Source organism: Mesorhizobium silamurunense, assembly GCF_014843825.1.
In the GTDB taxonomy this organism is placed as follows: Bacteria; Pseudomonadota; Alphaproteobacteria; order Rhizobiales; family Rhizobiaceae; genus Mesorhizobium; species Mesorhizobium silamurunense.
Map to the genome: position 1 here is coordinate 1 of NZ_JHQR01000124.1, position 54,295 is coordinate 54,295.

Annotated in this window: 61 protein-coding genes and 7 pseudogenes (1 of these 68 cut by a window edge); 32 read left to right on the top strand and 36 right to left on the bottom strand. The window is 62.1% G+C overall.

Going from position 1 to position 54,295, the window contains the following annotated elements; all coding sequences use genetic code 11:
- A partial coding sequence (locus DH10_RS14040; protein WP_192384817.1) for a thioredoxin domain-containing protein occupies positions 1-482 on the top strand: 482 nt, incomplete at its 5' end.
- 313 nt (positions 483-795) lie between these two features.
- On the opposite strand, the gene DH10_RS14045 is transcribed toward DH10_RS14040, so the two are convergent.
- The 8 genes from DH10_RS14045 to DH10_RS14080 all read right to left on the bottom strand — a co-directional run bounded on the left by DH10_RS14045 (position 796) and on the right by DH10_RS14080 (position 6,435).
- Positions 796-1,104, bottom strand: coding sequence for an FCD domain-containing protein (locus tag DH10_RS14045; RefSeq protein ID WP_192384818.1), 309 nt, complete (start codon positions 1,102-1,104; stop codon positions 796-798).
- 275 nt (positions 1,105-1,379) lie between these two features.
- Positions 1,380-1,856, bottom strand: coding sequence for a helix-turn-helix domain-containing protein (locus DH10_RS14050; protein WP_192384819.1), 477 nt, complete (start codon positions 1,854-1,856; stop codon positions 1,380-1,382).
- Between the two features lie 78 nt (positions 1,857-1,934).
- Complete coding sequence (locus DH10_RS14055; protein WP_192384820.1) at positions 1,935-3,188, bottom strand: CapA family protein; 1,254 nt, start codon at positions 3,186-3,188, stop codon at positions 1,935-1,937.
- A 79-nt stretch (positions 3,189-3,267) separates the two neighbouring features.
- Entirely contained in the window at positions 3,268-4,116 is an 849-nt protein-coding gene (locus DH10_RS14060; protein WP_192384821.1) for a transporter substrate-binding domain-containing protein, read from the bottom strand.
- 53 nt (positions 4,117-4,169) lie between these two features.
- Entirely contained in the window at positions 4,170-4,919 is a 750-nt protein-coding gene (locus DH10_RS14065; RefSeq protein WP_192384822.1) for an ABC transporter permease, read from the bottom strand.
- Between the two features lie 12 nt (positions 4,920-4,931).
- Positions 4,932-5,591: an ABC transporter permease gene (locus tag DH10_RS14070; protein WP_192384823.1), complete on the bottom strand. Its 660-nt coding sequence runs from the start codon at positions 5,589-5,591 to the stop codon at positions 4,932-4,934.
- Positions 5,592-5,922: 331 nt separating this feature from the next.
- A complete protein-coding gene (locus DH10_RS14075) occupies positions 5,923-6,141 on the bottom strand; it encodes a helix-turn-helix domain-containing protein (RefSeq protein ID WP_192384824.1) in 219 nt (72 codons plus the stop codon).
- A gap of 45 nt (positions 6,142-6,186) precedes the next feature.
- Complete coding sequence (locus DH10_RS14080; protein ID WP_192384825.1) at positions 6,187-6,435, bottom strand: helix-turn-helix domain-containing protein; 249 nt, start codon at positions 6,433-6,435, stop codon at positions 6,187-6,189.
- Positions 6,436-6,805: 370 nt separating this feature from the next.
- Between DH10_RS14080 and DH10_RS14085 the strand changes: the two genes are divergently transcribed.
- Complete coding sequence (locus DH10_RS14085) at positions 6,806-7,765, top strand: LysR family transcriptional regulator (RefSeq protein ID WP_192384826.1); 960 nt, start codon at positions 6,806-6,808, stop codon at positions 7,763-7,765.
- On the opposite strand, the gene DH10_RS14090 is transcribed toward DH10_RS14085, so the two are convergent.
- From DH10_RS14090 to trbB, 11 genes and pseudogenes are all read right to left on the bottom strand, one after another.
- Positions 7,762-7,986 carry a DUF2274 domain-containing protein gene (locus tag DH10_RS14090; protein ID WP_192384827.1) on the bottom strand — a complete coding sequence of 75 codons (225 nt, stop codon included), beginning with the start codon at positions 7,984-7,986 and terminating at the stop codon, positions 7,762-7,764. The genes DH10_RS14085 and DH10_RS14090 overlap by 4 nt on opposite strands.
- 1 nt (position 7,987) lies before the next feature.
- Complete coding sequence (locus DH10_RS14095; protein ID WP_192384828.1) at positions 7,988-9,130, bottom strand: TraB/TrbI/VirB10 family type IV secretion system protein; 1,143 nt, start codon at positions 9,128-9,130, stop codon at positions 7,988-7,990.
- Positions 9,127-10,110: a P-type conjugative transfer protein TrbG gene (gene trbG, locus DH10_RS14100; protein WP_246811549.1), complete on the bottom strand. Its 984-nt coding sequence runs from the start codon at positions 10,108-10,110 to the stop codon at positions 9,127-9,129. The genes DH10_RS14095 and trbG overlap by 4 nt, the downstream gene beginning before the upstream one ends.
- A gap of 74 nt (positions 10,111-10,184) precedes the next feature.
- Positions 10,185-10,874 carry a conjugal transfer protein TrbF gene (gene trbF, locus DH10_RS14105; protein WP_192384830.1) on the bottom strand — a complete coding sequence of 230 codons (690 nt, stop codon included), beginning with the start codon at positions 10,872-10,874 and terminating at the stop codon, positions 10,185-10,187.
- A gap of 3 nt (positions 10,875-10,877) precedes the next feature.
- The gene (gene trbL, locus DH10_RS14110; protein WP_192384831.1) at positions 10,878-12,245 is read right to left on the bottom strand and encodes a P-type conjugative transfer protein TrbL; all 1,368 of its coding nucleotides are present in this window, start codon (positions 12,243-12,245) and stop codon (positions 10,878-10,880) included.
- A 2-nt stretch (positions 12,246-12,247) separates the two neighbouring features.
- Positions 12,248-12,571: a putative entry exclusion protein TrbK-alt gene (trbK-alt, locus tag DH10_RS14115; RefSeq protein WP_192384832.1), complete on the bottom strand. Its 324-nt coding sequence runs from the start codon at positions 12,569-12,571 to the stop codon at positions 12,248-12,250.
- 11 nt (positions 12,572-12,582) lie between these two features.
- The gene (trbJ, locus tag DH10_RS14120; protein ID WP_192384833.1) at positions 12,583-13,341 is read right to left on the bottom strand and encodes a P-type conjugative transfer protein TrbJ; all 759 of its coding nucleotides are present in this window, start codon (positions 13,339-13,341) and stop codon (positions 12,583-12,585) included.
- Positions 13,338-15,789: pseudogene (gene trbE / locus DH10_RS14125) on the bottom strand (conjugal transfer protein TrbE). The gene trbJ and the pseudogene trbE overlap by 4 nt, the downstream one beginning before the upstream one ends.
- Positions 15,790-15,799: 10 nt before the next feature.
- Complete coding sequence (locus DH10_RS14130) at positions 15,800-16,075, bottom strand: VirB3 family type IV secretion system protein (protein WP_192384834.1); 276 nt, start codon at positions 16,073-16,075, stop codon at positions 15,800-15,802.
- Positions 16,075-16,407: a TrbC/VirB2 family type IV secretion system protein gene (locus DH10_RS14135; RefSeq protein WP_192384835.1), complete on the bottom strand. Its 333-nt coding sequence runs from the start codon at positions 16,405-16,407 to the stop codon at positions 16,075-16,077. Before DH10_RS14135 ends, DH10_RS14130 begins: the two co-directional genes overlap by 1 nt.
- Entirely contained in the window at positions 16,404-17,387 is a 984-nt protein-coding gene (gene trbB, locus DH10_RS14140; protein WP_192384836.1) for a P-type conjugative transfer ATPase TrbB, read from the bottom strand. Before trbB ends, DH10_RS14135 begins: the two co-directional genes overlap by 4 nt.
- 588 nt (positions 17,388-17,975) lie before the next feature.
- On the opposite strand from trbB, the gene DH10_RS14145 reads away from it, so the two are divergent.
- Positions 17,976-19,532, top strand: coding sequence for a Fic family protein (locus DH10_RS14145; protein WP_192384837.1), 1,557 nt, complete (start codon positions 17,976-17,978; stop codon positions 19,530-19,532).
- Positions 19,533-19,631: 99 nt separating this feature from the next.
- On the opposite strand, the pseudogene DH10_RS36945 reads toward DH10_RS14145, so the two are convergent.
- Positions 19,632-19,790, bottom strand: a pseudogene (locus DH10_RS36945) (CopG family transcriptional regulator); the annotation flags it as partial.
- Positions 19,791-20,024: 234 nt separating this feature from the next.
- On the opposite strand from DH10_RS36945, the gene DH10_RS14150 reads away from it, so the two are divergent.
- Together DH10_RS14150 and DH10_RS14155 are read left to right on the top strand one after the other, a co-directional pair.
- Complete coding sequence (locus DH10_RS14150; protein ID WP_192384838.1) at positions 20,025-20,279, top strand: helix-turn-helix domain-containing protein; 255 nt, start codon at positions 20,025-20,027, stop codon at positions 20,277-20,279.
- On the top strand, positions 20,279-21,589 hold the full coding sequence (locus DH10_RS14155; RefSeq protein WP_192384839.1) for a type II toxin-antitoxin system HipA family toxin: 1,311 nt from the start codon (positions 20,279-20,281) through the stop codon (positions 21,587-21,589). Before DH10_RS14150 ends, DH10_RS14155 begins: the two co-directional genes overlap by 1 nt.
- Before the next feature lie 367 nt (positions 21,590-21,956).
- Here DH10_RS14155 and DH10_RS14160 read toward each other — a convergent pair whose 3' ends face one another.
- Genes DH10_RS14160 through DH10_RS14185 form a run of 6 tightly spaced genes read right to left on the bottom strand, consistent with a single transcriptional unit; the run spans position 21,957 to position 26,328 of the window.
- Positions 21,957-23,219 carry an ABC transporter substrate-binding protein gene (locus DH10_RS14160; protein WP_192384840.1) on the bottom strand — a complete coding sequence of 421 codons (1,263 nt, stop codon included), beginning with the start codon at positions 23,217-23,219 and terminating at the stop codon, positions 21,957-21,959.
- Between the two features lie 47 nt (positions 23,220-23,266).
- Complete coding sequence (locus DH10_RS14165; RefSeq protein WP_192384841.1) at positions 23,267-23,695, bottom strand: DUF4440 domain-containing protein; 429 nt, start codon at positions 23,693-23,695, stop codon at positions 23,267-23,269.
- 2 nt (positions 23,696-23,697) lie between these two features.
- Positions 23,698-24,753 (bottom strand): aldo/keto reductase, encoded by a 1,056-nt coding sequence (locus DH10_RS14170; protein ID WP_192384907.1) that lies wholly within the window; start codon positions 24,751-24,753, stop codon positions 23,698-23,700.
- Positions 24,750-25,109: a TIGR04076 family protein gene (locus DH10_RS14175; RefSeq protein ID WP_192384842.1), complete on the bottom strand. Its 360-nt coding sequence runs from the start codon at positions 25,107-25,109 to the stop codon at positions 24,750-24,752. The genes DH10_RS14170 and DH10_RS14175 overlap by 4 nt, the downstream gene beginning before the upstream one ends.
- Positions 25,110-25,598 (bottom strand): DUF3830 family protein, encoded by a 489-nt coding sequence (locus DH10_RS14180; RefSeq protein ID WP_192384843.1) that lies wholly within the window; start codon positions 25,596-25,598, stop codon positions 25,110-25,112.
- A gap of 1 nt (position 25,599) precedes the next feature.
- On the bottom strand, positions 25,600-26,328 hold the full coding sequence (locus tag DH10_RS14185; RefSeq protein WP_192384844.1) for a GntR family transcriptional regulator: 729 nt from the start codon (positions 26,326-26,328) through the stop codon (positions 25,600-25,602).
- Positions 26,329-26,493: 165 nt separating this feature from the next.
- Here DH10_RS14185 and DH10_RS14190 point away from each other — a divergent pair, with 165 nt between their 5' ends.
- The 7 genes and pseudogenes from DH10_RS14190 to DH10_RS14220 form a co-directional block, all read left to right on the top strand.
- Positions 26,494-27,294: an ABC transporter ATP-binding protein gene (locus tag DH10_RS14190; RefSeq protein ID WP_192384908.1), complete on the top strand. Its 801-nt coding sequence runs from the start codon at positions 26,494-26,496 to the stop codon at positions 27,292-27,294.
- Positions 27,291-28,058 (top strand): ABC transporter ATP-binding protein, encoded by a 768-nt coding sequence (locus DH10_RS14195; RefSeq protein ID WP_192384845.1) that lies wholly within the window; start codon positions 27,291-27,293, stop codon positions 28,056-28,058. The genes DH10_RS14190 and DH10_RS14195 overlap by 4 nt, the downstream gene beginning before the upstream one ends.
- Positions 28,055-28,963 carry a branched-chain amino acid ABC transporter permease gene (locus DH10_RS14200; RefSeq protein WP_192384846.1) on the top strand — a complete coding sequence of 303 codons (909 nt, stop codon included), beginning with the start codon at positions 28,055-28,057 and terminating at the stop codon, positions 28,961-28,963. Before DH10_RS14195 ends, DH10_RS14200 begins: the two co-directional genes overlap by 4 nt.
- On the top strand, positions 28,960-29,940 hold the full coding sequence (locus DH10_RS14205) for a branched-chain amino acid ABC transporter permease (protein ID WP_192384847.1): 981 nt from the start codon (positions 28,960-28,962) through the stop codon (positions 29,938-29,940). Before DH10_RS14200 ends, DH10_RS14205 begins: the two co-directional genes overlap by 4 nt.
- On the top strand, positions 29,937-31,250 hold the full coding sequence (locus DH10_RS14210) for an NAD(P)/FAD-dependent oxidoreductase (RefSeq protein ID WP_192384848.1): 1,314 nt from the start codon (positions 29,937-29,939) through the stop codon (positions 31,248-31,250). The genes DH10_RS14205 and DH10_RS14210 overlap by 4 nt, the downstream gene beginning before the upstream one ends.
- A gap of 467 nt (positions 31,251-31,717) precedes the next feature.
- Positions 31,718-31,987: a hypothetical protein gene (locus DH10_RS14215; RefSeq protein ID WP_192384849.1), complete on the top strand. Its 270-nt coding sequence runs from the start codon at positions 31,718-31,720 to the stop codon at positions 31,985-31,987.
- Between the two features lie 203 nt (positions 31,988-32,190).
- Positions 32,191-32,555, top strand: a pseudogene (locus DH10_RS14220) (thiamine pyrophosphate-binding protein); the annotation flags it as partial.
- 17 nt (positions 32,556-32,572) lie between these two features.
- On the opposite strand, the gene DH10_RS14225 reads toward DH10_RS14220, so the two are convergent.
- Both DH10_RS14225 and DH10_RS38180 read right to left on the bottom strand, forming a co-directional pair.
- A complete protein-coding gene (locus tag DH10_RS14225) occupies positions 32,573-33,490 on the bottom strand; it encodes a LysR family transcriptional regulator (protein WP_192384850.1) in 918 nt (305 codons plus the stop codon).
- Positions 33,491-33,863: 373 nt separating this feature from the next.
- Positions 33,864-34,361 carry a bacterial transcriptional activator domain-containing protein gene (locus tag DH10_RS38180; RefSeq protein ID WP_192384909.1) on the bottom strand — a complete coding sequence of 166 codons (498 nt, stop codon included), beginning with the start codon at positions 34,359-34,361 and terminating at the stop codon, positions 33,864-33,866.
- 310 nt (positions 34,362-34,671) lie between these two features.
- Here DH10_RS38180 and DH10_RS14235 point away from each other — a divergent pair, with 310 nt between their 5' ends.
- The 3 genes and pseudogenes from DH10_RS14235 to DH10_RS38190 all read left to right on the top strand — a co-directional run bounded on the left by DH10_RS14235 (position 34,672) and on the right by DH10_RS38190 (position 35,751).
- A complete protein-coding gene (locus DH10_RS14235; RefSeq protein ID WP_192384851.1) occupies positions 34,672-34,824 on the top strand; it encodes a hypothetical protein in 153 nt (50 codons plus the stop codon).
- A gap of 423 nt (positions 34,825-35,247) precedes the next feature.
- A pseudogene (locus tag DH10_RS38185) lies at positions 35,248-35,304 on the top strand (hypothetical protein); the annotation flags it as partial.
- The gene (locus DH10_RS38190) at positions 35,299-35,751 is read left to right on the top strand and encodes a hypothetical protein (protein WP_425515321.1); all 453 of its coding nucleotides are present in this window, start codon (positions 35,299-35,301) and stop codon (positions 35,749-35,751) included. The pseudogene DH10_RS38185 and the gene DH10_RS38190, both read left to right, overlap by 6 nt.
- Before the next feature lie 310 nt (positions 35,752-36,061).
- Here DH10_RS38190 and DH10_RS14250 read toward each other — a convergent pair whose 3' ends face one another.
- Positions 36,062-36,316 (bottom strand): hypothetical protein, encoded by a 255-nt coding sequence (locus tag DH10_RS14250; protein WP_192384853.1) that lies wholly within the window; start codon positions 36,314-36,316, stop codon positions 36,062-36,064.
- Between the two features lie 158 nt (positions 36,317-36,474).
- Here DH10_RS14250 and DH10_RS14255 point away from each other — a divergent pair, with 158 nt between their 5' ends.
- Positions 36,475-36,756 carry a hypothetical protein gene (locus tag DH10_RS14255; protein ID WP_192384854.1) on the top strand — a complete coding sequence of 94 codons (282 nt, stop codon included), beginning with the start codon at positions 36,475-36,477 and terminating at the stop codon, positions 36,754-36,756.
- A gap of 625 nt (positions 36,757-37,381) precedes the next feature.
- Here the strand turns inward: DH10_RS14255 and DH10_RS14260 are convergent.
- A complete protein-coding gene (locus tag DH10_RS14260; RefSeq protein WP_192384855.1) occupies positions 37,382-38,692 on the bottom strand; it encodes a tyrosine-type recombinase/integrase in 1,311 nt (436 codons plus the stop codon).
- Positions 38,693-39,081: 389 nt separating this feature from the next.
- Here DH10_RS14260 and DH10_RS14265 point away from each other — a divergent pair, with 389 nt between their 5' ends.
- Positions 39,082-39,225: a hypothetical protein gene (locus DH10_RS14265; protein ID WP_192384856.1), complete on the top strand. Its 144-nt coding sequence runs from the start codon at positions 39,082-39,084 to the stop codon at positions 39,223-39,225.
- 35 nt (positions 39,226-39,260) lie between these two features.
- On the opposite strand, the pseudogene DH10_RS14270 reads toward DH10_RS14265, so the two are convergent.
- A pseudogene (locus DH10_RS14270) lies at positions 39,261-39,652 on the bottom strand (type II toxin-antitoxin system VapC family toxin).
- A complete protein-coding gene (locus DH10_RS14275) occupies positions 39,652-39,897 on the bottom strand; it encodes a type II toxin-antitoxin system VapB family antitoxin (RefSeq protein WP_192384857.1) in 246 nt (81 codons plus the stop codon). Before DH10_RS14275 ends, DH10_RS14270 begins: the two are co-directional and overlap by 1 nt.
- A gap of 844 nt (positions 39,898-40,741) precedes the next feature.
- Between DH10_RS14275 and DH10_RS14280 the strand changes: the two genes are divergently transcribed.
- The 3 genes from DH10_RS14280 to DH10_RS14290 all read left to right on the top strand — a co-directional run bounded on the left by DH10_RS14280 (position 40,742) and on the right by DH10_RS14290 (position 44,051).
- Entirely contained in the window at positions 40,742-41,701 is a 960-nt protein-coding gene (locus DH10_RS14280) for an ArdC family protein (RefSeq protein ID WP_192384858.1), read from the top strand.
- Entirely contained in the window at positions 41,701-42,762 is a 1,062-nt protein-coding gene (locus tag DH10_RS14285) for a DUF7146 domain-containing protein (protein WP_192384859.1), read from the top strand. The genes DH10_RS14280 and DH10_RS14285 overlap by 1 nt, the downstream gene beginning before the upstream one ends.
- Positions 42,763-43,115: 353 nt before the next feature.
- Positions 43,116-44,051 (top strand): DUF2493 domain-containing protein, encoded by a 936-nt coding sequence (locus DH10_RS14290; protein ID WP_192384910.1) that lies wholly within the window; start codon positions 43,116-43,118, stop codon positions 44,049-44,051.
- A 17-nt stretch (positions 44,052-44,068) separates the two neighbouring features.
- On the opposite strand, the gene DH10_RS38195 is transcribed toward DH10_RS14290, so the two are convergent.
- The gene (locus DH10_RS38195; RefSeq protein ID WP_485020595.1) at positions 44,069-44,200 is read right to left on the bottom strand and encodes a nucleotidyl transferase AbiEii/AbiGii toxin family protein; all 132 of its coding nucleotides are present in this window, start codon (positions 44,198-44,200) and stop codon (positions 44,069-44,071) included.
- Positions 44,201-44,433: 233 nt separating this feature from the next.
- Between DH10_RS38195 and DH10_RS14300 the strand changes: the two are divergent.
- Positions 44,434-45,579 (top strand): annotated as a pseudogene (locus DH10_RS14300) (IS630 family transposase).
- On the opposite strand, the gene DH10_RS14305 reads toward DH10_RS14300, so the two are convergent.
- From DH10_RS14305 to DH10_RS14315, 3 genes and pseudogenes are all read right to left on the bottom strand, one after another.
- Positions 45,509-46,474 (bottom strand): GNAT family N-acetyltransferase, encoded by a 966-nt coding sequence (locus DH10_RS14305; protein ID WP_192384860.1) that lies wholly within the window; start codon positions 46,472-46,474, stop codon positions 45,509-45,511. The pseudogene DH10_RS14300 and the gene DH10_RS14305 overlap by 71 nt on opposite strands.
- Positions 46,475-46,688: 214 nt before the next feature.
- Positions 46,689-46,904: pseudogene (locus DH10_RS14310) on the bottom strand (nucleotidyl transferase AbiEii/AbiGii toxin family protein); the annotation flags it as partial.
- Entirely contained in the window at positions 46,891-47,025 is a 135-nt protein-coding gene (locus tag DH10_RS14315; protein ID WP_246505843.1) for a type IV toxin-antitoxin system AbiEi family antitoxin domain-containing protein, read from the bottom strand. The pseudogene DH10_RS14310 and the gene DH10_RS14315, both read right to left, overlap by 14 nt.
- A 555-nt stretch (positions 47,026-47,580) precedes the next feature.
- On the opposite strand from DH10_RS14315, the gene DH10_RS14320 reads away from it, so the two are divergent.
- The 11 genes from DH10_RS14320 to DH10_RS14365 all read left to right on the top strand — a co-directional run.
- On the top strand, positions 47,581-47,907 hold the full coding sequence (locus DH10_RS14320; protein ID WP_192384861.1) for a DUF736 domain-containing protein: 327 nt from the start codon (positions 47,581-47,583) through the stop codon (positions 47,905-47,907).
- A gap of 178 nt (positions 47,908-48,085) precedes the next feature.
- Positions 48,086-48,346 (top strand): DNA -binding domain-containing protein, encoded by a 261-nt coding sequence (locus DH10_RS14325; protein ID WP_192384862.1) that lies wholly within the window; start codon positions 48,086-48,088, stop codon positions 48,344-48,346.
- A gap of 121 nt (positions 48,347-48,467) precedes the next feature.
- Entirely contained in the window at positions 48,468-48,791 is a 324-nt protein-coding gene (locus tag DH10_RS36950; protein WP_246811550.1) for a transcriptional regulator domain-containing protein, read from the top strand.
- Positions 48,742-49,233 carry a DUF2285 domain-containing protein gene (locus tag DH10_RS14330; protein ID WP_210327787.1) on the top strand — a complete coding sequence of 164 codons (492 nt, stop codon included), beginning with the start codon at positions 48,742-48,744 and terminating at the stop codon, positions 49,231-49,233. Before DH10_RS36950 ends, DH10_RS14330 begins: the two co-directional genes overlap by 50 nt.
- Before the next feature lie 127 nt (positions 49,234-49,360).
- On the top strand, positions 49,361-49,642 hold the full coding sequence (locus DH10_RS14335) for a helix-turn-helix transcriptional regulator (protein ID WP_192384863.1): 282 nt from the start codon (positions 49,361-49,363) through the stop codon (positions 49,640-49,642).
- Positions 49,643-49,744: 102 nt separating this feature from the next.
- Positions 49,745-50,263 carry a DUF2840 domain-containing protein gene (locus DH10_RS14340; RefSeq protein WP_192384864.1) on the top strand — a complete coding sequence of 173 codons (519 nt, stop codon included), beginning with the start codon at positions 49,745-49,747 and terminating at the stop codon, positions 50,261-50,263.
- Positions 50,260-50,805: a S26 family signal peptidase gene (locus DH10_RS14345; RefSeq protein WP_192384865.1), complete on the top strand. Its 546-nt coding sequence runs from the start codon at positions 50,260-50,262 to the stop codon at positions 50,803-50,805. The genes DH10_RS14340 and DH10_RS14345 overlap by 4 nt, the downstream gene beginning before the upstream one ends.
- Positions 50,806-50,874: 69 nt before the next feature.
- On the top strand, positions 50,875-51,210 hold the full coding sequence (locus tag DH10_RS14350) for a DUF736 domain-containing protein (RefSeq protein ID WP_192244150.1): 336 nt from the start codon (positions 50,875-50,877) through the stop codon (positions 51,208-51,210).
- 3 nt (positions 51,211-51,213) lie between these two features.
- Positions 51,214-51,978 (top strand): lytic transglycosylase domain-containing protein, encoded by a 765-nt coding sequence (locus DH10_RS14355; RefSeq protein ID WP_192384866.1) that lies wholly within the window; start codon positions 51,214-51,216, stop codon positions 51,976-51,978.
- Between the two features lie 243 nt (positions 51,979-52,221).
- Positions 52,222-53,961, top strand: coding sequence for a relaxase/mobilization nuclease domain-containing protein (locus DH10_RS14360; protein WP_192384867.1), 1,740 nt, complete (start codon positions 52,222-52,224; stop codon positions 53,959-53,961).
- A 25-nt stretch (positions 53,962-53,986) separates the two neighbouring features.
- A protein-coding gene (locus DH10_RS14365) for a conjugal transfer protein TraG (protein WP_192384868.1) crosses the window boundary here: on the top strand, positions 53,987-54,295 show its beginning. It continues 1,677 nt past the right edge of the window; the window shows 309 of its 1,986 coding nt (coding positions 1-309); it begins with the start codon at positions 53,987-53,989; the stop codon falls past the right edge of the window.

The window sequence follows — 54,295 nt, forward strand, 5'->3', positions numbered from 1 at the left end:
CCCCAGCCCTCAACGAGAAGGGCATCGAAAGCCTGACAGTGGTCAACACGCCCATCGAGCGGGCGCGCCTGTATCTGCGGTACCATCCGATGCTCGGCCTGCTCGCGGCATCTGATCCGGAGCGGACTTCACACCGCGCCTTTGGATTGCCGAATATGCAGATCACCGAAGACGAGAGCGCATGGCCGCAAAAGGTTTCGATGAGCGATGTGAAGTCGATGCGGGTCAACGTGCCGGGCGAAATGCCTGAGCCGATGGACCCGTTTGCGGCGCTCGAATATCTGAACAAAAAAGACAATTACGATATCACTGAAGCGGACCAGCAAATGATGGCCACCGGCGTGGGCCAGCTCATGGGCCAGTTCCTGCTCGACCGCAACGGCGTCGTTCGCTGGACGTTCTCCGAGGTTTTCGATGGCGGCTTGGGCGCCCACCCGAACTCTGAGGCGATGATGTCGGCAGCGTCGCAAATCGGAAGGTAAGGCGCAGCTTCGGTAATGGGGCTAGGCGCAGGATTACGCGAAGTTTGCGGCCGTTGCCTGATAGGGGGCCCCACAATCGGCACCGCTCCCGCCTGCCGATGAACCCCGGAGGGGCCGGGGGCGGTCGTCCAGCCGCCTTGCTACCAGCGCGAGTCGAGCGGCGTCCGCGTGCGGGCTAGCGGCCTCTGTTGCAGCTCTGCGGCGATGCGCGGACCTGCCGCCCTAGGAGATTGTGCTCAACGGTTCTCAGATGCGCCAGCATCGCATTCTTCGCACCTTCCGGATCACGGCGAACCAGGCAATCCAGGATCACTTAGTGCTCGTCGCAATACGCCTGGCGGCGTTCCTCTGAGAACGAGCGCTTCTTCATCTCGAACCAGGGTGACTGGTTGCGAATGGCGCGCATGAGATTGTGGATCTCTTTAAGGAAGTCGTTGCGGCAGCACGCGAACACCCGGTGATGGAACTCGACGTCCCAATGCTCGAAATCCGGCATCTCGATGGCGTCGCATGCGGTCTGGTGCGCTTCGCGAACCGCGTTCAGTTCGGTTGCGCTGGCATTGGTTGCGGCAAAGGCCGTGGCTGCCGGGTTCGAGCAACTGCCTGCCTCTTCGGCTGACATGAGGCGCAACTGCGACCTTCAGCGTGGTTGCCGCTAGTGTCCGCTTTCAGCGGTTGGCAGGACTGGGTTCTACTGGCTGCCGGGTTCGAGCAACTGCCTGCCTCTTCGGCTGACATGAGGCGCAACTGCGACCTTCAGCGTGGTTGCCGCTAGTGTCCGCTTTCAGCGGTTGGCAGGACTGGGTTCTACAGCGATGAGGCGCAAAACGGACAGAGGCTGGTGTGTTCGAACCCGTGTCCCAGGCCGATCGTCAAGCATCTAGCGTTCAGCCGGCGTCAGTTCGCCCTCTCGTTGCTCATCGCATAGAGGACGCTCAATTCTTCCCCGATTGCGACGATCAGGGTGGACACGCGGGCTCTCACCCGCCGAGGCAGTCGAATAAGACGCTCGATTAGGTGCCGACCTTCTGCGCTGGCAATGAAGTCAATGCACTCATCGACCGGCAGATGTGAAACCTCACGGCTACTCTCACCATTCTCCGGGAGGCCTTCGAAAAAGCGGCTGACGGGGACGCCCAGCGACTTGCCAATCTCGTAGATCATGGACGCACTCACGCGATTCCTTGCATTCTCGTATTTCTGGAGCTGTTGACAGCTGATACCTATCGATCGGGCAAGCTGCGCCTGCGATACGTCCGACTGCACGCGAACCGTCGCGATCTGCCTGCCGACATGAAGATCGGCGGGGTGAGGGTCGCGCCCGACCTTGGGCTTTTGCGCTGACGGGAAAGGGCTTGAGCGATTGGGTTTCAACAATGCTTTCGATGCTCCAAGAGGTTATTCTCGGATAGAGTTTCCGTGGCAGGCGGACCTGGTTTTTTGTGTCGATCGTCAGCGGAGTTTGCGCGCAGGCGGCACAACGATGGTGCCCGAGTATCCGGAAATTGCGATCGCGGTGCCAAAGGTCCGAGAGCGGATTGCGAAACCGTCGAGAATATTTCGCGCTACATTGCCGATGGCGGTGACTGGAACCAATCTGCCTGTCCCGGATCCTAGAGGCTGATCTTCCCCGCCGATCACGACGGGCAGAAGGTCTATACCTTCGAGGCATCCGCTTGCGTTATAGCGGCAGGCGGCGACAATGCTTTGCCAGACTTCCGGCGGATCCCATTCGTTCTCGTCGGGATGCACGTGGAAGAGGAAATTGCCGAGACCGTAAAAGATCGGCGAGCCATTATAGATTTCCACTGCCTGAAGCACGGGTGCGCCATGACTGACGAAGAGGTCAGCGCCGGCGTCGACGCACATCCGGGCAAAGGCCTGTACCCAGCGCGGCACGTCCTGCCAACCTGGTTCCCAATGGTGATGGTGCAGGTAAGCAATGACGAAGTCGCCTTGCGAGGCCGCCTGCCGGATAGCGGACAGATGAATTTCCGCGCTTTGCGGATCTATCTCGATCAGGCGACCGAAGTCGGCTGCCTGGGAAAATACGGTCCCGTAGAAATTGATCTCCGTGCCGCCCGCCACTTCCGGCGGATCGTCCGGTTGCGCATAGTTGGTCAGCTCGAAGTGCGAGCTTTGCAAGTGGCCGCCCAGCCTTGCGAGTCTCCGGAAATGCCCGTCAGGCACCCCAATCTTCCGGGCGGTGGTCAGGCGGTTGACGCCAGGGCGAGCAGGTCGTGAAGCGGTTCGGTTCGCGGCATACATGTTGGCCGGACCGGGGCCTGCATCGACTGCAAGCAGAGAGACCTGGCGATAGCCCAGTTGGCGCCGGCCGAGTTTCGCGGCATGGGTTTCGTCAATCCCGATCCCGGCATGCAGGAAGCCCCGCGCCTCTACCTCCTCCAGGGTGGACTGGATGCCGCAAGGGCCGAGGTCGAAAGCGTGGTTGTTCGCCAAGGCAAGCGCGTTGAAGCCAATGTCTTGCAACGCATCCAGCACCTCGGGCCTGGAGTAACCGAAGTATTTGCCCTTGGTCGGCCAGCCGCCGTGTTGGCCGAGAATCGTCGACTCAAAGTTCGTAAAGACAACGTCACCTTGTTGGAGAAAGCGTTCAACCTCAGCGAACCGCTCGAGTTTGACATTACGGATGTCATGCGTGATCAGCGATTGGCCGGTCACGACCGCGCAAAAAGGGTCTTTCATCGAACGCACTCTTTGGATGTGAAGGGTGTGGCGTCGGCACGCGCCAGGCGCCAGATCGAAGTCGAATCCGCTTCCTCGGCTATTTCGATAAGGCTGGGGCGATATCCGCCTTGAACCACTTCAGGCTGAGCGCCTTGATGGTTCCGTCCTTGGTTGCTGCCTCGATCGCCGCGTTGAACTTGTTGACCAACTCGGTATCGTCCTTGCGCATGCCCGCGCCTACGCCCGGTCCCCAAAGGCCGCCCTTCAGTTCCGGACCGAAGAACACTGCACTGGAGCCATCAGGCGTCTCCAGGAAGTCGCGCCATGTGAAATAATCGGCGAGCCCGCCGTCTACGCGCCCAGCCACAAGATCGAGCTTAAGGTTGTCGAGGCTGTCATAGCTGCGAATAGTGACGACATCTCCGAGGAGTTGCTTCACCACAGCCTCCGAGTTCGATGAACGAAGGACACCAATGGCTTTACCGCTGAGGGTCGATCTGACACGCTCAATAGTTGCCTTCTCCTTGGCTCCGACGGTCGAGAGGTTGACTTGTTCCTTAGTGTCGCCGGCATCGAGCCCAAGCTGCTTGCGTACGACGAATTGGTTGAAGCCGCTGGCGTAGGGAGTGGAGAATGCGATCTGTTGCTTACGCTTCTCGGTAATCGCCATGCCGGACATTATGACGTCGTACTTGCCGACGAGCAGCGCCGGAATGATCCCATCCCAATCCTGTGCGACGAAGCTGCATTTGATCTTCATGCGATTACACAGCTCGAGACCGACATCGACATCGAAACCATAAAGATTGCCATTCGCATCGGTCCCGTCCCAGGGCGGCGACGCGCCCTCGGTGGCAATCGAAATCGTTCGCTCGGCCTCGGCCCGGGCCGGGAATGCCGCAATCAAGCAAGCGATAGAAACGGCAATAGCTAAGCGAATGCGCATAAGGCACCTCTTTTGATTTGGGATCGGTGGGAAGGCAGCTGTAGGCTGCGGCGTCACGGCACGGGTGTCGTGATCTCGTGGTTAGGCAAGGCCAGGCGGAACCGCACCTTGCCTCGTCGCTTTGGATGATCGTCTGTCGAAAGCCGCCGTTCGAGGAACTGGGTCGCCTTCACAGCGAGCGTCGTCAGCGCTAGATAGATCGCTCCCGCAACAATAAAGATCTCGTAAGGTGCGAACGTGGACGACACAAGCTGTCGAGCCATGCCGGTTATCTCGAGCAGCGTTACGGTGCTCGCCAGAGATGAGCCCTTGATCATCCCCACCACCTCGTTCCCGTACGCCGGCAGCGATATCCTGAAAGCGATCGGGAAGATTACAAGGCGGGCGATCTGGAGGCGTTTCAGGCCCAGCGCTACGGCAGCCTCGACAACACCCTTCGGCACGGACTGGAGACCACGGCATAGGATTTCGGTCGTGTGCGCTGCACTGTTCAGCGAAAAAGCAAACAAGGCGCACCAGAATGGATCTCGCAAGACTACCCAAAAGGCACTGGCTCTCACTGCTTCGATCTGGCCCAGACCGTAATAGAGCAGGAAGAGTTGTACGAGCATGGGCGTTCCGCGAATGACATAGGTGTAGGCCAGCACCGCTAGCGACAGGCTGGGGCGGCCAAACGCGCGGACGAAGGCCAGCGGAACCGACAACAGAAATCCCGCCGTCAGCGACAGAACCGTCAGGGTCAAGGTGAGGCCAATGCCGGACGGCAGGACCATCATAGCTTCGAACATCAAGCTAAGGTTCATCGCGGCGCCCCTCTATCGACCGAGAGCTGGATAGCGCCGCTCCGCCAGCCGGATCGACAGCAGGGTGATCGTCGTTAGCGACAGGTAGAGGGCTGACGCCGCAAGATAGAAGGTCAAGGGCGCGCGCAACGATCCGGCGCCGACAAAGGCGACGCGCATGATGTCGGTCAAGCCGACGATCGAAACCAGCGCGGTATCCTTGAATAGCGATATCCAAAGATTGCCATAGGCGGGCAATGCCAGCCGCAGCATCTGCGGCCCAATGACAAATGCCCACCGCTGCCAGGCGTTCAACCCAAGCGACTTCGCGGCCTCGGTCTGTCCCGCTGGGACGGCCGCAATCGCCCCACGGAAAACTTCAGTGGCATAACCGCTGAAGACCACCGTGAGCGCGATGACCCCAGCGGTAAAAGCATTCACTTCCACATACCTGCCGGCGACCTTGCTGGCGAAGATGGTGCCCCCGAAGTAGATGAGCAGGATGATGAGGAGTTCTGGAACACCGCGAACGACTGTCGTGTAGCCCGTCACCGCAGCTTTGAAACGGGAAGCGGGAGAGCTCTTCGACATGGCCAACAAGAGCCCAATCACCGTACCGAGGGACCCGCTAACGAGACCAAGGCTCACAGTAACCATGAAGGCGGCAGCAAACTGAGCAGTAAAACCGCCCATGGCACTCTTCCATCGATTTGGGACTTCGCAATTCACGCTACGTCTTTAGCGCATGCCTTCGGCTTATTAACGAAGCCTGCGAAGTCAACTAAGGACAAACTGCATTATATTTTGCAGAATTCTCCTTAGCCTATCGACGTTGTCGATCAGTTCAATCTATAATTTTCAATATTTTAGCTATAACGGGTGATTATACACGCCCCCTTCCTCAGCATTCGGAAAGACTGGGTCTGGTGGAATCGAGGCCTTGTTGCGACAAGAGTTCCGCTGACCGGCTGATTTTGGCCACGTTCGATCAAGAAGGGGAACGTGATCCTCGCCACGGTTTCAATCAGAAATCATCGTCAGGCCTGACCAATTCGACGTGGCCGACGCCGAGGGCCTGAGCCAGTTCATAAAGCGTGATCACGGTCGGGTTCCTCCACCCACGTTCCAGGCCGCTGAGATACTGCTGGCTGAAGCCGGAACGCGCCTCGACTTCTTCCTGGGTCAGACCCTTCTCTCGACGCAGGCGGGCGAAGTTTCGGCCGACCAATTTGCGCATATCCATGCGCTGGAAGATCGCGACTTACATACTCTGAGTCTATCAAATTCTCTATTCGTCAAGTTCAGACTTCGATCCCTGCAGATCATCTGAGGGCCGTTTCAGCAATTCTGCGGCGTCCACGCCCAGCACTTCGGCCAGCCGGTCAACGACATCGATGCTGGCGTTATACACGTTGCGTTCCAACGAACTGATGTAGGTGCGATCGATCCCTGCCTGATGCGCAAGCTCCTCCTGTGACAGGCCTTTGGCCTGCCGCAAAGCTCTCAGGTTTCGCGCGAATACCTCCCGGATTTCCATAAATCCGAGAGCAGCGCCTTGAAGAGTATTTCACCACGGAGTATTCTCGACAAACGACATTCGGAAAGCCCAGATTCCGTGGTTGGTTTGGACAGGAAGAGCTCCGCTCGGGTTCATGCTTCTCTTCGCGGTCGGCGTCAGCCGCCGCAAGATGGGGCCGGAAAGGCCAGTGAGCCGGATTTAAAATATGTAAACGGCTGTTCTGAGGAAGACGTGCATCGTCTCGGCACCAGGTCCGAAAAGGCATCCACTCAGAGATTGCGCACACTTTGTATCAAAGGCCGTTACAAACAAGAGGTCCCCGCCACCATCTGCCCGCCTGACAATTCGGAGTTGATGAGAGGCGCCTTCAAAAGAGGATCGCAAAAGGATGGAGTTGCTGCAGAGCGGCCTGAAGCTCCGACAATTGCAGATCTTTCGAGAGGTGCTGCGGGCCGGATCGACGAGGCGAGCAGCTGCCGCACTGGGGATAAGCCAACCCGCAGTAAGTCAGCAGGTGAAGCAACTTGAAACCGCACTAGGCATCCCACTCTTTGCGAGGTCGACCAACCGCATCGTTCCGTCGCGAGAAGCCTGGGAACTCCTGCGCAACGTCGAACTGGCTCTGACGTCACTGGATCGACTGGAAGCCTCGATTTTCGCGATGAAGAACGAGGAGCGTCAGCAGATCGCGATTGCCGCACCTCCGGTCTTCGGGTTCGTCACCTTGCCGAAGGCCGTGGCGACTATCCGTTCGAAAACCGGTTCGAGTGTCCGATCGATTTCGGGAAACTATCACCAGGTGGGCGAGCACATCCTGTCCGGACGGGCGGATCTTGGCATCTCACGGCTGCCGTTGGACCCGCGCCTGTTTGAGTGGGCGCCACTCGGCTCAGCGCGCAACGTATGCATCTTTCATCCAGGACACCGTTTTTCAAAACTGGCGCGAATCGAGGCAAATGACCTGGCGGGCGAAACGATCGTCGATATTGATCCCGAATTCGCGTCGCATCAGATGAACTTCAACGCGCTACGCTTTGCCGGATTTGAGCCGGACATACTGGTGGAATATGACTCCAACGGTTACGAGGTAGGGTTCGTCTCCGCCGGCCTTGGTGTCTCCATCACCAACGAGCTCATTGCGCGCGAATATTCGGCGTTCCAACTGGAAGCAAAACCAGTAGAACCATCTGCGCTTTATCACTACGTGGCCATTTGGCAGAGAGGCAGGGCGTTTTCCGGCACCTTGGAGGTCGCTCTCGAAGCAATCATGTCCGCCTTCGCAAACTGTCTTCCGGCAAACCATACAACGAGAGACATGGATCGGCCCGCTTTAGCGGCCCGACGCTAAGCCCTTCGCTCATGCTTGGCTTTAGCAAAGCCGCGATCGGTTGCGATGAAGCGTTCAAGCATGGGCACGATCAATCGCGCGGAATCGGTAGACGCCTGCCCGGCTTCGCGTCCAAGGATCTCGGCATATCTGGTAAGGTCGCGATGCAGCGATGCCGGCAGTTCCACGGTGACTTTGACAGGCTTGTCGTCGGCAATCGGACCGAGTTTCAGTTTGGCCATTTCATCCTCCATAGGGTTCGAGCATGAGATCGCGCGTGACGAGAACGCGCACGGGGAAACCCGGCCGTATCGTCAGCGTCGGCGCTATTTCGAGCTGGCGTTGGACGATCTGTTGACCGACCTGGCTGACGCTGTCGGAAGCGCCGCTTCGCAGCGACCGCACGATGTCGCTCTCCTGACCAGACGAGCCTGCCTCGGCCCCAATGCTGAGTATCGTCGAGAGCGCCGCCGCCTTGAAGAGTTCGCCCCAGTGGTAGTCCACACCATCCTCAACGCCGGCATAGCCCTGAGCGTCCGCGCCTGGCTGGCGCTCCAGAACGATCGAATGCCCATTGGGGAAGATCAGCCTGCTCCAGACGAGCAGCACGCGGCGCTGCCCAAAACCGACCCCGTTGTCGTATTGACCGATGACGCGGGTACCTTGCGGGATCAGGAGCGCCCGACCCGTCGGGCTGTCGTAGACATTCTCCGTTACCTGGGCGGTGATCTGGCCGGGTAGATCCGAACGGATACCGGTGATGAGCGCGGCAGGGATGACAGCTCCGGCCTGAAGTACGTACGGCGATGCCGGGGGCGTGAGACGATCCGGCGCCACCGTCCGACGATCGGCGGCGGCATTCAGAAAGGCTAGCTGACGATCCTGCGCTGTCTGACCGGTGATGCCGGAACCAGCAAGGTCCGACGTGTCGCTGTTGCCAGGCGCTTCTGTCGTCGTTGATGCGCCCGCCCCTGTCTGGAAAAAGACGCGCGACGTTCGTGCAGCCTCCTGTTCAGCCAGACGGCGTTGTTCGGCCTCGTCGACCGTGGGGGTCGCGATGGTTGGCGGCACCACGGGCTGCCCTTTGTTCTGGGCGTCGAGTATCGGCCGCCCGAGATCGCCGGGCAGCGGCGGCCCAAGGATCGGGCCGGTATAATCGCGCGGCAGGCTCGCCAGTCCATCGGCGGGCTGGCCATTGGAGGTCGAATAGAGTTCCTCGCCATGCGAGCCGGTATTGCGGGTCTGAAGCGCGTATATCAGGGAACCGCCAATGCAGAGCGACGCAACGAAACCGATGCCAGCGAGCACCTTGCGCGACAGGCGGGTGACACGCGGCGGCTCGGCGCGAAGCCGCATCGACTGAGCGGCGATTTCGTTCTCGTTCATGACCCCTGCCCTCCCCTCTGCCTTGGTGGGTTGGGAACTTTCGATGCTGTGCCGAAGCGTGGCATCCACGGCAGTCGACCGGTTGCCGCCCCATCACTACGCACGATCCTGACCGTCTGTTGCCGCTTACCGCCGCCAATACGAAGTTCGGCTGCGCCGAAGAGGCGGTCGACGATCAGGATGTTTGCGTAGACGCGGCTGTTGACGATCTGGGGTTCGCCGTGCGGGCCGATGACGAAGATCGGTGGCATCTCGCCCTGCACGATGCCACGCGGAAACTCGACATAGACGCGCCTGCCGTCGTCGTAGACGGCGACGGGCTTCCATGGCGGAGCGTCCCCTCCGAGGCCATAGCGGTAGTTGCGCGCGGCAACATCCGGGATGATTGGCCTTGACGGAACGACCTGTTCCTTGCCGGTGCGCTGAGCCGGATAAGCCCATGCCACGGCTGGCATGTAAGGCTTCTGATCCGCACGCAGCTCGATCATATAGCTGCGTCGATCGGTGGTGATGACGAGATTGGTGGAGATGTCCGCGCGTGAGGGCTTGACCAACACATGGACGCGCCGTGTAACTCCTGACCCACTTTCGGTGTCGCCGATGATCCAGCGCGCGGTATCGCCCGCGGCGATGGGGCCGGTGCCAGTAAGGCTCTCACCCGGCTCGAGCGCGATATCTGTTATCTGCCCTGGCGCGGCATAGACCTGGTAGAGCGCCCCTTCGCTCCAAGGATATATCTGGATGGCGTTATAATAGCCCTCGCGCCGCGGCTGGACGCGAGCGGCCGCGTTGGCGTTCTCGACACGCGCCGTCGGCGTATTGCCGGCGGCACCGCCACGCGTCGGGGACCAGCTCGGCGGGACATGCAACGGTTTCGGCTTCTCATAAGTCGCGACAGCCGGGACCGTTGGCAAAGGCGGCACGAAGGCATCGTAGGCAATCTGCGGCGGCTTCTGAGACGTGGCACAGCCTCCGAGCATGGCCCCCGAAACCAAGACCGCTGCGCATGCGTATCCATGAAAGGCAGGAGTGGTCAAAACACGCAATGCCAGCTTCATTGGGTCATCTCCCGCGACCAGTTGATGGCGTTGACGTAGATGCCGAGCGGATTTGCCCGAAGCCGTTCGGCGTCGTTTGGCGGCTGGACCACGATTGTCAGGATGGCGGTCCAGTGCTCGGTGGTGGAGAGCTGGCTGTTTTCGTAATGACGCTCGGTCCAGGCGACGCGGAAGGAAGCCGCAGAAGCGCGGATGACCGAGGACACTTCGACCGCGACCTGCTGCTTGCCGATCTTGGCGAAGGGTTCGTTGGCGCGGGCATAGTCGTTGAGCGCCGCAGCACCTTGGTCGGTCGTCCATTCATAGGCGCGTAGCCAGTTCTGGCGCACGATGATCGGATCGGCCGGGATTGATCGGACCTGTTCGACGAAGCGGGCGAGATGCCATGCTATTTGCGGATCGGTCGGCTTGTAGTCGGTGGTCGCAGGCGCGACCGTCTGCGCCTGCCCGAGAGTATCGACTTGCACGACCCATGGCACGACCGTGCCTCGGCTCGACTGCCAGACGAGGGAGCCGACAAGGCCAGCCGACAGGATCAGCGATCCGAAGGCCATGATGCGCCAGTTCCTCGCCTGCACGCGGGCCGAACCGATGCGCTCGTCCCAAACCTGCGCTGCCTTCTGGTAAGGCGTCTCCGGTTGAGGTGTCTTGCCGTAGTGAACGGCAGGTCGTCTGAAGATGTTCATGGATCACTTGCCTTCAGAAAGAGAAATGGAGGTTCCGCTGCCGTGGGCCTCGCCGGAGCGCACGGCATGGGCAGTGGTCTGGACGCTGTGGGAAAGGCGCTGGGATCGCTGCATGCGTTTGGCCCAGGCAGGCGGGCCTTGTGCTGCGCCGCTGGCTTGGCCAGCGCGACCAAACGATGGATCGTTGGCAGGCTCGCCCGCCTCTCCCACAGTCCCTAGTGTCGATGAACCACCGGTCGCTTCGACGGCGGAACTGACGCCGGAGGCAAAGCTCGACTTCATTGATTGACTGGCACGCGCCGCAGCACGCTTGAGTGGCGAGGCTGCGCCGGACATAGCAGCGCCTGCGACGCCACCTAGACCGGAGGCGACGCCACCGGCGCCGGTCTGGCCGGCCGACCCGAGGGCATAAGCGGTCGAAGCGCCTCCCGCGAGAAATGAGCCGCTCCTAGCCGCTCCTGAGAAGGCGGTGGCTCCTCCACGTGTTGCAAGGCCCGCAGCGCCGCCGGCGAAGAGCGCCGCGCCGCCAGCGGCGAGGCCCGTGCCAACCGCGGCGCCGGCACCAAGCTGCGGTCCGCCGGAGACCATACCATTGGCAATGCCAGGGCCGAAGATGCCGAGACCGAGCAGCGATAGCGCCGCCAGCACGATCGCCATGGCTTGATCAATGGTAGGATTCTCGCCACCGAAACCTTGGGTGAATTCGCTGAAGAGCGTCGAGCCGATGCCGATCACGACGGCAAGAACAAGCACCTTGATACCGGACGAAATGACGTTGCCGAGCACGCGTTCAGCCATGAAGGCCGTCTTGCCGAAGAGGCCGAACGGGATCAGAACGAAGCCTGCCAGCGCCGACAGCTTGAATTCGATCAGCGTGACGAAGAGCTGCACAGCCAGGATGAAGAAGGCAAGCAGAACAAGCGCCCAGGCGAAAAGCAGGCAAGCGATCTGAATGAAATTTTCGAAGAAAGACACATAGCCCATCAGCCCCGAGATGGCCTCGAGTAACGGTCGTCCAGCGTCGAGCCCGGTCTGCGCCACCTTGCCAGGCCGGAGCAGGTCCTGGACTGTGAATCCGGTGCCGCTTGCCTTGAGGCCGAGGCCGGAGAAGCTTTCGAAGACGATCCGGGCAAGACTGTTCCAGTTGGAAATCAGGTAAGCGAAGACGCCCACGAACAGCGTCTTCTTGACGAGCCGCGCGAGGATGTCGTCGTCGGCGCCCCAACTCCAGAAGAGGGCCGCGAGCGTCACATCAATGACGATCAGGGTGGTGGCGACGAATGCGACTTCGCCGCCGAGCAAGCCGAAGCCGCTGTCTATGTAACGCGTAAACGTGCCGAGGAATTGGTCGATAATGCCGGTGCTGCCCATGCCTATCGAGCCCTCGGCGAGTTCGCATCCGGCGACGGCAGGGTGACCGGCTGTGAAGTCGAGCTCACAAATGGCGCTTTGGAACCAAGGAAACGGTCGCGCTGCTCGGTCCACAGGCGCAGACAGCTGCTGTCGCGCAACGCACCCTCGCCGAGCACCTGGCAACGGCGAAGACCCTCGCGGAGCGGGCTCTGCGACGTCGCCGGCGCCTCGAGCACTGCTGCGCCCGGCTTGTCCTCCTTCCGGGTCATCTCGACAACTGTCGCGGCGACTGCGATTGCGACGAAGATGACGGCGATGATGCGAGCAAGGGTCTTGCCATCCACTGTCGTGATCCTCAGCGGTTGAACATTGAGGCATTGCCGGCCTGGTAACCGGAGCCGGGGGCGAGGAAGCGGCGGCGCTGCTCGCGACCCTGTTCCGCAGCAGCCGCACGTTCGGCTTCAGTCAGCGCCTGGGCACGACCGTTGGCGGCGACGACGGCGGTTAGGTCGGTGAGTTGCTGGGCCTGGAGTGCGAGAAGCTGGTTGCCGGCCTGCGTCGCCTGCAGCGCGCCGGTCGCGGATTGGCTGGCGCCGACCAGCGCCGACATTTGGGAGCGATTGGTCTCGATATTGCCGACGACGCCGGACTGTACGCGCATGGCGTCCTGGAGGCCGCCAACCGTGTTTTGCCAGCGCGAGCGGGCATCCGTGACGAGTTGCTGATCGGATGCGGAGAGCGAGACGGCGCCGTATTGCTGCTGAAAGATCTTGTCGACCTCTTGAACGTCGAAGGCGATGTTCTGCGCTTCACCGAGGAGTTGCTGTGTACGCTGTACCGACTGCTGCAATTGCTGGAGGGAGGAAAACGGCAGGCTTGCGAGGTTACGGCCTTGGTTGATCAGCATCTGCGCTTCATTCTGAAGCGAGGTGATCTGGTTGGTGACCTGCTGGAGCGACCTCGCTGCCGTCAGCACATTCTGCGCATAGTTCGAGGGATCAAACACGATGAACGCATGCGCCGGAGCAATCACTATAGGCGACACCAAGAGCGGCGGAGCGAGCATTGCCGCGGCCAGGGCGAAGGCGTGCGAGCGGACGCGAAGGGCAGTCATGATTGAGTCTCCTTTTCACCTTGTGGGATGGGGGCGGGCAGGTGCGGAATAAGGTCAGCGGCCCAGCCGGCGTTTCGGGCCCGCAGCCAGGCGGCGAGGAAACCGTCGCGACCGTGCTCGGCAACCATGCTGGCGATCAAAGCCTGATCGGTCTTGGAGGATGCTGCGCAGAGCGCGAGACCGATTTCCGACAGGCCGAGTTCAAACAGACGGTTGCCGCGCCGTGACTGGCAGTAGTAATCGCGTTTGGGCGTCGCGCGCGCCAGGATCTCAATCTGGCGGTCGTTGAGGCCAAAGCGACGATAGATTGCTGTGATCTGCGGCTCGATTGCGCGTTCGTTCGGCAAGAGCAGCCGGGTCGGGCAGCTCTCGATGATCGCCGGTGCGATCCCCGAATTGTCGATGTCGGAAAGCGACTGGGTGGCAAAGACCACGCTGGCGTTCTTCTTGCGCAACGTCTTCAGCCATTCGCGCAGCTGGCCGGCAAAACCTTCGTCGTCGAGGGCGAGCCAGCCCTCATCGATAATCAGCAATGTCGGCCGCCCATCGAGCCGGTCATCGATGCGATGAAACAGGTAGGACAAAACAGCAGGTGCTGCTCCGGTCCCAACGAGTCCCTCGATCTCGAATGCCTGCACGGATTTCACGCCAATGTGCTCGGCTTCTGCGTCAAGCAATCGGCCGTATGGACCACCGATGCAATAAGGTCCCAGAGCCTGCTTCAGATCGTTCGATTGCAGCAGCACATTCAGGCCGGTGATGGTACGCTCCTCGACCGGTGCCGAGGCGAGCGATGTCAGTGCGGTCCAGATGTGCTCCTTGACATCCGGGGTGACCGGGATGCCTTCGCGCGCAAGGATCGCAAGAACCCAGTCGGCCGCCCAGGCGCGCTCATAGGTGTCCTGTATGCGTGCGAGCGGCTGGAGCGAGACGGAGGCTTCCGTGCCTTCGGTGAGCCCACCCCCAAGGTCGTGCCAGTCTCCGCCCATGGCGAGCGCTGCGGCACGGATCGAGCCGCCGAAGTCGAAGGCGAAAACCTGCGAGCGCGCATAGCGGCGAAACTGCAAGGCCATCAGCGCGAGCAACACCGACTTGCCCGCGCCAGTGGGGCCGACGACGAGGGTGTGGCCGACGTCGCCGACGTGGAGGGACAACCGGAACGGGGTCGAGCCTTCGGTCTTGCCGTAAAGCAAGGGAGGGCTACCCAAATGCTCGTCCCGTTCCGGCCCACACGGCAGAGAGGGGGATCATGTGGGCAAGATTGAGCGTCGAGATCGGCGGCTGGCGGACATTGGCGTAGACATGCCCTGGCAACGAGCCCAGCCACGCGTCGACCGCATTGACGGTTTCGACTATTGCCGTGAAGTCGCGCCCCTGGATGACTTTTTCGACCAGGCGCAGTTTCTCATCCGCAAGACGCGGGTCGGCATCCCAGACCGCGATGGTCGCGGTGACATAGGCCATGCCCGAGACGTCAGCGCCGAGTTCCTGTAATGCCAAGTCGGCGTCGGCTGCCTTATTCGCGGCGTCCGTGTCCACAAGCACGGACGCCTCGTTCGTCATGACCTCCTTCAGGATCGCGGCGATCGACTTGCGTTTGGCAAACCACTGTCGCCGGATTTTGGTCAGCAGCTTCGCAGCGTCAGTCTTGTCGAGCAGGATTGCGCGCGTCGCCCAGCGATAGGGAAAGGCGAGCCGGTTGAGGTCGTCGAGCAGACCTGGCGTGGTCGCGGTCGGGAACCCAACGATGGTGAGCACGCGTAGATGCTGGTCGCCAAGGCGCGGCTCGAGCCCACCGGTCAGTGGCTGGTCCGCCAGCAGCGCATCGAGATAGATTGGCGTCTCCGGAACGCGCACCCTATGGCGCTTCGTGGAGACAGTCGAATGCAGGTAAGTCACCGTCTGGCTGTCATCGAGCCACTGACATTCCGGCATGAAGCCGTCGAGCAGAGAAAGCACGCGCTCCGTGCGGTCGACAAAGGCGCGCAGGGTTTCGTGCGCGTCCACGTCCGAATGTTCGCGGCCCTCGTAAAGCCACCTCTCCGCGCGAGCGATATCCTCGGCCGGCGGCAGATAGACGAACGTGAGGAAGTAAGTCGACACGAAGTGGATCCCCTCCTCCTCGAAGTCGGCTTTGCGCTCGGCATCCACCAAGCCTGAGGCAGGGTCGGGAAACTGGCTGTCGGGATAGGTCGCCGCCTCATGCCGCTGTGCCTCAACGAAGATGCTCCAACCGGAGCCTAGACGACGGAAGGCGTTGTTGATGCGGGAGGCCACCGCGACCAGTTCGGCGGCTACCGCGGAATCGAGATCCGGTCCGCGAAACTTTGCGGTACGCTGAAAACTCCCATCCTTGTTGAGCACTACTCCTTTCGCGACGAGCGCAGCCCAAGGCAGGTAGTCAGCAAGGCGGCTGGCGGTGCGGCGGAATTCGGCAAGGTTCATCATCGCCGCGGCCTCAAACCGATAGATGACCGGGGATGCGCAGATGCCGACGGCCGACTTCCACGAACAGCGGATCGCGTTTTGCTGCCCACACCGCCGTGAAATGGCCGAGCGCCCAGAGGAGAAGACCGACAAGCCAGAGGCGGAGGCCGAGGCCAACCGCGCCTGCCAGCGTGCCGTTCAAAATTGCTATTGAACGCGGCGCGCCTGCGAGCAGGATGTGCTCGGTCAATGCTCTGTGGACGGGAACGGTGAACCCCGGTACCGCATCGAGCTGCTCGAAGGCCATCAGATCAGTGCTCCGCCACCGAATGAGAAGAACGACAGGAAGAAGCTGGACGCCGCGAAGGCGATCGACAGGCCGAAGACGATCTGGATCAGCCGCCTGAACCCTCCGGAGGTATCGCCAAAGGCAAGCGTCAGACCGGTCACGATGATGATGATGACGGCAATGATCTTGGAGACCGGGCCTTCGATCGACTGAAGGATCCTCTCCAGCGGCTGCTCCCAGGGCATCGACGAGCCGGCTGCATTGGCGGCCGAGGCGCTCATCAGACTAACGGCGAGCGTCGTGGCGGCAGTAGCCGCGTAAGTGTAGTTGCGCGAAAACGTGCGGATCATAAATTGTCTCCTGTGTCGTTCGGGGTGGCTTGGGAGGTGCGATAGTCGCCGTCGGGGCCAAGCCCTTCGACGCGCGTGAGTTCGGTGAGCCTGCGCGCGGACCCGCGTCCGGATAGAACAGCGACGAGGTCGATGGTTTCCGCAATCAGCGCGCGCGGGACGGTGACGACGGCTTCCTGGATAAGTTGCTCGAGACGGCGCAGGGCACCGATCCCGGAGCCGGCATGAATGGTGCCGATGCCACCGGGGTGCCCGGTGCCCCATGCCTTCAGAAGGTCGAGGGCTTCCGAGCCGCGCACCTCGCCGATGGGAATACGGTCGGGGCGCAGGCGAAGCGAGGAGCGGACCAGATCGGCGAGCGTAGCGACACCATCCTTGGTCCGCATGACGACAAGGTTGGGCGCGGAGCATTGCAGCTCGCGCGTGTCCTCGATGATGACGACACGATCCGCCCCCTTCGCCACTTCGGCGAGCAGGGCGTTGGTCAACGTCGTCTTGCCGGTGGAAGTGCCGCCGGCAACGAGAATGTTTGCACGGGCTGCGACAGCGGCAAGCAGAGTCACGGCCTGGTTCGCGGTCATGATGCCCGCCGCCACGTAGTCGTCCAACGTGAAGACAGCGACGGCAGGTTTGCGGATTGCGAAGGCAGGTGCTGCAACGACTGGCGGCAGCAGCCCTTCGAAACGTTCGCCGGTTTCCGGTAATTCGGCCGACACGCGCGGAGAACGAGGATGTACCTCCGCCCCGACGTGATGGGCGACCAAGCGCACAATGCGTTCGCCATCGGCGGCCGACAGCACCTCCCCCGTATCGGCCAAACCCTCGGCGAGCTGATCAATCCAGATTCGGCCATCCGGGTTCAGCATCACTTCGACGATTGCGGGATCGTCCAGCAACCGTGTGATGGCGGCTCCGAGCGCTGTGCGCAGCATGCGCGAACTGCGCGCACGCGCTTCTGTGTTGTTGTGCGAAACCGCCATCTGGTCCCCATTTTGTTTGTCGGGAACTGGTCAGGCGGTCCCCGGTCGGGGATGATTAAAAGAGCCGGATGCTGGATCGCTTCAACAAGTATATCGAGGCGTAGTAGCGTGGCGTGTAAATACAGGAGAAGGACGGTGCCGCCGTTGCCTTCCTTCGATTCGAGAACGGCTTCGCAGATCGAATCATCGAACCTCAGAAGTGGCGATAGACAGCATCAGCGACAGGATGATCATCGGCAACGTCGGCGCCGACGTCGTCGGCATGATTGTCATACTCGTCACCCTGATCATCTTCGTCGTCGTCGCCGATCAAGATCCTGATTGCTCCTTGACGATTCCAAGCTGGCTTTCGCCGCTGCGGGCTTAGCCAGCGATGGCTCTATCCGTCTGTCGGCATGGCCCAAACCGAGACTCGGGTTCGGGGGCGCAGGCAACAGAGCGCCCCCTGCTCTTTGAATAGCCTATTGCACAATACCCTAACAATGGTGCAACATAATAACCTAATAAGTGCGCGTCATAAAACCCTAATAGGAATGCAGCGCAAACCCCTAATGAGCGCGCGACACAAAAACCTAAGGACCAGGCAAGATGGCACCGCCCCATGAGAAGTTGGCCGAGTCGCTCGCCGTGCTTAAGGAACTGCAGGATCAGCAGATCGTCGCCATCCGCTCCAGCGATCTCTCACGCACCCATCGCGAACGGCTCCTCAAAGGAGGCTTCCTGCAAGAAGTCATGAAGGGCTGGTACATCTCGGCCAATCCCCATCAGCGTAAGGGCGAGACGACAGGCTGGTTCGCCTCATTTTGGGATTTTTGCGCCAGCTATTTGAATGATCGCTTCGGCAAAGACTGGTGCATCGCCCCCGAACCGTCCCTCTCCTTCCATGCCGGCAATCGTACGGTCCCGGGGCAATTGCTGGTGCGATCTCCCGCCGGAGGCAACAAGCCCACCACGCTTTTGCACGGCACCTCGATTTTCGACATGCGAGCCAGCATGCCGGTTGCTCGCGATATTGTTGAGACAGACGGCCTTCGTCTCTACGCCTTGCCGGCGGCGCTCGTCGAAGCCTCACCCGCATTCTTCACGCAAAAACCGACCGACGCGCGGACGGCATTGGCGATGTTCTCGGATGCCTCTGAAATTCTCACGCGCCTGCTCGAAGGAGGTCACAGCACGATTGCTGGCCGCCTCGCCGGTGCTTTTCGTAACATCGGCCGCGAGCGCATCGCAGATGACATTGTCCGCGGCATGCAGGCCGCCGGCTACACGGTTCGCGAAACCGACCCATTCGATACACGGGTGCAGTTGTCCCTGCCGCGCCGCGAGACGTCACCCTATGCCGGACGGATCAGACTGATGTGGCAAGAAATGCGCGGCGCGGCCATTAGGAATTTTCCAGAGGCGCCCGGACGCCCGAATGACGTCGATGGCTATCTTCAGCACGTCGATGACGTCTATGCCACCGATGCCTATCATTCGCTCTCGATCGAAGGTTACCGGGTCAGCCCCGAACTGATGGATCGTGTGCGCAGCGGCACCTGGAACCCCGACGGGAATGCGCAAGACGGCGATCACCGCGACGCGCTCGCGGCGCGCGGTTACTACCAGGCTTTCGAAGCGGTCAAACAGAGCGTGGCGTCTGTACTTGCCAATCAAAACCCTGGCCGCGTCGTCGATGACGATCATGGAGGGTGGTACCGCGAGCTATTCGCCCCCAGCGTGACCGTGGGTATCGTCAAACCTGGCGATCTCGCGGGCTACCGCAGCGAGCGCGTGTTCATCCGCAATTCCATGCATGTTCCGCTGCCGCTCAATGCCGTGCGGGACACGATGCCTGTCTTTTTTGAGATGCTCGAGGCAGAGGAGCATCCAGCGGTGCGTGTCGTCCTCGGGCATTTCATCTTTGTCTATATCCACCCTTACATGGACGGGAATGGTCGCATGGGGAGGTTCTTGATGAATGTCATGATGGCGGCTGGCGGTTATCCCTGGACTGTCATTCCGGTGCAGCTCCGCGCCCACTACATGGCCGCTCTCGAGCAGGCCAGTGTCCACCAAGACATCGTTCCGTTCAGTCGTTTTCTCGGCGAATTGGCTCGCAAAGGATTGTCGGGGGAGACAACCGCGACACTCCCGGCCGGTTAAGCGACCGCAACCACAGATACGGCAGGCAAAAACGTCTACCGCTCTGGCAGTTCGCCGTCATGGCGCAATGAGCAAGCCGTTGATGCGAACAGGAGGCTACTATCCGGCAGGGGATGGCATTCCGTTATCTTCAGCCGGGTTGATATCCTCGGAAATCTTCTGCCGCAGCTTCGGCACCCTCGCCAGGCGCCGTCCCAGCGCCGTGACGAAGGCTTCGTAACGTTCGGCGGCCTTGGCACGCGCGGCCTGGGCACAGGAGAAAGGCGGTCCCGGTTTCGCCTTGCTTCACCTGATGACGACACGGCTGCGCTTGCAGCGCTTCCTTTCCATCTGGTTGGGGAATAGCACTGCGTATTGAGACACGTTATGAGCCCCATACGCGATTGCGTATATCTAAGGTTTATACGGATTCGCGTATATGCAATTTTTATACGCGCTCGCGTATATTGACGAATTATACGCGAGCGCGTATATAAAACCTGGAGGCTTATCATGACCGACCAGATCGCCCGCAACGAAAAGCAACTCGGTGCCATCCTGCGTCGCGCCCGCAGGCAGGCCGACCTCACGCAAGAGACGCTCGGCAACCAGATCCACCTGCGCCAGGCCACGGTGTCCCGTCTTGAAGCCGGCGAACCAGCGGTGCAGCTCAGCACGTTGATGGCCGCTCTCTCGGCCCTCGGCCTTGAGCTCGTGGTTCGTCCACGCAGCAAAGGCAGCGCCGCTGAGATCGAGGACCTGTTCTGATGGCACGCCGGCCGGCTCACACGCCACTGAATGTCTTCCTGAACGGGCGCCTGGTGGGCGTGCTGCGCAGGGAATCAACAGGCGCCGTAGACTTCCAATACGCCCGCCAATGGCTGGACTGGCGTGGCACTTTCCCGGTCTCGCTCTCGCTTCCCTTGCGGGAGGACCGCTATATCGGCGCGCCTGTGATCAACGTCTTCGACAACCTGCTTCCTGACAGTGACGCCATCCGCAAGCGCGTTGCCGAACGCGTCGGTGCGGCTGGTACTGACGCCTACAGCATGCTCGCCGCCCTCGGCCATGACTGCGTCGGCGCGCTGCAGTTCCTGCCCGACGGCGTCGATCCCGGCAATCCTGGCAGCAGCGACGGCAAGCAAGTCAGCAAAAAGGACATCGCCGGAATAATCGAAAACCTTGCTGCCGCTCCTCTCGGCCTCGGCAAGGATGAGGATTTCCGCATCTCGATTGCAGGGGCCCAGGAAAAGACGGCGCTGCTACGCAAGGACGGGCGCTGGTTCAAGCCGGTCGGCACGGCGGCGACCACCCACATCCTGAAACCGCAGATCGGCAGGTTGCCGAATGGCATCGACCTCTGCAATAGCGTTGAGAACGAGTATCTGTGCCTTAAGCTGCTCGAGGCGTTCGGCGTTCCTGCCGCCAAGACAGAGATATCTGATTTCGGGGAGCGCCGAACGCTTATCGTCGAGCGCTTCGACCGGCTGTGGGCTCGCGACGGCCGCCTCCTGCGCCTGCCGCAGGAGGATGTCTGTCAAGCGCTGTCGGTGCCGCCGACGCGCAAATATCAGTCCGATGGCGGTCCCGGCATCGCTGAGATCGTCGAGCTTCTGAAGGGCAGCGACACGCCTGAAGAAGATATCGGTACCTTCTTGCGCGCCTGCGTTTTGTTCTGGCTGATTGGCGCGACCGACGGCCACGCCAAGAACTTCAGTATCTTCCTCGGTCCTGGCGGGCGGTTCCGCATGACCCCCCTCTACGACGTACTGAGCGCGCAGCCGAGCCTTGATGCCGGACAGATCCCCCGCAAGAAATTCAAGTTGGCAATGTCAGTCGGCAAGAGCCGGCACTATTCGGTGCATGAGATCATGCCTCGCCATTTCACGCAGACCGCTGACATCGCTGGGGTGGGTACGCCTGTCATGCGCCGAATTTTCGAAGACATTGCTGGAAACGCGGAGAAACAGGCTGAGACCGTGATCTCCTCATTACCGCATGGCTTTCCCGGACAGGTTGTCGACTCCGTCAGGTTGGCTATGGGCAAGCGTGCGATGCTTCTCGCTGATGCAAATTGACTAAGAATGCGGTGACACCTGACAAGCGGCACCGCTAAAGCTTACGAATTCGTAAGTCGCTGGTTCAGTCGAGGCCAGCTCAAGATGACCATCGGCAGCACACGTCCCTATTCTGCTGCTCGGCGGATCCACCCGTCGAATCAATGGCCCGCTGCCCCTTTGTCACCCGGCAGCGGGCCATTATGCACCGACGCTCGGGCCGAGTCTCATAGAGGAAGCGATTCCGCCAGGCACGCCGTAGGTTCTTATTCGTCGCTAGCCCCTAGCCATGGCGCCCGCGCCGGCCAACCCCAGAAGCGCGCGGGCATTCCGCGGAGGTCAACCCAAGGCCCCGGATCCTGCGATCCGAGGCCTTCCTGGGAGGGCGTCATTGGTTCAGTTTCGCCTGCAATGCGTCGACGTCGTCCGTGGTCATCTCGCCGTCGGTCGTCACCTTGCCTTCGACGATCTTCCACAAACGGAACGGACCGGTGATGTCGCCGTATTTGTCGAAGGAGACCGGGCCGATGACGCCTTCATAGCGGATCGGCTTGCCGTCTTTGATGAGGGCGAGCGCCTTGGCGAATTCGTCCTTGCCGGCATAGATCGGCGTGCCGGCCGGATCGACCGCCTTGTAGATCGCGTCCCTGATCTTGGCTGGATCCTCGGAACCGGCGATGGCTATCGCGAGCCCGACGATGGCGCCGGCATCGTAGGAGCGATCGGCCGCCGGGTTCGATGGCTCGATGCCGGAGAACGCCTTGTAGTTCTTGTTGAAATAGTCAGTCGATGCGGTCGGGCTGGTGCCGGAGGATGTGCCGTAGGCATCCTTCAGATAGTCGGCGCCAACGGAGTCGATGAAGTCGGGGCTGTTCATGCCGTCATTGAGCAGGAATTTCTGAACGCCGCCCTGCGAAATCCAGGTGCGGGCAATCGTGGCGCCATCGACAGGGGTGCTGACGAGATAAAGCCCGTCGGGCTCGCCGGCCATCGCCGCCGTCACTTCCGAGGCGTAGCTCGACTGCTTCTCGTTGTAGGGCGTGTCCGAAACGATGGTGCCGCCCAGCGCCTTATAGGCGCGCGAGAATTCCGCCACCATGTTGACGCCGAAGTCGTTGTTGACGTGGATCACCGACAGCTTCTTGAAACCCTTGTCGATGGCGTATTTGGCGGCGGCCACACCCTGCAGCGCATCCGAGGTGATGGTGCGGAAGAAGATGCCGTTGGTCTTGCCATCGCGGCCCAGCGCCGTCAGCGTCGGCGAGGATGATGCGGGCGAGACCTGGACGACCTTCGCAGGTGCTGTGACCGAAGTCAGGATCGGGATCGACACCGAGGAAATAATGCCGCCGATGATCGCCGGCACCTTCTTGACCTGGACGAGTTGGGTCGCGGCGTCGACCGCGACATTGCCCTGGCTTTGGCTGTCGCGGGTGTCGGTGGCGAGGTCGCAGCCGCGCACGCCGCCGGCGGCGTTTATGTCGCGGAAGGCCATCTCAACCGATTTCGCACCCGCCTGGCCATATTCACCGGCCGGACCGGTCAGCTCCATGACGAGGCCGACGGTGATCTTGCAGTCGGCTGCGTGCGCGGTGCCCGCCGCCATCAGCAGGCCTAGCGCGGTCGTGATCTGGAATATTGTCTTGCGCATTGTTGTTCCCCTTTGGTTGCTCGACTCTTGTTTTCAACTTTGCCTGTTCAGCCTCCCGGTATCTGCAGCCAGGTCTCATGCAGATGCCGCCATTCGACGCCGTTGGGCGCCGATGAATTGGGCGTGAAGACGGCGCTCGATCGCCGCAGGCTCGCCTGGCCGGCGCGCCGCTGCGCCTCGACATAGGTCAGCACGATGACATTGCCGGCCTGCCATCCCGGCCGGATATCCTCGATCGAGATGGCGAAGTCGCCGTCGAAGCTGCCGCGGCTCGCCCTGACATAGCCAAGCACCGCATCGCGATCGAGCAGCTGGCCACTCGGCACCACCATGAAGAAGTCCTCGCCCATGACACGTTCGAAGCGGCTGAAATCGGCCTTGTCGGCGCGCCTCTTGTCGAACCAGTCGACGAAGAAGCGGTGCAGGTCGACCACCTCGGCGCTGGCGCGGGCAAGCAGAGAAGCGTCCTTGGCCATGCTCACACCCGGCCAGCGTTCAAATTGTAGTGCATGATCGAGCCGTGGCGGCCATGGCGGTCGCGCTCCAACATGTAGACGTCGCCTTCGAGACCGGGGCTCTCGGCAATCACGGCGCCGATCTCGGCGTGGTCCTGCGCCGACAGCGCGACGTCCATGATGCGCGCATTGGCAAGCGCATGCGCCTGGTTGCGGGCGCCGACAATGACGGCGGCCACCTGCGGCTGATCCAGCACCCAGGCGCTTGCGATGGTGGCGACGTCGACGCCGCGGCGGTCGGCGATCGCCTTCAGGGCGGCGAGCAACGACTGGAAAAGCTTCCAGCCGCCGAAATCGTCGATGATCAGCTTGTACTTGACCAGCGAGCGGTTCTCGAACGGCGCGGAAGGCTCGGCCGCGCCCAGCCATCTCTCGCTGAGGAAGCCGCCTGCCACCGATCCATAGCAGAGGAAATGCAGGCCGTGCTTTTCGGCCAGGGTAGCGAGGCTTCTTGCCGGGCGCTGGTCGAGGACCGAATATTGCAGCTGCTGGCTGACGACGGGAACGCCGGCGGCCAGGATTTCGCCAAGACGCTCGGTGTCGAAATTGGTGGTGCCGACATTGCGCACCTTGCCTTCCAGCCGCATGTCGTTGAGCCAGCCCATTGCGTCGACATAGCGGGGCTGCGAATAGTCCCACCAGTGGAACTGGACGAGGTCGAGCCGCTCGGTCTTCAGTCGTCGCAGCGACTGGTCGACGATGCCCCTGATGTAGTCGCGGCTGATGCCGGCAAGTCGTTCGAGGTCTGGCACCAGCTTGGTGTGCACCTTCATCCTGGCGGCGACGTCGAGGCCGCGTTCGTTGGCGAGCCGCAGCTGGGCGGCCCCGATCATCTCCTCGACGCCGGTGTAGATATCGGCGCAGTCATAAGAGAAGATGCCGGCGTCGAAGGTGGCGATCAGGTCAGTCACCGCCTGCTGCCGGTCGATCGCGCCATGACCGCCGGCGAGCTGCCAGCCGCCGCGGATAACCCGGGAGATCGTGTAGCCGGGGCTGAGCTCGAACGTTTTGGCCATTATCTGTCCCCGCTCTCAGGCGGCAGCGGTACAGCCGTGGTCTCGGCATGGCTGAAGCGCCGCTTGCCTGTCCTCAAGATCCGCAGCCGGCTGGCGCAGTTCGGGTCCGGGCAGGCGATCTCGGCATCCGACGTCATCCAGTCGTTCTTGTGCGTCGGGCGCTGCTTTGCCGCGAGCAACGGCAGGACCGCGGCTATGGAATAGATCGAAAAGCCCTGCCCCGCCGGCATGGACAGCATCTCGCCCTTGAGCTCGAAATAGTCGCCTGCCTTGGCGCCGCAATAGATCGGCTTGCCTTCGGGAATCACGGCCTCGACGCGGAGGTCGAAGAGGTCAAAACTGTCGTCGCGCTCGGCCATTCACGCCTCCACCCGTGTAAAGGTGACGTCGCAGGCGCCGTTGCGGCGAATGATGCCGCATCCGGCCGCAAACTGTTCGCGCTGATCCGGCAGCACCTGGGCAACCACGCTTCCGGCAAGCCACCCGATCGGAAACAGCAACCGCGCGCCCTGTCCGTAGAACAGGCCGATGTCGAAGATGGCATTCGGGTTGCCGCCCCACATGCGCGGCGGCACGTAGGAGAGCACGACGTCGCCGGGCTGCGGGGTCAAGGTTGCGTTCTCGGCAGGCAGTGGCTGGGCATAGGCCTGGTTCTCCAAATGCGGCGTTGGCACCGGACAGGAAATTTCAGGACCAGTCCACATGGCATGGATGCCAGCAATGACGCGCGGCTCCTCCAGATAGGCCCATAGGAAGGCGGCGTTCGCGGGCGCCTTGTGCGGCAGCAGAAGCGCCGTTGCCGACAGACCGGAACGCGGCTCGGTGATTTTTATGGCACGGCTCGTCATGTCACTCCGTCCTGGCCGTCGATTGCAGCTTGTCGCGCAGGAAGGCGAAAGGCCGGCTGATATCGGCCACCAGCGCCTCGCGCGCAGCCTGCGCGTCTTGTGTGGCGAGCGCCGCGACGATGCTGCGGTGATAATGGGCAGTGTCCACCTCGCCAGCTTCGGAAAAGGCATAGATGGCGACGCGGATGCACGGACCGGATTGCAGCCAGAGGCTTTCGATCATCGGGATCAGCACTGCGGAACCGCAGGCACGGTAGATTTCGAAATGGAAGCTCTGGTTGAGCGTCACCTCGCGGTCGACGTCCTTCTTGTGCTTCAGCGCGCGGATCTCGTCCCATTCGCGCAACAGACCTTCGACCGTCGCAATCTGGCGCGGCCCCATGCGCGAAGCCGCAAGCGAAATCGCCTCGCCCTCGATGAGGATGCGGGCGCGCAAGAGGTCGTCGATGCGCGCAAGCGTGATCGGCGGCACGCGCACCGAGCGGTTGGGGAGCGCCTCCAGCGCCTTTTCGGTGATCAACCGTCCCAGCGCCTCGCGCACGGGCATCGTCGAGGTAACCAGCGCATCGGCAAGGCCACGTATGGTCAGCACCTGGCTCGGTTCGAACAGACCGCCGATCAAAGCCCGGCGCAATTCGGAATAGACGCGATCCTGCACGGTCTCGCGGCCGACCGGCGCTAGCTGCGCGGCGAAGACCTCGTTGTTCCGCTCCGCTGCTGCCTTCTGCATGGCGTTCCCACTCCGGCCCTTTTGACGATGGCCCTTTTGGACGAGCCTGCCTCTTTTTTGGCTTGCGGAGAAAATTAAAGCCGAATAGCGTGATCAAAGCAAGTGTGATCACATATCAAAAATCAGGAAGCGGCGGCAATGATCGCTTCCGGCTCGAGGCAATTGATGGGAGCGACGCAGAAACGGCATGGAGCGGAGGCCCAAGTGCCGGTCCTGGCGGCGAAGAATCTCGTCAGGCGCTTTGGCGGCCTCGTCGCCGTCAACAACGTCTCGTTAGAGGTACGTCCAGGTGAGATCCTTGGCCTGATCGGCCCGAACGGCGCCGGCAAGACGACGATGTTCGACCTGCTTGCCGGCAGCATCCTGCCGACCAGTGGTGAGATCTATCTCGGCGGCGTGCCCGTCTCCGGCGAAGTAGCCCACCGCCGCATCGGCCGCGGCCTCGGCCGTACGTTCCAGATTCCCCGTCCGTTGCCAAATCTGACGCTGATCGAAAATGTCATGCTCGCAGCCCAGGGGCAGACCGGCGAGCGGCTGCTCGCCAATTTCCTGATGCCATGGCGCGTCGCAGGCGAAGAGAAGGAGGCCGCGACGAAGGCTGTCGAATTGCTGGAGCTGGTATCGCTTGGCCGGCTCGCGCATGAGCCGGCGCGGGTGCTATCCGGCGGGCAACGCAAGCTGCTCGAGCTCGCCCGCGTGATGATGGCCGATCCAGCAATAATCCTGCTCGACGAGCCGGCCGCCGGCGTCAATGCCACGCTGCTCGAGGTCATTATCGAGCGCATCCGCGGCATCAATGGAAGCGGCATCACTTTCCTTTTGATCGAGCACAACATCGACATGGTGACGCGGCTCTGCCACCGCGTGCTGGTGATGGCGAATGGCGAACTTCTGTGCGAGGGCACGGCCGACGAGGTTGCGCGCGATCCGCGCGTCATCGAGGCCTATCTCGGAGGCGCGGTATGAGCGAACCCGTGCTGGCCGTCCGCGATCTCGAAGCCGGCTACGAGCCCGGCGTGCCGATCGTGCGCGGCGCCTCGATCACCGTCAACAAAGGCGAGATCGTCGTCGTGCTCGGGCCGAACGGCGCCGGCAAGTCGAGCCTGATCAAGGCGGTCGCCGGCCTCGTCCCGATCAGCCGCGGCGCGGTGCTGTTCGACGGCAAGGACATCACGGCCGCTCCCGCCCACACCATGGTCCATCGTGGATTGGCCTTCGTGCCGCAAACCGAGAATGTCTTTCCGCTGATGTCGGTAGAAGACAATCTCAAGGTTGCGTGCGGCATCCTGAAGTCACGTGAGTCCCCCGCGCGCATCGCCGAGATTTACGCGACCTTCCCCGACCTCGAGCGGCAGCGAAAAACAGCGGCCGGCAACCTCTCCGGCGGACAGCGGCAGATGCTGGCGGTCGCGCGGGCGCTGATCGTCCATCCGAAGGTGCTGGTTCTGGACGAGCCGTCGGCAGGCCTGTCGCCGAAATTCGTCGCCATGGTGTTCGAGATGCTTTCGGCCATCCGCAAGTCCGGCGTCACGATCCTGCTGGTCGAACAGAACGCCAAGGCGGCCCTTGCCATAGGCGACCGCGCCTACGTGCTGGTCGAAGGCAAGGAGCGGCACGAGGGCGTCGCCGCCGAATTGTGGAATGATCCCGTAGTCGCGGAGCTCTATCTCGGCCAACGCCCAAAAAGCGCCGGCAAGGCCGTCCCCTTCGGCAAGGGGAGCGCCGCATGAACCTGCAATTTGTTGTGGACGGGCTGCTGACGGGGTCGATGATCGGCTTGGGCGCCATCGGCGTGACGCTGACCTATTCGATACTTCGCTTCTCGAATTTCGCGCATGGCGACTTCATGGCCTGGGGCACTTACGCGACACTCGCAGTCGTGGGCGCCATCAGCGCGATGTTCGGCAAGGTCTCGCCGATCGGGTCGCTGTCCTTCGGCTGGCCGCTGATCGTCGCGCTCGTCGTCGGCATGGCGTTCACAGGCCTGCTTGCGCTGCTGCTCGACATGGTGCTTTTCGCGCGGCTGCGCAGGCAGGGCCAGGCGATCATCGTGGTGATGGCGAGCTTCGGAGCCTCCATGGCGCTGAGGAGCCTGCTTGAGTTCATCTTCACATCGCGTCCGACCTATTTCAGCCGGGCGATCCAGATCGCCATGCCGTTAGGCTTCGGCGTCCGCATAACGCCGGACCAGATCGCGCTGCTTCTGCTGGCCGCCGTTCTGGTGGTCAGCGTCCATCTGATAATGACGCGCACGCAGACGGGCCGCGCCATGCAGGCGCTCAGCCAGAATGCAGCACTTGCCCGCGTCATCGGCATCGACGTCGCAAAAGTCGTGCGCGTCACCTGGATCATCGGCGGGGCGCTGGCCTGCGTGGCGGGCGTCATGATCGGCATCCTGATCCAGATCCGCCCCTTCATGGGCTTCGACATGCTGCTGCCGATGTTCGCCGCAGCCATCCTCGGAGGCATAGGCAGCGTGCCGGGCGCTGTCCTTGGCGGACTGATCATCGGCCTGGCCGAAGCCAGCGCGGTGCAGCTGATCGGCGCCGAATGGCGCGCCGCCGTTTCCTTCATCATCCTGATGGTGGTCTTGTTTGTGCGCCCCATCGGCCTCTTCGGGTTTCGCGAACGATGATCGATCTCGTCGGCTACGGCGCCTTCTTCCTGACCACGGCGCTGATTTTTTCGCTGATCACGCTGGGGCTGAACCTGCAATGGGGGCTGACGGGGCTGTTCAATGTCGGGCTCGCCGGCTTCGTCGCGATCGGCGCCTATACGTCGGCGCTGCTCACCACGCCCGACGATCCGGCGCGGCTCGGAGGTCTCGACCTGCCGATCCTCATCGGCTGGCTGGGGGCGATGGTCGTTGGCGGCCTTGCCGCAGCACTCACCGGCATCGCCACGCTGCGGCTGAGATCAGACTATCTCGCAATCACCACTTTCGGCGTCGCGGTGGTCGTTCAGCTTGTCGCACTCAATGCGCAGAAGCTGACTGGCGGCCCTTTCGGCATCGGCTTCATTCCGCGCCCCTTCGGCGGCCTCGCCGAAACGCCGCTGCTGTTCAACCTGTCGAACCTTGCCATCGTCTCTGCGGTGACCCTGGCGGCCTACCTGGCGCTCGAACATCTCTCGCGCAGTCCATGGGGCCGCGTCCTGAAGGCGCTCCGCGAGGACGAACGCGCCGCGATTTCGCTTGGCAAGAGCGCCCGCTTCTATCGCGTCCAGGCCTTTGCGGTGGGCGGCGCCATCATGGCGCTTGCCGGAGCGCTGCAGGCCCATTTCATCGGCTTCATCGCGCCTGACAATTACCTGCCGATGCTGACCTTCCAGGTGTGGGTCATGCTGATCGTCGGTGGTTCCGGCAGCAACACCGGCGCTGTTGCCGGCAGCGTGCTGGTCTGGGCGATCTGGGCCGGCTCGGGCGCTCTCACCAGCGTATTGTTCTCGCCGGAGCAGCAGGCGCGAGCCGCGGCCCCACAGATCGTGGCCATTGGCGTGATGCTGTGCGTCATCCTGCTGGTCAGGCCGAGCGGACTGTTCGGCGACAGGCCGCGCCGCGTCCGCACAACCAGGCCCAGTGGCACGACAGCGCCCGAGAGCAGCGGCTCATGAGCCGAGAAGCCGTGCAGGAACTGCAAAGCCTTTCTCTCTGGCACGCCGTTGCTCGTGGCCGGCGCGATCGGGCGCCGCTCGAAGGCCGCCTCGACGTCGACCTGGCGATCGTCGGCGGCGGCTTTGCCGGCCTCTCGACCGCGCTTCACGCCGCCGGCAGAGGCATCTGCGTCGCCGTGCTCGAGGCCGAGATCATCGCCTGGGGGGCGACCGGCCGCAATGCCGGCTTCGTCGTGCCGAACTTCGCCAAGATGGACCCGTCCGACATCATCGCGCATCTCGGGCCGGAGCGCGGCGAGCGCCTGATCGACTTCGCCTCCGGCAGCGCCGAGCTGGTGTTCGATCTCATCAAGCGGCACAAGATCGATTGCGACCCGGTGCAGAAAGGCTGGATCCAGCCGGCGCATTCGACCGCCGCCTTCGAAAAGGTGAAGACCCGCGCCGGTCAATGGGCAATGCGTGGCAGGCCGGCGGTCACGCTCGACAGACGGTCCGTCCAGGAGCTCACCGGCGTGCGCGGCTATGTCGGCGGCTGGATTGACCGCTCCGGCGGCGTGCTCGATCCGGTCGCGTATGCCCGTGGCCTTGCCGATGCAGCCGAAAACGCAGGCGCCCACATCTTCGAGCACAGCCGCGTCAGCGTCATCGAGCGGGGCGCGCAGGGCTGGATGTTGACAACGCCGTCGGGATCGGTGCACGCGGGAAAGGTTCTGATCGCCACCAACGCCTATGGCGCAGAACTCGATCCGGTTCTCAAGAGAACCTACTTCCCGCTCAGGATCTTCCAGATAGCGACGGCACCGCTGCCAGGCGCAATACGCAGCCGGCTGCTGCCCGGCGGGCAAGGTGTCGGCGACACGAGACGCAACCTCTTGACCTTCCGCTTCGACAGCGAAAACAGGCTGATCAGCGGCGGCATGCATATCTTCGGCGCGGGCGCCGACACTCGGATGCCGCGTGCAATCTGGCGGCGGCTCGCCACCCATCTCGAACTGCCCGACATCCCGCCGCTGCAATATGCTTGGTCCGGAATGGCGGCTATCGAGCCGGACTACCTGCCGCGCCTCGTCGATCTCGGACCGGGGCTGATCGCGGGCTTTGCCTGCAACGGCCGCGGCATCGCCATGACGACAGCGATGGGCAAGGTGCTCGCCGACTGGGCGGGCGGAAAGGTTCCCGGAGACCTTCCGCTTCCCATCACCAGGCCGTGGCCGATTCCGTTCCACGGCGTGGTCCGCTACGCGCCGAACTTCATGCTCTCCTGGGGCATCTTGCGCGATCGGCTGGACCGGGCGGGTAATCCCACGTGACGTAACACGCCCGGCGCAACTGGGCACAACATCCGTGTCGACATCGATCAATTTGTGCCGGGCAACGCCAGCACCAGGCAATGGCGGCTACCCTCTACGACCCATGTCCCCCATAGTATGCAGGGATCAGTCGGACACCTCGGGTCAGGAACGCACCGGGAGACCTTAACCCTCATGTTGCTCGCGGCTGCATGGATTGGGTCACACGTGATCCCTCAGTTGCAGCGCCCCTAGTTCCAGGCCCGACCCACTCAGGCACTATCGCGCGGCACTGTTTTCGACGATCGACAGGCGATCTTCCCAGCTGTCCGCGGCTTCCGTGGCGCCGTCCAGGATGTCCTTCCTGACAGGCGCCGCCGCGCTGAAAATCGATCTTCTGCAGCTTTACGTAAGCTTCGACTTCAGTATCGACGCTGTCCTTCACCATGCCGGCATCGCCGTCCCGAAATTCCTCGGCGGCTTTGCGAATGGCCGCCATGACATCTTTGGGAATGTCGCTGCGGCTCAGCCTGCCAGCATCCCAGCACGGTCTGGCCGGAGACCAGCCAGGCATCGCCAGCCGCCAGCACATGGGGTACGTCATCGACGAAATCGGACCGGCGGATGGCCTCCATGGCGAGCGCCGTGGCGATGACCTCGGGAGCGGCATGAAACAAGTCAATGATGCTGTGCATATGCAAGTTTTTTCTGTCGTGAAACGGCAAGTTTTTATGCGAAAGTCGCAGATTTCGCAATGAAATCATCACTTTGAATTGTGTTCCTATAGGTCTCTGCGCGAGGGATCGTGACCCGCACGGGCCGAGATTCTGTGTAGCCTCAGCGGAACAGAAGCTGGGGCGAAGCCTGGAGCCTGACCTAAATTGGGTGACTGCAGGAGCACCGGCCCCCTTCCCACGACCAGCCTCCAAGGCGATGTCTTGAAAGATCGAACGGAAAAATGATGAACGGTGCCGAGAGCCTGGTCAGAGCCTTGCTGGCCTGCGGGGTGAACACATGCTTCGCCAATCCGGGAACCAGCGAAATGCACTTTGTCGCGGCGCTGGACCGGATTGCCGGGATGCGCCGCGTGCTTGGCCTGTTCGAAGGCGTGGTGACGGGCGCTGCGGACGGCTATGGCAGAACGGCAAGCCGGCCGCCACGTTGCTGCATTGCGGCCCGGGCCTGGCAAACGGTCTCGTCAATCTTCACAATGCACGCCGCGCGAATACGCCGATCGTCAACCTGGTCGGTGATCAGGCGACCTATCACCGCCCGCTGGACGCACCGCTGACAGCCGATACCGAAGGCTGGTCAGGACCGGTTTCGCAAAGAATGCTCGCCTGCTAAGCGGGTCGCGGAGTCTGGCTTGCCGCCGCCATGTTCTTGGCAAGCCCTACCAGACGCAGGACTGCACGCTTTGGGTTCGATCCGAGCCAGATACCCCTGACTGAGCTGACGCTGTTTTCACCGTCGAGCGGTCTCCACAGCGCGTTATCGGTGGAGATCGTCCGGGCATAGCTTTCCGCGGCTAACGTCATTCCGTGTCCTAACTGCACATTGAAAAGGACCGTCGCGTGGTTAGCGCGACACGTTTGAACGGCCGGACCTCCGTCTGCCGCAATGCGTTCGAGCAAGCACAGATCCAAGGGCGGTCCGTCCAGCCCGGCCGGGACGAGTAGGCACATATCTGCAAGGTCGGACCATGTGAGCACCGCCTTCTCGATGAATGAATGAGCGGCCGGCAAGAGCACGACAAGACGTTCCTGCCAAAACACCGCACTGTTGCAGGATTTGGGGGCGCCAATATCGTGTGTAAACACGATGTCGAAACGCCGGCGGCGTATGGCCGCCAGGCGCTGCCTGGCTGGAACATCCTCAATGATCAGCCTGACGTCGGGATAGAGTTTGCTGAACCGGTCAATGAGGCGCTTGAGGAACTCGCCACCTGTCACCCAGCACAACCCAATCCTGAGCGTCTTTGCATCCTTGTTATCGCGGACCCGTTCGGCAAAGGCATCCAGCAGGCCTTCGTAGTGAGCCCGCACAACTTCGATCCAGGCGCGGCCGGTCTCGGTCAAGCGAACGCCGCGCACGGTGCGCTCGAACAGTTGCATCTCCAAAACCTGTTCGAGCTTGACAACATTGCGACTGACCGAGGACTCCTGGACCCTCAGCGCTCTTGCCGCCTGACGCAGGCTGCCATGATCCATGGCCGCGAAGGCGTAGGTGAGCAATTGGAGGGCGTTGCCGTTGCGCGTCATATCGCCTGAGGTTTGTGGATATCGTCGCGGATGATGCCTTCTTCACCGCAATGCGATCGGAGCGTCATGGGAAAGTAGTCGCGCCCGACGCAATCCATCGAAGTGTCGAGCTCGATGCGGAAACGCCACTAATTTAAGAGCGACCTAATGTTTCAGCCTGGTTCGAGTCTTTGGTGAGGCACTGGTAGGCTCGGATAATACGAACGGCTTTCATTCGATTGCCGTTTTTTTACTAAAGTGACATCTTCTACCAATCCTGAGTTATTTGTGAGTTGTCCAGCAACCTATGGTTCTGCACAACAAGGAGGGGCGGGCCGCGTCTCGATCACCAACGAGATAATCGCGCGTGAATATTCAGCGTTCGAGCTGGAAGCTAAGCCGGTAGAACCCTCCGCGCTCTACCACTACGTCGCCATCTGGCAGAAGGGCAGGACGTTTTCGAGCACCTTGGAGGTCTCTCTCGAGGCAATCTTGTCGGCCTTCGCAAACTGTCTCCCGGCAAACGAAACAACGCGAGACATGGATCGGCCCAATTTAGCGGCCCGACGCTAAGCCCTTCGCTCATGCTTGGCTTTAGTGTAAGGCATCGTCTTTGCCCCCGGATTTCCTGGAACAGGCGCTCCGGCTCCGGGGCCACATCCAGCTCGCGGCGCAGAAGTTCGCGGCAGAGATGGAGCTGACGACGCGCCGAGGCTTGCCGCCCCTGCCGCGCGTAGAGCGACCGGTGAATCTTTTCCTGCAGTGGATCAAGCAACAGGAGCCGCAGCGCCACCTCGATTGCACGATCGACGCATCCAGAAGCAGCATAGTGACCGAGCAGGCTAGACATCGCCACTACTGCACGCTCGCAGATGTGCTGCCGCTCCGTCAGGAGCCAATCTCGAAGGCCGGGGCTTTACGGCTAAAGGCTTCCAGGAACTCGCCGCCCTGCAGCGCCACGGCTGCTTCCAGAGCTTCCCTGGTATCCTCCGAACGAGACGCTCGAACTCGATCACGTCGATGGCACGTGATCGGACAAAAGCGTCACTGCATCGACCGACCCGGTAACTAGATCTTCGCCTGCAGACTCGAGAGCCGTGCGCAGGACCGCGAAAGTCTGCCGCAGGCTGCCGCGCTGCTGCGCCTCCTTCCTGCCGCGACCGAGCGAAAACGCGCGTACTTGCGGTCCGGGACTGTTTTCCATGGCCGATACAGAGGTGGTGACGGCGCAGCTTCAGATTGCAGGCTATGAGGACATTGATTTCGAGCGCATCGACGCGAAGGTCCTGGTCGGCAGAGCGTCAATGCCGAAGACGACCGCCATACCAAGCGACTTCGCTGCGCCCGATCTTTGATCAGCGTTCATCCCAGCGTCACCACATGCGAATGCGACGTGTTGCCGACGGGCAACGGCTTGCTGGAATGTCGGTCAAGTGGGCTACAGACCAAATCCCTTCATCCCTGACCAAGCGCCATGCTGCGCCGCTGGTTAACCTGCGGCTGATGTGACGGAATCCCGGTCGGGGGGTGCCCATGCCGAAAGTGCCGCTTCGCCGCGTCGTGCTGCTTGCCGGCGCAAGTGCGGCTGCGTTGACTGCCGTTTCTCCCGCCGTCCGGGCGCAGACCGCTTTCTGGACCGGGGCTTAGTCGCCCACCTGGTACAACTTTGGCAACTGGAGCACCGGCGCGGTGCCGAACGGGACAGATAACGTCATCCTCGATACCGTCACACCCAATGCGACTGTGGTGGATGCCGGCCTCGCCGCGCACATTTCTTCAAAGTTGGCAACTCTGGCACAGGCGCGCTCAACATCCAGAACGGCGGCACGCTGACAAGCTCGCAAAGTCAGATCGGCGGCTCCACCGTTGGCACCGGCACCGCAACCGTGACCGGTGCCGGCTCCACGTGGACCAATTCCAACGGCTTTTTTGTCGGGGAATTCGACACGGGCACGCTCACGGTCGAGAAAGGCGGTACGGTGAACTCGAACGGCGGCTCCCTGGGCGCCACTGTCGGTGACGGCGCCGGCTCTGAGGGCACGGCGATTAGCCTCTGTCCTGCCGGCGGCGTTGTAGCGCGACATACGCGAGATATGTCTTTGCCGCGGCGTCGCATGCTCGGCGCGATGGCCCATTTGTGCGAAGCATGGTCACGGCCAGCCTCTTGGACAGGCCATATTTCTCGGCGAACCATTCCGGTCCATAGGGTTGGTCAGATACGTCTGCTACATCATCAAACTGCATGTGATCTCCTGTGGCGAGTGCCCGCCGCTGTTCGATGACAGCAGGCACCCGCACACCACCGATGAAGGGACTCGCTCGGTGGCTGCAAGCAAATGCGCTGCCAAGGTGTTGGTTGCGCGTCTCAGCCAATTGCCTTGGCTGCCGGGACTTCAGTCTGAACAAGGCGTTGAACTGCGTCAGAGGCGCTCGGCCGGATATTTCAGGTTCTGCTCATCCCGCCGGAAAGGTGGCCGGCGCCGCTCGTGAGCATTGCCTGAAGACGCCGGCCGCGACGGTTCCGTTAGGCCCGCCGCATGGTGTTTGATGTCACTGCGAGATGGTGTGATCGCGTAGATGCTTGAGGTTTCTCTAGGGCGAAGCTGGACTAGAATCCAAATGTCGCCTGATTTCCTCCGGCGCTACGCCATCGTTGAACAGAACCAAAATCTGCTCCGCCAAACGCTCACGCGCTTCCTCGTCGCCAGAGATGCCCATCTCTTTCGCGTAGGCTTCCAAGAGTTTTCCGAGCGCAGCCAGTTGTTCGGGGTCGGCTATGCCCCAGAGAGTCCTCATCTCCGCATTTCCCTTGTTTGCGTAGGGCGAAAGCGTGATGAGCTCTTCCAAGCATCCGTAGCCATTTAGATCGGACGACAGGTGCATTGTACGCCGTTTACAGCTTGGCGCTATGCAAAATGATGTACCTTGGGGTTCAGCTTGATCATTGAACCTAACTCAGGAATATAATCCTCCCCAGGGCGGCGACCTTATTCCCGGAGATCGCCATGACAATGAAATTTCCATTCACAGAGGATACGCTCGGCAAAAAGCTCGAGGCCGGTACTGGCATTTCGGTTGACTGCCTGACTTGCAAGCGCAATGCGGTGCTGGACGTCGCCGCGCTGGTCAAGCACTTAGGCCCGGATCATGGGGCGATGCATTGGGACCTGATCAAGGTGATCTATTGCCACGAATGCCGCAGCGCCGGCCGAGAGGATCGCAACCTGCAGTTCACGAACCATGCGGCGACGCCGAACAAGCACAAGGGCTGGACGCCCTGTGCCTGACACGGGAGCGGCCCGGCAGGCTGGCAAGGTAGGCTAGCGAACGCCGGGCCTAACCGGTGGGAATCTCTCGGGGGCGAGAGAGCACCGGCTGACGATGAATATACGCCCCTGCTGCAATGATCGGCACACATCCATAAGGACGAAGCGGATAGGTACCTAATCCAGCAACGCATACAGTGCCAACCCAGCTATGATCGCGCTGGCGAGCATCAGAGCGGTGATGGCGGCGATGTAGAGAGGGACCAAAGCTAGCTTAAGGTGCCAATGAGGCCTGGAAATTGAACGAGGCTAGAGCAATTCCAGGAACGGTGCGTAGCGGTTTTCCGTCCGGAATTGCGCAAAAACAAATGCTTAGAACGGATCAGCGAACCATGATCGGCACCCCCTTTCCAGTTGGCGCCGGTCCCCGCCGTTTCGTTCTCGCCACGGCGAGCGTCGCGCTAATCGGATGGGTGCTCATCGTCATGCCCCATAACGTTGGCTGGTGCTGGCTCTGAGAGAGGTGGGTTCTGGTCGGAGTGGCAGGATTTGAACCTGCAACCCCATCGTCCCGAACGAGCGGGTTGGCCGGCAAGAGCCCGGATTTCCGCCACTTCCTATGATGCCAGACAGCCTTTGTTCACGTTTATTTCCGGCGATTCTGTGGGGTAACTGTGGGGTAGTCGGAAACGTTCTCCTTCTGTGCCACGAGCATCCTGACTGTGTTTTTGGGCACGTTTCGCGAACGTGACTTGGAGACGATCGCCCGGGTGGCTTCGGCCTGAAAATCGGGGTGATGGTGCCCATAGGTCTCAATCAGCATTTCGACTGTCATACCGAGAAATCCGGCGGCCGCCCACCGGTCGGTACCCTGCTGCATCAGCCAGGTCGCGGCTGTGTGACGGAAGACGTGCGGTGTGATGTCAGTGCGGAACACGCGCCGCATGCTACCGTCAGGTGCTGCCACGTCGTCATACCAGCCGAGCCCGGCCGCCTCGACCACCGAGCGGAAGGCTTTCTTGATCGACTGCACTGGTTTGCCGTTCCACTCTACGACGTAGTCGTGCGCGATCATGCGGCCGATGCTTGCGCTTTTCCCGCGGCCCTTGGTCTTGATCTGCAACGGCGTTGCCGCCCAGCGACGTACATGTGCAAGCAGCCGGTCAGGCAACCTGACCGGTGGTTGGCGCTTGTTCGTCTCGTGGCGGCGGGCGGCGCGGCGGTAGAAAATGCCATATTCGAGGTCGACATATCCGGCGCCCTCTGTTGGCCGGATGGCCGCTCCGCAGACCGCGGCCGACCGGGTGCCGGTGTATAGAGCAACCAGCATGAATCGCGCGACGTGACGTGCGGTGCGGCGATCGCTTGGCTTACCCTTCCATGACTGTCGCATGCGCCATGCGGCGCGAAGTAGGGCGGCTGCTTCGTCGCGTGTCAACCAACGGTCGCGCGGTACAGGCTTCGCTGGCAGCACGATTGCAGGTGCAGACGTTATATAGCCTTCACGGTGATAGTTGTTCAGGGCCGCGCGCAGATCCTCCAACTGACGTCTGGCAGCGGGGCCATTGCCGTGCACCTTCGCGTAGTCGCGACAGACCTTGCCATTGATGTCGCCGATTTTCGCGTTGCCGAACCACCTTAGCGCAACGATCAGCCGCTTGGCGGTTTCCGTTGGCTGGGCGTGTGAGGGCGCGACGTCAGTAAGATAAACGCTAACGGCGTCGGCTACCGGGACGGTGGCCGGATCGCGGCCGCGCTCGCGGGCCGGCCGGTATTTTTCGATGATGTGTTGGGCGAGCCGTCTCTCAGCGCGTTCGCGGTCGCCAGTGCTACCGCAAGCGCTGATGAAGGTTGCGCCATCGCGGATGAACCATCCAGCTCCGTTGCGCAGGCTGCCGTCCGTCCTTCTGCTTTCGGCGCACCAGACGAGGCGCGCCCCTTTCGGCGTCCGCGGCATAGCTCTCTCATCTTAGCGATTGCTGCCAAAGTCACGTATTCCTTGCCCGCGATCAGCTCTGTCTGAAGGCGGCCAGCATCTCGTTCTTTTCGCAACCCTGCCGCGCCCATAGAGCCGTTCGGGAACGCGATCTCGGCAGCAACGTTGAGGCGGAGCGGCATATTGTCGTCCGACTGCTTTGGAATGCTCATTGCATGCCTCTCTTTTGACGCCGGAGAACAAACTCGGTGTCATCGCTGGCACTATCCCGAGGTTCATTCTCACCACCAGGTGCTTTTGCGCTTGAAAAGTACGCACCTAAGAGCCGTATGTGAACGGCACTAGACCTCTTATGCGGTGATTAGGACACTCTGGCGTAAATAACGGCGTGTATAGGGCAGGAAGAACTTATGAAAATCCCGCTGCCGTTCGAACCTGCAATCTATCGACGCGCCGCCTCGTCGGAATCGGCGCAAATCACGGGCCGCACTGCCGGAAAATTCGTTGCAAAGGATTCTTCGTGCGTCGAAATCGCGCTCCGCACTACCGTTTGAGGGTCACGGCGAGCGACTGCTCCGTCGCAGGAACCTTAGGCGGCTTCGATATCGGTCTTCGGGAAATCGGCTCCCTTGAACATCAGCGGCTGGGCGAAATGGCGGGCACATGCATAGGCAAAACAGTCACCGATTCAGTCGCGCGGGATGACGACCCTTGCCGTAGCGATCAAATGCCTCGAGCGCGATCCTGGCTGTCTCCGGCGGCACGGCAACCACCTTGATCTCCATCAGCGCGAGATAGCGGTCCAGCGCCTCGCCAGCGCGGACGATGGACAACCCTAGCATCCGCGCAACCGCAATGGCCGCCTCCCACACAGCCAAAGGAGAGGTAAGCCGTGTCTTAGACTGCCATGCGCGCCAGAAGCTCGCGCGCATCGTCTTCCTCGGTCAGAAGCGCCGTCAGGGCCGAGGCATCAATGAACATCATCCGTCCTCGTACAAGCTGTCACGGAACGCCTTATCAGCCGGTCGGCCCTTTGCCGGGTTGCCATCTGCGCGCAATTTACGAGCGAAATCGATTCCAAGCTCGACCAGGTGCGGCACGCCCCTCTCGCGCTCAAGCTCATGGACAAGTGCGGTGTGCACAGCTTCGGTCAGACCAGTCTTTCTCAGCGCCGCCACTTTGCGGGCTAGGGCATCGGTCTCCGGATTCTTGATATGGAAAGCCATGCTGTCATCTATCCTACCTGGTGTATCCATATGTTGCACTTTCGATACAAAACGAACTGTCGGGTTTCCGCGCCTCGCGCTATTCGCGATGCTGCAAGTCCCTGAGATAGCGCAACGAAAAAACCAGCCGGCGGCGGACCTCAGTCGGCAGCATGGTTTGCAGCGAGTTCGGCGCGCTGGGCGCGCTTCGAGAGCCGCACGAAATCCTAGGTCCAAAGCACGGTGCGGGGGACGGCCGTTTTTGGTGATGATGAGCGGCTCGCGATACGGCGGCGTGGTAGACGCCAAAATTCTTCGACGCTTGAGCGGCGGAGACGGTCAATGTCATGGCGCAGTCTCCTTTATTCCGGAGCATACCGAAGTCTTGGCCATACCGCGATCGTCGCAACTACTCGCGGCAGCGCGGCCGGCGCTTGGGGAGTAGTCGAGAGACTCGAACGGCCGATTTACCCGAAGCCACGTTGCGCCGTGCGGAGGCGCTGGACGCTCTGGATTCTGTTCTGCCCTTCGTCTCCGTTGGAAGCGCTCCGTTCGCTGGGGCGGCGGACGGCGACCACGGCGTACAAATAGGTCTGGTGGCGGTCCGCTACGCACTATTTCCGGACCATTGCAGTCGGGCGACTGAATAGGCGGTCGCCTGGCTGTCTCGCCTCCTTCGCCGTCCGCCTTCTTGGCGCGGAGCGGTCCCTACCTCGGTGATGCCTCTGCCGGAAGCGGTACGATCGAACGGCCCTTTTCCGGTCTTACGGCTGTCCTGCCATAAAAGTGAGAGTGTGGATTGGCTTTTCCACGACGGGTCGAAAGCTGGGGAGAGTCCTCCGGCGCCTGTCGCGGAGAAATCACGATGTCCAATCACTATCACCGACGCGGAGCCACTGCCGGCCGGACGAACCTCTATGACGAGATAACCGACAAGATCATCTTGGAGTTGGAGGCGGGTCGGCTTCCCTGGGTTCAGCCATGGGGGAGCGCGGCGGCCAAGGCGCCGCTTTCGCTGCCCCGGAACGCCAGCACCGGCAGAGCATATAGCGGCATCAATGTGCTCATCCTCTGGGGCGCTGTCGTCGAGCAGGGTTATACGGCCCAAAGCTGGCTGACTTTCCGCCAAGCCCTCGCGCTCGGCGGAAACGTTCGGAAGGGCGCGCACGGCACAAGCGTCGTGTACGCCGATCGCTTTGTTCCTGACGATGAGAAGAAACGCGCCAGAGATACTGGTGAAGATGCCCGGCCGGTTCCATTCCTCAAGAAGTTCACCGTGTTCAATGCCGAGCAATGTGAAGGTTTGCCGGAAGACATCGCAGTGTCCCCGCTACCGGACCCGGCCCTGATCGAGCCACGCGTCGAGGCCCTGATCAAGGCCACAGGCATCGAATTCCGCATCGGTGGCGATCGAGCCTATTACTTGCCAAACCAGGACCGGGTTCAAGTACCGCCGCCTCAAGCCTTCTTCGAGCCTATCAACTGGCACCGCACGGCGCTGCATGAACTTGGCCATGCCACTGGCCATCCCTCACGTCTTGCTCGCGACTTTTCCGGCTCCTTTGGGACCAGAAAGTATGCGTTCGAGGAACTGGTGGCAGAGATCAGCGCCGCCTTCTCGTGCGCTGCTCTGGGTATCGTTCCGACCGTGCGGCATGCCGACTACATCGGATCCTGGCTGGAGGTGCTGCGGGAGGACAACCGCGCTGTCGTGCGCGCCGCCAGCCTGGCCGGCAAGTCGGCCGACTGGCTCCTCGGCCATCTGCCAGAAGAAGTCGCGCTGCCCATCCATGTGGATGCCGATCAGAACAGGAGGGCAGCCTGATGTCGCGGCGCGATATCTGCGAACTGGCATCCTGTCTCGGTCGACAGGCCGAGGCAGTGTGCCGACGCTATCTGTCCAATGGTCGTCGCGTGGGGCGGTATTGGGTGGTTGGCGATGCTCGCAATACCTCGGGGCGCTCCATGTTTGTCCGCCTGAAGGGACCGGATTTCGGCAAGGGCGCGGCAGGCAAGTGGACCGACGCCGCCACTGGCGAGCACGGTGACCTGCTCGACGTCATTCGGGAATCTCTTGGCTTGATCGACTTCAGGGACGTTGCCGATGAGGCGCGCAGCTTTTTGTCCACGCCTCCACTAACGCCCGATCCAGCCGAACGCAAAAGGCGAGCACCTGGCGCTGGAGCAGGCTCTGCCAAAGCGGCGACACGGCTGGTTGCCATGTCGCGGCCCATCTCCCGGACACTTGTCGAGACGTATTTGCGAGCACGCGGTATAACAGCCTTCCACGAAACCGGCAGCCTTCGCTTTCATCCGCGCTGCTACTATCGGCCCGACGAGGACGGCCCGAGCGAAACCTGGCCTGCGATGATCGCGGCCGTTACCGATCTCAACGGTAAACTCACGGGCGCGCACCGCACCTGGCTCGATCCGGACGGTTTCAGTGAGACCTGTCTCGGCCGAGCTCCAATCGACACGCCTAGGCGAGCCATGGGCCAACTGTTGGGGCACGCGGTCCGCTTCGGCGTCGGCTGCGACGTGATGGCCGCCGGCGAAGGCATCGAGACCATGCTTTCGCAACGCTCGGTGCTGCCCACCATGCCGGTAATCGCAGCCCTGTCCGCGGCACATCTGTCAGCCATCCTTTTTCCTGACAGGCTGCGGCGTCTTTACATCGCCCGCGACAACGATCCTGCGGGGGATAGGGCAATGGTGACCCTCATGGAACGCGCCAGTTCGGCCGGGATCGAGGCGATCGTGCTGACGCCGCAACTCGGCGACTTCAACGAGGATCTGCGTCTGCTCGGTCTCGATGCCCTGAGGACAACCTTGCGGGTTCAGATCGCACCGCAGGACGTCCCCCGCTTCATGGCCCTCGCGGCCTGACGGGAGGAGAGAGCGACAAGCGGCATGCCGTTGTCCTTGCGCACATGGCGTTTGCTTCGTCGGGAAAGGACCGGCCCACGGCCTTCCAGAGGGCGATCGGGCGACAGCCGGTCGGGACTTGCAATGGCTTTGCCCGGCTATTTTCCGGCGGCCCTTCCCACCCCACGCGACGCGCCGCGTGGGGGTCCCCGGCTTCGTGCCTTTCCATCGCGAAGCAAAATAGCCGGGCCTCGCCATCCTCCACTCCCGTTCCGGCCCTGCGCTGACGCTTCGGATGCAAGTCCGGACCGCCTGTCGCCTTCGTCGCCATGAAGGCCGCGATGGGCGCGACCGATCCGCCGAAGGAAGCCGCCATGAGCAACCAGCACGACACCGACTTCGAACTGCAACGCGCGTCATCGCCAATGGATCACGTCCTCCAGGAACTCCAGCTCTACGGTTACCGTCCGTTCGAAGACGAACCAGATCCGCGACCGCTTCCGGAGGGCCACGTCATCGCAGCCAGCATCGCCGACATTTTCGACGCCCTGGTAGTGGCGCTGTCCGACACGCGCCTCGAGCCCGACCTGGAGGAACTGCTTTGGGGCACAGTAAACCTCTTCCATCGCGCAGCCGATCGGATCGAACGCGAACTCGATGACAACGAACTATCCCAGCGGCGCCTGCAGCGCGAACAGGACGGCTCCGAGGTCAAATCCGTGGAGCTGGAGCTCCTTACCGCGCAGGGGCAGACGTTCATCGAACGCCGCAACGCCTTCGAACTGATGCGCGACCAGGCCGCAGAGCACTTCGAGCGCCACACCCACTCGATCTGGCGTCCGCGTACCGGCTCCATGGCCAACCACCGCAACCTGACTGCCGCGATGATCGACAGCCGCGATTTCCTCGCCGCCAAGAAGCACGCCGACAATCAGGTCTTCCTGCCACCTGGCCCGAAGGTGGCCTTCACTGGCGGCCTCGACTTCAACGACTACCCTGTGATCTGGGCCAAGCTCGACCAGGCCCACGCCAAGCATCCGGACATGGTGCTGTTGCACGGCGGCTCGCCGAAGGGCGCTGAGTTGATCGCCGCGAAATGGGCCGACAATCGCAAGGTGCCTCAGATCGCCTTCAAACCCGACTGGACGAAGCACGCCAAGGCCGCACCATTCAAACGCAATGACGCGATGCTCGGCGCAATGCCGATTGGCGTCATCGTCTTTCCCGGCACCGGCATCCAGGACAATCTCGCAGACAAGGCCCGCAGGCTCGGTATCCCGGTTTATCGATTTGGGTCGAGTGGGGCGTGAGCGCCGCCCACTTTACTTTAGGATGCAGACTGACACACCAACCTCTGCATATGATGCGGAGGGTAAGGCTGCAAATCTCGCGGGTGCTGCCGATCCAGGGCGGCGACGGTCTTGCCGGCATAGAGGTCCGGGAAGGACACAACAGGCACCTCGGCATAGCCGAATAGCTCTTCTACTCGGTCGCAAACCGCCCGTGTTTCGGGAGAGTAGAGGCAACACGAATGACAGGCGTCACCTCGATCTTGATCTGCACGCCGTCGGAAGCAACCGGCACCTTTGTAACGGCGCCTTCGCTGTGCAGCGGCACGATCTAGTGGTCTGCGCCTGACGGAAGAGTCCGATCTGGGATTCCGCTTGGCTAGCGTGCATGCGAGGCTGTGGCATGCGCACTGGCATTTCCATCACTCTTACCCCCTCCGACCGGCAGCGCCTTGAGGCTGTCGCCAGCAACCGGAACACGGCTCAGAAACACGTCTGGCGGGCAGTTATCGTGCTGCTGAGCGCCGATGGCGTCTGCACCACCGAGATCATGCGCCGGACCGGCACCTCTAAGACCTGCGTCTGGCGCTGGCAGGAGCGCTTCATGCAGGAAGGTGTCGACGGCCTGCTGCGCGACAAGACTCGCCCCTCCCGGATCAAGCCGCTTGGCCCTGATATGGCCGAGCGGGTAGTCAACCTGACGCTTTCTGACCCACCGGTCGAGGCAACCCACTGGACTGCCGCCATGATGGCTAGGGAGAGTGGCATCAGCGCCAGTGCCGTACGGCGCATTTGGCGAGCCCATGGTCTCCAGCCGCATCGCTATCGCCAGTTCAAGCTCTCCAACGATCCCAAGTTTGGCGAGAAGCTCAGAGACGTGGTCGGGCTCTACGTCGATCCACCCGCTCATGCCATCGTTCTCTCTGTTGATGAGAAGAGCCAGATCCAGGCGCTCGACCGCACCCAACCCTGACTGCCGCTCAAGAAGGGCCGCCTCGGGACCATGACGCACGACTACAAGCGCCATGGCACCACCACGCTGTTTGCCGCCCTGAACGTGCTCGATGGCACCGTCATTGGGCGCAACATGCAGCGTCACCGGCATCAGGAGTTCATCCGCTTCCTGAACACCATTGAAGCCCAGGTGCCAGTGGATAAAGCCGTGCACGTCATCCTCGACAACTATGCGGCTCACAAGCACCCGAAGGTCCGCGCCTGGCTCGACCGCCACAAGCGCTTCACCTTCCACTTTATCCCGACATCCTGCTCGTGGCTCAATGCCGTTGAAGGCTTCTTCGCCAAGCTGACCCGCCAGCGGCTCAAGCGCGGCGTCTTCCGTTCGGTGGTCGATCTTCAGGAGGCCATCAACCGGTACGTCGCTGAAACCAATGCGCGTCCCAAGCCTTTCACCTGGACGGCTGATCCGGATGAAATCATCGCTGCCGTTAGGCGTGGGCACCAAGCGTTAGATTCCATCCCTAGCGCCAGTCGTCGAGCACGAAGACGCCGGCGCGACTGTAACCCGGCTCATTGGGCCTGTGCATCGTGACCCCTTGGATTTCGGTTCGAAAGCCACGCCCGACCAAGTGCTGGTACGCCTCGTGGCGGGCCATGTTCACCCCGGCCAGCAGCTTGGGCATCCCCTCCGCTACGGCAAGCGCCTCGCAGGCATGCAGCAAGCTGTCGAAGGTCTCCCCAGCCGCCGATCCTGGACGCACGGTCCCGAATTTGATGAAGCAAGCACCGTCGCCTGCTTCGCTGCGCGGCCCATGGTGGCACACGGCGAAACCGTCCAAGCCCGCACCCGCCATATCGCCGAGCAGGACCGTCTCCCCAAGCTCCTGCGCCTCTACGGCCTGGATTTCCGCCCCCAGGTCGAGCCCGTCGTAAAGGGCGCCGGTCAGGTTACGGCAGGACTTCAGGCATTCCACTCTCTGCTCCTCTGTCAGATCGGAATACCGCGACCAACGCACCGGCTCGGTCTGGTTGTGACGGACCGGCGCCGACATGATGGCCGTGAGGAAACGAGCCCAGTAGCCGTACTTCTGGTACAGGCCCACGTGCTTGGCGCTCTGGGCGAAGGTGAACAGGCCTGCATGCCGCGTGCCCCATTCATCGAAGCTCGCCGTGACGGCCTCGACGAGCCGCGCGCCGATGCCCCGGTCCCAAAGGTCGGGGCGGATCGTCAACGGTCCGAAGAAGCCGACGCTGCCCCAGCGGGTTGCGAAGTTGGAGCCCACCAGTTCACCGCCCACCTCCGCGGCGAAGGCGGCGACGTAGGGCGCCTGCCAGCGGCCGCGTACGTAGTCGCGGTCGGACCAGAACGTCTCTGGTTCGGGTGCTCCCAAGAAGGTGCCAAAGGCCAGCCGGAAAATTCTTTCGGCTTCCGGCAGATCGGTCTCGGCCAGCGCGCGGATGGCTACGCTCGGTGCAGCCGTTCCCATATCGCCCTCCCTGGTTCGCTAAGGTATGCAGCGCCCGATGCGCTGCCCAAGGGCGCTGCGGTCGGGCTGTATTCTACTCTTCTCCAGAGGAATAGTCACATCGCATGGGAGATGTCGGCCACCGGATCGGTCCTCTGGCGTTTGGTACCATCCGTCAGGCTTCTGCCACTAGGTGCGGCTACGCGGCACATTCTCCCCTATCCGAGTAGCAACCCCGTCGCATGGCAGCGTCGATATTGGCGAGAGAAGTCGCACGGTCCTCGACCGGCAGATAGGTCAGATCGATATCGACCGACAGGCGCGGAAGGTCTCTGACCAAGAGATTGATGGCGGTACCACCCTTCAATGCGAATACAGCCTCCTCAGCGACGAGTGGCAGAACTCGAACGAGGAGGGTGACTTGCGCCCGGTAAGCCTCAGACACCGGCATCGAGTGTCTCCGGCACGGTGATCTGATATTTGCTTTCCAGCCGACCGCCGACGACGATCTGACGCTTGCCGCGACCAAGCTCGATACGCTTAATGGCGGATAAATCACGAGCGTAGCGCACTACCTCATCGTCAAAACAATAGCAGGCACCCGACGAGCAGCGCGCGATGGCAGAGACGCCTTAGAACGCGTGCGTTGGAACAATGACTGAGGCGGCAAGCGCGGAGCCGCTGCCGGATACCTCATCATGAGGTTGGAGCCTGTCACAGCTTGGCGCAGGCTGGCCCGGCGATGCGAACTCACGGAATTGGATGCAGGGAAGAGCGGCACGATCGGCTGAGTACCCGCTTGCCGATCAGCGGTGAGGCTGCAATGGGTAGCCATCGCGACTCATCTGATCCCGGCCATCACACCCACGCACCCAAGCGGTCTCATCGATGGGTGTATCTGGCCGAAGGACGGCTTCGCCTCGATCGCCTTCGACGCAACGGCGCATCACGACTTTCTTCCCCTGACGGCTGCGCCGTCATTCCTCGCGAAGCAACAAAGTCGTCCCGCGCCGTCCTCCGCTGGCGCTTCGGCCCAAGGGTGCGCCGGCGATCGCCTCCGGCCTGTCGATCACCATCGAGACCGCAATGGTGCGGGCTCGAGACAGATAGGATCAAGGAGAACTACAATGGCTACTATCGGCACCTTCAAGAAGTCCGGCAACAACGAGTTCACTGGCGAAATCGTCACGCTCAGCGTCCAGGCCCGCGGCGTCCGCATCGTCCCCGAAAACCGCGCCAGCGGTGAAAACGGTCCCAGCCACCGGGTCTTCGTCGGCCGAGCAGAGATCGGCGCCGCCTGGGCCAAGCAGTCCAATGAGGGCCGCAACTATCTGGGCCTCAAGCTCGACGATCCGAGCTTCACCGCCCCGATCTTCGCAAACCTCTTCGACGACGAAGACGGTGAGGGCTACAGCCTGATCTGGTCCCGCTCGAGCCGCCGCAACGCGGAATAGGAGGCAAACGATAGGTTCCGCCCGGGCCAACCGGGCGGAACCTCAAGTGACCAACCGGAGTGGTACCCGCACGGCGCGATGTCAGCACAGCATCGCGTGATGCTCTTCAAGACTCCTCCAAGACTCCTCCGGCGCCGAGGTAACATCTTTAAGGTCGCATCTTGAGGAAGTGCAAATCATGATCGAGCCGTTCGACGACACCGCTCCCACGGGGGACGAACTCACAGACTATGATCGCAGCCACGCTAAGCTCTACATGCGCTTGTTCGACGCCGATGCCGACGGCGCTGATTGGCGTGAGGTGGTCAAAATTCTCTTCGGGATCGACCCGGCAAAGGAGCCGCACCGCGCTCGACATGTCCACGACACCCACTTGGTGCGGGCGCGCTGGATGACGCGCACTGGCTACCGCCACCTTCTGCGCCAAACTGACACCTAGCGAATATTTCCAGGGTGATGCTGAAAGAGCATCACGCGATGCGTTTTAAGGGCCTTCCGCCAGTCACCAGAGTCGGGAATCGATTCGTGCACAACTTGCAGTTTTAGCGAGGAGCTGCACGATGAAGCCCGACACGTCGCTTTGGCGAGACAACAGCCGCTACGAGTTCTTCGACGACCTGCCAATCGAAGGCCTCGCCTGGGAATGTCTGCGCCGCTCAGACTCTTATCAGCGGCATTATCTGGCACTTGTGCGTGAGGGAACTGAGAGGGATCCCTGCCCAACCGAAGCACAGAAACGCTGGGGGTTGCGATTTCGCGGCCCGACCCGATTTGTCCGCATTGACGCAAGACGTTCTGTGGTCACCTCTTGCCAACCCCGCGGTGGTGACCCTCATGGCGTCGCCAGATTTCCTGTCACGCGAAACTTCCACAGCGCCCGTTGAGCTTGGCAAACATCACGAGAGCCCACAGGGATTTCATGCCATCCGCGATAGTGGGATCGCGACACAGCTTCTCCTCCTTCCCGGAAGCGCTGCGAGCCGTTCGCTCACGGCCTTGATCCCGCTCGATTCCCAAACGCTCGGACGGGTCGAGGCTCTGGTCCGGTTCTGGCGCTCCTGTCACAGGCGACCCGTGCCGCCGGATACACGAATGACGATTCAGCAGAGGCGTCGCCTGCGCCTGATGATGCGGGCCGCCGACGGTCGCAAGAACGGCGCCAGCTACCGTGAAATCGCGACTGCTTTCTACGGGGCAGGACGTGTTGCCTCCAACCCGTGGAAAACCTCGTCCCTTCGCGACACCGTGATCGGTCTCGTCAAGGGCGGCGGAGCCATGATTTCCGGCGGTTATCTGCAACTCTTGCGCCACCGCAAGCGGCCCTAGCGCCCGGGGTGGCAATATCAGGCCCCCAATCTTTCCCATCCCCCACGAAGCCGCCTTTCCGCCACCGTGATCGCCGTCCGCCGCTAAGCGCCAGCGGTTCACCAGAGCTCCACGGAGGCCCGATAAGATGCGACCTGATCTAGCCGTTTTGCCGCCGCGCTTTCTGCGCACCAAGGAAGCCGCCGAGTTCCTCAGTCTGTCTTCTCGCACGCTCGAAAAACACCGCACTTACGGCACGGGTCCCGCCTACCGCAAACTTGGCGGCCGCGTCGTCTATGCCGTTGACGACCTCCAGGCCTGGGCTCAGCGCGGCGCGGTGACTTCGACTTCTGACCCTCGTGGCGCTGTGCTTCCCGCCAAGCGCCATCCGCCGGCGGCTTTCACTCCGAGCGGACGCTACGGGCGCTGAGCTGCGCTCAATCTGTGCAAAGAGCGCCGCGGATCCAACACACCGGCGCCAATCATCAATCACGCATCGCGGTCGCTTTCCGCAAGACCAGGAGACAGGCCAATGGGCACTGTCGTTGATTTCCGTTCAGGCCGATCGGCGCCAGACGCTATTGCCGGCGAAGGCTTAACTGATGTCGAGCTGACCTGGGTCGAGAAAAAGATCGAGTACTGGATCCGCTTCGGTTCGGTCGCTCGGGAGAAGGTACTCGATCGGCGCCGGCGCATCGTCTCGTTTCGTCCCGGTGACGTCTTCACCTTCGTCCGATGGGCAGCGAACGACTACGACACGATCATCTGCCGCGTCGATATCGTGCGCGCGGTCGCCGAGGGCGAAGCCCATCAGACGCTGCCGTTCGTGCGGCCCGGCGGTGACATTCTGCTCACGGCTCAAGGCTGGCCCAAGGTCGAGCGCGTGCTGCAGACGATCGATGGCATCGAGCAACTCGGCATCGCTCCGGGAGCCGTCTCGCCCGATCACTGGCGGCACGTCCACAACCGAATGACTGTTGGGCAGGAGCCTCGCACCTATACGCTGGATCTCCACCGGGCCTACCTCCTGCGTCGGCGGGTCCAGCCATGATGCGGCCACCGATTGTCCTCGTGACGGCACTGGCGACCATGGGAGCGCTCTGTCCGGTTCTCAAGCATGTCCCGCCGAAGTTCATCTGGAACGCGTCGGCCAGCGCACCGATCGGTCTCTATCGGATCGATGCCAGGGGCCCGTTTGGAGCCGATGACCTCGTCGCCGTCCAGCCGCCTGATACGCTTAAAACGTTCTTGGCTGACCGCGGCTACCTGCCGAAGGGCGTGCTGCTCATAAAGCATATCCTCGCAGTCTCCGGTCACACCGTTTGCCGGAACAAGTTCACGATTTCGGTCGATGGCAGTGACGTGGGCGTTGCGCTTGAACACGATCGCGCCGGCCGCGGCCTGCCGAGCTGGCAGGGCTGTCTACGCATCCCGGTCGGTGCCGTTTTCCTCATGAACCGCCAGGTCCGCGACAGCCTCGATGGCCGCTACTTCGGCCTCGTCTCCACCGATCACGTAATTGGCCGCGCGGTCCCGCTGTGGACCGACGAGCAGGGCGACGGCCGCTTCCAATGGCGCGCTTCAGCGCCGTGAGCGCGCCACCGGCGGCACCCTTTGTGCCGTCCAATCGTCACCGGGCACATCAAAGACAGGAGAAAGCACATGCCACAGATCGGAGAATTCATCCGCCACCAGACCGGGTATTCGGGGCGAATTCGCACGCTCAGCCTCAACCTTGAGGTCGCAATTGTCGCAGCAGAAGCGAGTGATGCAGACAATGCGCCCGACTATCGTGTGCATGCTGGTGGCGAAGATGGCATCGAAATTGGCGCCGGTTGGAAACACTCCAGCGAGAAGGCCGGCGAGTTCGTATCGCTGCAGCTAGACGACCCGACTTTCGCGCAGCCAATCCGCGCTTATCTGTTTCAGAACGGCGACGACAAGAAGTCCTGGTCTTTGCAATGGTCTCGTCAGCGCGACCGCGCCGAGAAGGACTAAGCGATGTCGGCGCGCCATCGGCCGACGAGCCAAGCGGGAACTTATGCGTTGCCTCGCGCGATCTGGCGCTCGGCTCTCATTCTGTTTGGCGCGCTTTGCATCACTTGCGTGGTTCCCGCCGCTGCGCCGGCGCACAGCCCGCCTGCCGTCATGCCGTCGGCGCGCAATCGTTACGAGGCTCACATCGCGGAAGCGGCGAAGCGCTTCCGCCTTCCGCCGACCTGGATCCGCGCCGTCCTTAGCACCGAGAGTGCAGGCGACCAACGCGCCACATCGCGCAAGGGCGCCATGGGGCTGATGCAGATCGTACCCAACACCTGGTCCGACCTGCGCGTTCGGTACCGACTCGGCGCCGATCCCTACGAGCCGCACGACAATATCATCGCGGGCTCAGCCTATATCCGCGAGTTGGTTGATCGCTACGGATCGCCCGGCTGGATTGCCGCCTATAATGCTGGCCCTCGGCGTTACGAAGCGTCGCTGCAAGGCAGGCGGCTGCCTCGGGAGACGCTTGCCTATGTCGCGAGCATTGCATCCGCCATCGGCAGCGCTGGTACGACGAACGCTACCAGACCGGCAGTCTCCGCCTCACCTGACTGGAAGCACGCACCGCTGTTCGCCAAACAGACGAATGGCAGACGGACCGACAGTTTGATGCAGCCCGGGCGCCCGCGTGGCGGTACCTCTTTGGCGGGAGTTGCCCACAGCAAGGCGCCCCCGGCTTCTGGCCTGTTCATGCACGAAGCGCGCGACAGGTCTGCGCCATGAGCCGCTTCAGCGTCCTTCGCGTCAATTCGTACTGCAGCGTGCCGTGGCGAGCGGAGCGGACAGGCGCAGGCGGCACGACCGAGCGGTGGCAGGATAAAAGGGCGCACATTGCGCGCCGGTCGGACAATACGATTTGCCAGGTTTTCAGGCCCGCGCCGCACATTGCGGCCCCTATGGGCAATGTGCGCCGAACGCCAGAAGTCTTGTGTTCGCGTCCTCTTTTCCACATTGCGGGACAACGCCATGGCCGATGAGCGCGCGTTTCGCATTCGGCCAGGCCGCATCCGCTCGACCCGCGCCCAGCAGGCACGGCCCTTCATCGCGCAGGCGCTAGCGGCGGCGAAAAAAGCTGGCGGTGGCGTCTCGCGCTCGGGAAAAGTCGTTTCCGGCAACCGCTCCCGGTTTGGTCACGGTCAGCGCGCCAGCATCCAGGCCAATCGCCTTATCACCTCGCGATCGCGCGGTGCGGTCCTAAAGGCTCGCGTTGTCCGTCGTACCGCGAGCGCTGCCTCATTCGCCACGCATCTCAATTATCTGCGCCGGGAGGGCGTGACCCGGGACGGAGAGAAGGCAGGGTTGTTCGGGCCGCAGACGGGGGATGCCGACGGCGCGGCCTTCGCGGCGCGCGCCAAGGATGATCGGCACCATTTCCGTTTCATCGTCTCTCCCGACGACGCCCTCGATATGGCGGACCTCAAATCTTTTACACGCGATCTGGTTGGGCGGATGGAAAAGGACCTCGGCACGCGGCTCGACTGGGTCGCGGCCGATCACTGGAACACCGAGCATCCGCACGTTCATCTGATCGTGCGCGGCGTGCGCGACGACGGCCAGGACCTGGTCATCTCGCGCGACTACATCAAGGAAGGAATGCGCGACCGGGCTCGCGACCTGATCACGCAGGAACTGGGTCCGCGCACAGATCTCGACATCCGCCGCTCGCTCGAAAGCCAGATCCAGTCCGAACGCTGGACCCAGCTCGATCGCCAGTTACTTCGCGACAGCCGCGACACCGGCGTCATCGATTTAGCCCCACGCCCTCATAGCCATCCCGACGAATATCATGCGCTCAAGATCGGTCGTCTGCGAAAGCTTGAAGCGCTGGGTCTCGCCGACCAGGTCGGCCCGGGCCAATGGGTCCTCGACGACCAGGCCGAAGCGACGTTGCGCGAGCTGGGCGAGCGCGGCGACATCATAAAGCGCATGCATCGCGCATTGACCGAGCGAGGCATCGAGCGGGGTTCGGCCAGTTATGTGTTGGCCGCCGAAAGTCTCGACACACCCATTATCGGCCGGCTGGTCGATCGCGGGCTCGACGACGAGCTAAGCGGAACGGCCTACGCGGTTGTCGACGGCATTGACGGACGTACCCATCACATCAGACTTTCCGCTCTGGATGCCGCCGGCGACGGCCCGCCGGGATCGATCGTCGAACTGCGCAGATTCGATGATGAGCGCGGCCAACGTCAGGTCACGCTTGCGGTGCGCTCCGATCTCGCTGTAGACGAACAGGTTGCGGCACCGGGTGCGACCTGGCTCGACCGCCAGGCAATCGCTGGCGAGCCTGCCGCACTGGCCGAGGGTGGCTTCGGCGCCGAAGTCCGCGATGCCTTAAACCGCCGGGCTGAACATCTGCTCAATCAAGGGCTCGCAGAGCGGCAAGGCAACAGGATCGTCTTCACCGCCAACCTGATCGATACGCTGCGCCGCCGCGAACTGGAGATGATTGGCGACAAGCTCGCGGCCGACAGCGGACGGCCCTTCAACCGTGCCGCCAGCGGCGACTACGTCGCCGGCGCCTATCGCCAGCGCTTGTCGCTAGCGTCCGGTCGTTTCGCCATGATCGACGACGGCCTTGGCTTCCAGCTGGTTCCCTGGATGCCCTCCCTCGAAAAGCATCTCGGCCAGCACGTCTGCGGCGTCGCTCGTGGTGACGGCGGCGTCGACTGGAGCTTTGCTCGCAAACGCGGGCTCGGTCTCTGACAGCTTTAAAGAAAGGACCATCTCCATGTCCGCCACGAAAATCCTCTGGGGCCAGATCCTCACTGTCTTCCTGATCGTCCTGTTGACGACCTGGACGGCGACGCAATGGACCGCATGGCGGCTTGGCTTCCAGGCCCAACTCGGACCGACCTGGTTCGAAGTCGGCGGCTTGCCCGTCTACTATCCTCCCGCGCTTTTCTGGTGGTGGTACTTCTACGATGCCTACGCCCCGGCTGTCTTCGTGGAAGGCGGACTGATCGCCGTGTCCGGGGGCTTCCTTTCGATGATCGTTGCAATCGGCATGTCGGTTTGGCGGGCCCGTGAGGTCAAGAAC

Coding starts and splice junctions, on each gene's coding strand:
- DH10_RS14080 (WP_192384825.1), bottom strand. CDS start 6,435: ATGGAAATCCGGGAGGTATTCGCGCGAAACCTGAGAGCTTTGCGGCAG.
- DH10_RS14305 (WP_192384860.1), bottom strand. CDS start 46,474: ATGGGAACGGCTGCACCGAGCGTAGCCATCCGCGCGCTGGCCGAGACC.
- DH10_RS14165 (WP_192384841.1), bottom strand. CDS start 23,695: ATGGCCAAGGACGCTTCTCTGCTTGCCCGCGCCAGCGCCGAGGTGGTC.
- DH10_RS14235 (WP_192384851.1), top strand. CDS start 34,672: ATGGCCGATACAGAGGTGGTGACGGCGCAGCTTCAGATTGCAGGCTAT.
- trbL (WP_192384831.1), bottom strand. CDS start 12,245: ATGGGCAGCACCGGCATTATCGACCAATTCCTCGGCACGTTTACGCGT.
- DH10_RS14070 (WP_192384823.1), bottom strand. CDS start 5,591: ATGGGCGGTTTTACTGCTCAGTTTGCTGCCGCCTTCATGGTTACTGTG.
- DH10_RS14225 (WP_192384850.1), bottom strand. CDS start 33,490: ATGACGCGCAACGGCAACGCCCTCCAATTGCTCACCTACGCCTTCGCG.
- DH10_RS36950 (WP_246811550.1), top strand. CDS start 48,468: ATGAAGCCCGACACGTCGCTTTGGCGAGACAACAGCCGCTACGAGTTC.
- DH10_RS14130 (WP_192384834.1), bottom strand. CDS start 16,075: ATGGCCTTCGAGCAGCTCGATGCGGTACCGGGGTTCACCGTTCCCGTC.
- DH10_RS14145 (WP_192384837.1), top strand. CDS start 17,976: ATGGCACCGCCCCATGAGAAGTTGGCCGAGTCGCTCGCCGTGCTTAAG.
- DH10_RS14290 (WP_192384910.1), top strand. CDS start 43,116: ATGAGCAACCAGCACGACACCGACTTCGAACTGCAACGCGCGTCATCG.
- DH10_RS14215 (WP_192384849.1), top strand. CDS start 31,718: ATGGCCGCCATGACATCTTTGGGAATGTCGCTGCGGCTCAGCCTGCCA.
- DH10_RS14275 (WP_192384857.1), bottom strand. CDS start 39,897: ATGGCTTTCCATATCAAGAATCCGGAGACCGATGCCCTAGCCCGCAAA.
- trbJ (WP_192384833.1), bottom strand. CDS start 13,341: ATGACTGCCCTTCGCGTCCGCTCGCACGCCTTCGCCCTGGCCGCGGCA.
- DH10_RS14345 (WP_192384865.1), top strand. CDS start 50,260: ATGATGCGGCCACCGATTGTCCTCGTGACGGCACTGGCGACCATGGGA.
- DH10_RS14045 (WP_192384818.1), bottom strand. CDS start 1,104: ATGTCAGCCGAAGAGGCAGGCAGTTGCTCGAACCCGGCAGCCACGGCC.
- DH10_RS14160 (WP_192384840.1), bottom strand. CDS start 23,219: ATGCGCAAGACAATATTCCAGATCACGACCGCGCTAGGCCTGCTGATG.
- DH10_RS14095 (WP_192384828.1), bottom strand. CDS start 9,130: ATGAACGAGAACGAAATCGCCGCTCAGTCGATGCGGCTTCGCGCCGAG.
- DH10_RS14340 (WP_192384864.1), top strand. CDS start 49,745: ATGGGCACTGTCGTTGATTTCCGTTCAGGCCGATCGGCGCCAGACGCT.
- DH10_RS14255 (WP_192384854.1), top strand. CDS start 36,475: ATGACAATGAAATTTCCATTCACAGAGGATACGCTCGGCAAAAAGCTC.
- DH10_RS14335 (WP_192384863.1), top strand. CDS start 49,361: ATGCGACCTGATCTAGCCGTTTTGCCGCCGCGCTTTCTGCGCACCAAG.
- DH10_RS14350 (WP_192244150.1), top strand. CDS start 50,875: ATGCCACAGATCGGAGAATTCATCCGCCACCAGACCGGGTATTCGGGG.
- DH10_RS14090 (WP_192384827.1), bottom strand. CDS start 7,986: ATGGCCAAACTGAAACTCGGTCCGATTGCCGACGACAAGCCTGTCAAA.
- DH10_RS14175 (WP_192384842.1), bottom strand. CDS start 25,109: ATGGCCGAGCGCGACGACAGTTTTGACCTCTTCGACCTCCGCGTCGAG.
- trbF (WP_192384830.1), bottom strand. CDS start 10,874: ATGAACATCTTCAGACGACCTGCCGTTCACTACGGCAAGACACCTCAA.
- DH10_RS14060 (WP_192384821.1), bottom strand. CDS start 4,116: ATGCGCATTCGCTTAGCTATTGCCGTTTCTATCGCTTGCTTGATTGCG.
- DH10_RS14320 (WP_192384861.1), top strand. CDS start 47,581: ATGGCTACTATCGGCACCTTCAAGAAGTCCGGCAACAACGAGTTCACT.
- DH10_RS14325 (WP_192384862.1), top strand. CDS start 48,086: ATGATCGAGCCGTTCGACGACACCGCTCCCACGGGGGACGAACTCACA.
- DH10_RS14355 (WP_192384866.1), top strand. CDS start 51,214: ATGTCGGCGCGCCATCGGCCGACGAGCCAAGCGGGAACTTATGCGTTG.
- DH10_RS14085 (WP_192384826.1), top strand. CDS start 6,806: ATGGAGTTGCTGCAGAGCGGCCTGAAGCTCCGACAATTGCAGATCTTT.
- DH10_RS14330 (WP_210327787.1), top strand. CDS start 48,742: ATGGCGTCGCCAGATTTCCTGTCACGCGAAACTTCCACAGCGCCCGTT.
- DH10_RS14055 (WP_192384820.1), bottom strand. CDS start 3,188: ATGAAAGACCCTTTTTGCGCGGTCGTGACCGGCCAATCGCTGATCACG.
- DH10_RS14285 (WP_192384859.1), top strand. CDS start 41,701: ATGTCGCGGCGCGATATCTGCGAACTGGCATCCTGTCTCGGTCGACAG.
- DH10_RS14075 (WP_192384824.1), bottom strand. CDS start 6,141: ATGGATATGCGCAAATTGGTCGGCCGAAACTTCGCCCGCCTGCGTCGA.
- DH10_RS14280 (WP_192384858.1), top strand. CDS start 40,742: ATGTCCAATCACTATCACCGACGCGGAGCCACTGCCGGCCGGACGAAC.
- DH10_RS14260 (WP_192384855.1), bottom strand. CDS start 38,692: ATGCCGCGGACGCCGAAAGGGGCGCGCCTCGTCTGGTGCGCCGAAAGC.
- trbG (WP_246811549.1), bottom strand. CDS start 10,110: ATGCTCGGAGGCTGTGCCACGTCTCAGAAGCCGCCGCAGATTGCCTAC.
- DH10_RS14180 (WP_192384843.1), bottom strand. CDS start 25,598: ATGACGAGCCGTGCCATAAAAATCACCGAGCCGCGTTCCGGTCTGTCG.
- DH10_RS14200 (WP_192384846.1), top strand. CDS start 28,055: ATGAACCTGCAATTTGTTGTGGACGGGCTGCTGACGGGGTCGATGATC.
- trbB (WP_192384836.1), bottom strand. CDS start 17,387: ATGGCGGTTTCGCACAACAACACAGAAGCGCGTGCGCGCAGTTCGCGC.
- DH10_RS14210 (WP_192384848.1), top strand. CDS start 29,937: ATGAGCCGAGAAGCCGTGCAGGAACTGCAAAGCCTTTCTCTCTGGCAC.
- DH10_RS14205 (WP_192384847.1), top strand. CDS start 28,960: ATGATCGATCTCGTCGGCTACGGCGCCTTCTTCCTGACCACGGCGCTG.
- DH10_RS14195 (WP_192384845.1), top strand. CDS start 27,291: ATGAGCGAACCCGTGCTGGCCGTCCGCGATCTCGAAGCCGGCTACGAG.
- DH10_RS14190 (WP_192384908.1), top strand. CDS start 26,494: ATGGGAGCGACGCAGAAACGGCATGGAGCGGAGGCCCAAGTGCCGGTC.
- DH10_RS14185 (WP_192384844.1), bottom strand. CDS start 26,328: ATGCAGAAGGCAGCAGCGGAGCGGAACAACGAGGTCTTCGCCGCGCAG.
- DH10_RS14265 (WP_192384856.1), top strand. CDS start 39,082: ATGAAAATCCCGCTGCCGTTCGAACCTGCAATCTATCGACGCGCCGCC.
- DH10_RS14150 (WP_192384838.1), top strand. CDS start 20,025: ATGACCGACCAGATCGCCCGCAACGAAAAGCAACTCGGTGCCATCCTG.
- DH10_RS14155 (WP_192384839.1), top strand. CDS start 20,279: ATGGCACGCCGGCCGGCTCACACGCCACTGAATGTCTTCCTGAACGGG.
- DH10_RS14135 (WP_192384835.1), bottom strand. CDS start 16,407: ATGATCCGCACGTTTTCGCGCAACTACACTTACGCGGCTACTGCCGCC.
- DH10_RS14360 (WP_192384867.1), top strand. CDS start 52,222: ATGGCCGATGAGCGCGCGTTTCGCATTCGGCCAGGCCGCATCCGCTCG.
- DH10_RS14065 (WP_192384822.1), bottom strand. CDS start 4,919: ATGAACCTTAGCTTGATGTTCGAAGCTATGATGGTCCTGCCGTCCGGC.